Source organism: Planomicrobium sp. CPCC 101110 (genome assembly GCF_007859395.1).
Classification (GTDB): Bacteria; Bacillota; Bacilli; order Bacillales_A; family Planococcaceae; genus Planococcus.
On the sequence record NZ_VOHD01000011.1, the window covers coordinates 57,672 to 115,342 of the forward strand.

Sequence of the window (57,671 nt, forward strand, 5' to 3'; positions counted from 1 at the left end):
ACGTCTTCATGCTGAAGCCATCCTTTCTGAACAGTTATTCATTTTAAGTATAGCCGGTTTTATTTTATATGTCCTCCGATTGCGAAACATTTTAATGCGTATTTCGTATAAACAAAGAGAAAGGAGGAGTCTGAATGGCTTTACATGTTGAACACGCGACAAAACGGTTCGGGAATTTCACGGCTGTGGATGATGTGTCGCTCCAGGTGGGGCAAGGCCAGATGCATGGTTTTTTGGGCGCCAATGGTGCAGGGAAGACGACGACATTCCGGATGATTCTAGGGCTTCTTGACCCGACTTCCGGAAAGGTTAGCTGGAACGGAAAGCCCATTACATATGGAACAAGCCCGGAAATCGGTTATTTGCCGGAAGAACGGGGATTGTATCCAAAGATGAAAGTTGAAGACCAGCTGATTTATCTGGCGGAATTGCGCAGGATGCCGAGGCTGGAGGCAAAGCGGGAGGCGGCCCGCTGGCTTGAGCGGTTTGAAGTGCCCCATTATGCTTCCAAAAAAGTGGAGGAATTGTCGAAAGGGAACCAGCAGAAAATCCAGCTTATTGCATCGCTTCTGCATAAACCCTCCCTGCTGATTTTAGATGAGCCGTTCAGCGGGCTCGATCCAGTCAATGTGGAAATGCTGAAAAGTGCCATTCAGGATTTCCAAAAACAAGGAGCGACCATTGTATTCTCCAGCCACCGCATGGATCATGTGGAAGAACTATGCGACAACATCAGCATTTTGGACAAAGGAAAAATGGTCTTGTCCGGTTCAATCCGCGACGCGAAACGATCATTTGGCAAACAAAAGGTCCATATCAAAACAGACGGCGACTTGTCGGCGCTGAAGAGTATGGAAGGCGTGGAGAAATTCAAAAAGACAAAGGATGGGGCGCTGTTTCAAATTTCCGATGATGCAGCAGCGCAAACGCTTTTGAACGAATCGATGAAATTGGGCGCACTGCGGCATTTTGCCATCGAAGAACCTTCGCTGGAAGAAATTTTCATCGCAAAGGTGGGGAAATTGCATGCATAGTTTTTGGATCATATTCAAACAGGCGTTTTGGACAAAAGCGAAAACCAAGTCTTTTGTTATCACCACCATTATTGTCTGTGCATCCTTTTTCCTGATGGCCAATTTGCCGAAGCTCCTGGAGGCGTTTCAAGGCCCGGAAGAAGATTCGGTTCTCCATATTGTGGATGCCTCGGGAGAACTGGCGCCCCGCCTTCAGGAACAGCTGGAATTGATAGACAGCAGCGTCCATGCGGTGCCGACCGGCATGTCGGAAGCGGAACTGAGAGACGGCATCGCCAATGGAACAGTTGAAGCTTATATGGTGCTCGAACAGGAGGGGCAGCTGACGGCGCGCTATGTTTCGGAATCGGCCAATGAAATGGAAAACGGTTCCGGCATTGAACAGGCGGTGCAATCGCTGCAAACGGTTTTGACCGCTGAGAGCTTGAATTTGAATGGCAGCCAAGTGGAACGGTTGTTTGCGCCGGCTCTGTTCGAGCGGGAAGCGATATCCGCGTCCTCAAAATCGCAGGAAGAATTAAGCCAGACAAGAGGACTGGTTTATATTTTGATCATGCTGATCTATATGTCTGTCATTTATTATCCCAATATGATCGCCACAGAAGTGGCTACCGAAAAATCATCCCGGGTCATGGAGATTCTGATTTCAAGCGTCTCGCCGGTCAAGCACATGTTTGCGAAGATTGCGGGCATTGGCACGCTCGGCATTTTGCAGATGCTCGTTTTCGGCTTATCAGGCTATGCAGCAATCCAAACGGCTGGAACAGGTATGACCGAAGGCGTTTTCAGCGTTTTCGGGTTTTCGGAAGTGAAAATCAGCACTTTCCTGTTCGCGGTTCTTTTCTTCCTGTTGGGATACTTTTTGTATGCTGTGCTCGCCGCTCTGCTTGGTTCACTGGTCAGCAGGATAGAAGATGCCCAGCAGCTGATGCTTCCGATGATGTTTTTAATCATTGTAGCTTCGTTTATCGCTTTTTCTGGCATTTCCGTACCGGAGGCGAAATTTGTGACCGTCGCATCTTTCATTCCATTCTTTGCACCGCTAGTCATGTTTCTCCGTGTGGGCATGCTGGACCTTCCGCTTTGGGAACCGCTGTTGGCAATTGCCATTATGCTGATTACAATCGGGCTTCTCGGCTGGTTCGGGGCACGGGTTTACAGAGGAGGCGTGCTCATGTACGGTTCGTCTCAATCATTGAAAGATATCCGCAGAGCAATTACGCTGGGAAATAAAAAATGATAAAGGAGCCGTTTGCAGAGGTGTTTTTGGCAAACGGTTTTTTTTCGTTCGCGTCCATGGTAAAATAGGAACAAATATTCGGCTTTTTAAAGGAGTTTTATCTATGGGGAAAATTCGATTTATCCATGCGGCCGACCTGCATTTAGGCAGTCCGTTTACAGGCATGAAAGGATTGCAGAAAGAGCAGTGGAAAAAGCTGAGGGACAGCACGTTGGATGCTTTTGACCGGCTGATTGACTATGCTGTGGAATCGCGTCCTGATTTTTTGCTGATTGTCGGCGACATCTATGATGGGGAAGACCGCAGCATCCGTGCCCAGCATCGGTTCCAGATGGGCATGCAGCGCCTACGGGACTCAGGGGTTCCTGTAGTAATCAGCCACGGCAACCACGATCATTTGGGCGGCAAATGGACCCGTTTTGAATTGCCGGAGAATGTGCATGTCTTCGGACCGGCAGTTTCCCAAACAGAACTGGCCACATCAAATGGAGATGTTGTCATTACCGGTTTCAGTTACAGCGAACGCCATATCAAAGAGCCGATGATTTCCGCTTACCCGCCTGCCGACAAAAAAGAAGCTTTCCATATCGGCATGCTGCACGGCAGCATGGAAGGGGATACGGCTCACGCTGTATATGCTCCTTTCACAAAAGAGCAGCTGCTCGGCAAACATTATGACTATTGGGCGCTGGGCCATATCCATATGAGGCAGGAATTGCACCGGGAACCTTCCATCGTATACCCGGGCAATATCCAAGGGCGCCATAAGGGAGAAACGGGACCGAAAGGCTTTTATGATGTCACATTATCAAAGCAGGAAACGGTGCTTTCGTTTGTCCCGGCATCTGTCGTTCAATTTGATCGCCTTGCGGTTTCATGCGGAGGCATGGTGCACATGAACGAAGTGCTGGAAGCTTGCCGGGATGCCGCAGGCGATTATGCCAGCCGTTATGGGTCCGCTGTAGTGGAACTCGAATTCACCGGCATGGCTCCAGAAACGGCAGAATTGTTCAATGAAATCCCGGAAACCGAATTGATTGAAACCATCCGGGAAGCGATAGAAGCGGACGGAGAATTTGTGTGGATCCATGGCCTTTCTTTTGAAGAAAGTGCGGCTGATTTTCCGCTGTCGCCGTTTGGCGAACAAATCATCGGCGCCATCAAAGGGTGGGGCATTGCCGGATGGAAAGAAGTGCTGAATGATTTGTACCGGCATCCGAAAGCCGGCAGGTTCCTTGATGCATTGGACAGCCGGTCGGTAGATGAACTTCAGGAAAGTGCCATCCAAAAAATTCGCCGCGGCATGCAAACAGGGGAGTAGCCATATGAAAATTGAAAAACTGATTATATACGGATTCGGCAAACACGAAAACCGGACAATTGATGTCGACCCACAAGCATCTTTGTTTTACGGAGTGAATGAAGCCGGCAAGACAACCATCCAGCAATTCATCATCCAGACATTGTTTGGCTATCCTATGCGCAATCAAACGAAAACCCGGTATGAGCCAAAAGCTGGCGGGAAGTACGGCGGCCAAATTCATTTAGTGGATAAAAAATACGGCCGGGTAATCGTCGAACGGGTAAAAGGAAAGGCGGCGGGCGATGTGGCCGTCTTTTTTGAAAATGGCGCCAAGGGCGGCGAGGCAGAACTGAAAATGATTTTGCGGAATTTTGACCGGGCAGCGTTTGAATCGGTTTTCTCGTTTTCCATACACGAACTGCAAGGGCTAGAACGGATGACTGAAGAAGAATTGAGCAGGACGCTTCTCGCTTCCGGCACAACCGGCATTGATGCCATTGCGAAAATGGAAAGCCGCCTGGAAAAGGATATGGGGCTATTGTTCAAGAAAGCGGGCCGTAATCCGGAAATGAATTTGCTGATCGAAGAACTCAAGGCAATCGAAAAAGAATTGCGTGATTACCGGTCAGAGACTGAACTTTATGGCCCTTATAGGGAGCGGATCCGTGAAATAGAAAAACGCTTGGCCCATATGACGGAAGAAGAACAGCAGATTTCTAGCAGCATACGGGAAGCTGAAAAACGCCTTCAGTCAGTGCCTTTGCTTGAAAAGGCGGCTAAACTCGAACAAGAGTTGGAAGGGCTGGAAGGGGACGGATTTCCAGCGGACGGCAGGCGGCGGATGGAAAGGCTGCAGGACCGGATATCCGAAACGGCCGCAAAAATCGGATTAACGGCTGATGAGCTGGTTGCACTTGGGAACCATGATACTGTCCACCAAGAGACAGAGGTGCTTGAACGGCTGCTGAACCGCGAAACGGAATGGCATCAGCTGCAGATGCTGCATCGCAAAAAAAGGGATGAGTTTCTGCAATTGGCAGACGACAAGGAACGGCTGATCGGTTTAGTCGGCATGACAGCCGGAGAAGCCCTGCAAAGCGATGTGTCATTGGGCCGCGAAGAACAGCTGATTGCCCACGTTCAGCAATTGGACATGGAGGAAGAGGAAAAACGTTTTACTCTACGCCGATTGTCTGAAGAAAAAAGCACATTGGAGAACATTCGGAGGCAGATGGATACACTTCTGGATCATCGGCCGACGGAGAAGGAGCGCCAAGAAGCCGAACACTGGCCGAGCTTGTCAAGGCAACTGGCAGAGGCAAAGGCCGCGAAGCGTCTTGAACGTTCCGCCAATCCGCGCACTCTTAGCTTCCTTCTGCTTGGCCTTGGGCTGTTCGGCATCTTGCTCGGTATCATGCAGGGGAACTATGCGGTTGCAGGTCTTGCCCTTTTAGCGGCGGCAGCCGGGGGCTGGACCTTTATGAAGAACGGACAGCCGGCAAAGACGGACAGCAAGCATGAGAAACTGCTGCAGAAGTACGCAGGAAGAGAAAGTGAATGGGATGAGCTTGTACGGCGGATAAACGAGTTCGACCGAAAGATGGCGGAAGCGGAAGCCCAAATGGCTGCTGGCGAAGAAAAAGTGGCAGCCTTGTCCCAAGCTGCTTCAGGGCAGCCTGCCAAACAGGCATATGAACAGTTTCTTCAGCAGCTGGGAATCGAGCCGGGTGCGAGCCGGTCAACCGTCCTGGATTTGTTTGAAAAGCTCCGGGAAATCCAGGCGGTCCATTCCCGCCTTGGCCGCTTGGAACAGGATCTGGATCTACTGGCCAGCCAGATAGGGGAATGGCTGGAACAAGCGGAAGTGATGGCGGGAAGGCCACTTTCTTCGGAAGGCTTGTATGCTGAATTGCGGAACGAGTTCGCTTTCCGACAAAAGCAGCGGGCAGAAGAGTTGAAAAGGAAAGAAAAGCGGATGGAACTTGAAACCGAGGCTAAAAAACTTGCTGCCTTTTTGGAACAAGCAGAAAAAGAAAAGCAGCTTTTGCTTGAGGAAGCATCAGCAGCTGATGATAATGAATTTTATAAGTTTGCCGACGATGCGGCGAAAAAAGAAGCACTCCTCCATGAACTCACGCCTATACGGTCCCAGCTGGCGGTGATTGGACAAACGGAGCTCCTAGCGGGCTTGGTCGAAGAAGAAACATTGACTGGCTTTTTGTCGCAGCAGGAAGCGGTCTTGAAGGAATTGAAAAGCGAACGCAACGAATTGCTCGCTGAACTGGCTGATAAGAAGCAGACCACGCAAAGACTATTATCGAACGGGGAATACGAAGAGAAACTGCAGCAATTCGAGGAGAAAAAAGCCGAGTTTGCAGACCTCGCAAAAAGTTGGGCGACAAACAAAGCGATTATGGAAGCGATCAAGCAAACCATGAACGAATTGAAAGAAAAGAAATTGCCGGCGGTCATCGCGAATGCCGAGTCGTATTTCAGCAAACTGACCGCCCATACGTATACGGGATTAGAGATGAATCCCGGCGGTTTTTTCGAAGCGGTAAGAGAAGATGGCATGCGTTTCCATATTGCTGAACTGAGCCAAGCGACAAAAGAGCAGGCATATATTGCCCTCAGGCTGGCCCTTGCGGTATCGATGCAGGAAAGCCATCCGTTTCCAATAGTGATGGATGACGCTTTTGTCCATTTTGATCGCAGTCGTCTTCAGCAAATGATAAACTTAATAACAGAGCTGCAAGCGAATCATCAGTTTATTTATTTTACTTGCCATGAAACTATGCAGCAGGTTTGGCCGAATGCCCATGTCATCCATGTGGCAAACACAGAAAGGAGTGTGCACTCATGACTAAAGGAATCACACAGCGGGCAGTAGGGGAGACGATTGACGAATATTTGCTGATCAAGCAATCCGTCAAAGGCGTCACGACAACGGGAAACCCGTTCATATCCCTTGTCTTGCAGGATAAAAGCGGAGATATCGAAGCGAAATTGTGGGATACAAAAGAAGAGCAGGAGAAAATGTTTGCAGCGGAAACCATTGTGCGGGTAGGAGGGGAAATCCACAACTACCGTGGGAAAAATCAATTGCGCATTAAAAGCATCCGCCCGGCCAAGCCGGAGGAAAACCAGTCGATTGCCGACTTGATGCCTTCTTCCGATAAAAGCACAGAACAACTGTCAGAAGAAGTAATGAGCTATTTGTTTGAGATGCAAAATCCGCAGATTCAGCGCATTACGCGCCATATATTGAAAAAATACCAGCAAAAGTTCCTGACGTACCCGGCGGCTACGAGAAACCACCACGATTACGTATCCGGCCTTGCAGACCACGTTGTTTCCATGTTGAAGCTTGGAAAAGCGCTATGCGAAATTTATCCGACATTGAACAAGGACTTGTTGTATGCCGGCATCATTCTTCATGACATCGGCAAAGTGTTTGAACTGTCCGGGCCTATCGCTACAACCTATACCGTTGAAGGGAACTTGATCGGGCATATTTCCATCATGGTAACCGAGATATCGAAAACGGCGGAGGAGCTTGAAATTGATGGGGAAGAAGTACTGCTGCTTCAACATCTTGTATTGTCCCATCATGGCAAAGAAGAATGGGGGAGCCCGAAACGGCCAATGATCAAAGAAGCCGAAATCCTTCACTATATCGACAATATCGATGCGAAAATGATGATGCTCGACCGGGCGCTTGGAAAAACGAAGCCGGGAGAATTCTCAGAGCGCCTGTTTGCTTTGGACAACCGTTCGTTTTATAAGCCGACGATCTAAGTTCAGCTTCTCATTGCTTCATTGAACTAACAATCAAAAAACCCGTTGTTATGGACGTCCATAACAACGGGTTTTTATTTTCATGATTATTCAGCTGGTGCTGCTTCTGCATTCAAGATGCTGTCCAAAGCGCCTTTTAAATCTTCGTCTTTGATGTCGATTTTTGCATCTTCCATCATTTTAGCGATTTTTGGAACAAGGGCAGCCTGGTCCGCTTTTGCAACTGCTAAGTCGGTGCGGATAGCTTCTTTTTGCTCTTCAAGTGCTGGCTGGTCTTCCACTTTGCGTTTTTCAAGAACTTGGATGATATGGAATCCGTGCTGTGTTTGAACAGGTTCGCTGATTTCATCAACTTCCAAGTTGTAAGCTGCTTCTTCAAATTCAGGAACCATTGCGCCTGCGCCGAACCAGTCAAGGTTTCCGCCGTTTGCTGCCGATCCTGGATCCGTGGATTCTTCTTCAGCCAATTTCGCGAAGTCAGCGCCTTCGTCCAATTGCTTTTTGATATTGGTTGCTGTCTCTTCGTCAGCAACTAAGATATGGCGTGCATTAAGTTCAGTGCCTTGGCGGTCATATTGTTGTTGAATTTCTTCATCAGTGACTTCCACGTCTTCAGTCAACGCTTTTTCCTGAAGCAAATTCAAACGGATGACTTTTTTATAGCTTTCTTCTGTTTGGTTGTTTTGTGCAAGGAATTGGTCGAAGCTTTCGCCCATTTCATCCTGTGATTTTTTATACTCTGCGTCAACTTCTTCGTCAGTAACTTCATAGTTTTCGCCAAGCACTTTTTCAATCATCAAGATTTGAACAGCTTGTTCACCCACAGAAGCTTTCATTTCTTCATAAAGGTCGTTTTTTGTGATATCCCCAACTTCAGAAGATACGACAACTTCGCTGTCTGAACCGTTCCCGCTGCATGCGGATAAAGCAAGAACTGATGCAGCCAAAGTAACTGTTAAAAATGATTTTTTCATTATTTTCGCTCCCAACTTTCTTTCTTGATGCCAGTGTTACTATACCATAAAAGCTTAAAAAATCAAAAAGTTTCGTAAAAGTAAAATTCGGGTAAATGAAATCGCGTAAAAGCCATGAAAGTGCCGCACCTTGGTTTTCAGGGGCATGAACCATCCAGCCTATAAAAAAGTTCATTTGCCAAAAGGCAAATGAACTTATGGAGTAAATTCTACGCCAACGTATAAGGAAACTAGCAAGATAGTGATTAATATATTAATCGTCCGGAATATTTTTTGATGATTTTCCTCCGGGATTTCCCGTGAAGTTACCAATGCTAATGTCATGCGATTGATTTGGAACAAATAAAATACAGAGAAAACAACTACAAAGCCGATTAACATGAATTTCCTCCCCTCTGAACTTAGGTTCTAGTATAGCAAATCCGGGAAGAAAAAACAGGTTTAGGACATCGGCTGAGGCACAAGAATTTCAAACCCGGTGTCTGTTTCTTCTATTAGCGCCTCTTTTGGAGAACGCGCTAAATTCCGCATATAAATCAAATCGGGAACGCATAGTCCGCAATGGTAGGCGAGCAGCATCGCAAAATAATGGCTGAAAGCGGGCATTAAGATGCTTAAGACCACAATAACTGTATTGATCAAAAAGAAAGGGGTGACCAAGGTCAGGATGAACCGTTGTTTTGCGACAGGCTCTGAGATTTTCAGCGTGATGATGGGCATTAACCCCATTTGTTTTGTTAAGATCAGGCGGATGCATTGGCGGCATCCAAATAGCGGAATGAAATGGCATATTTTGTGCAGGGGATATACCCCCAAGATTGCCAGGATAAATGGCAGGAAATACTGGTCGGATAAAGGATCGGTATAAACAATGTTGAGCGTGATATAGAAGCTGATGAATACTCCAACCCCGATAAGCGCGGACATCATGAATAGTCGGTCGAATCCGTACTGTTTTTTTACGTTTATAGTTTTCCAGCAATGCATGATTTGCATCTCCTACAAGTGAGAATTCTCTTATGAGTCGATACATACAATACAACGATTTACAGAGAAAAGCAACCATAAAAATTACTAAATTTTAGAAGATGCTTTCACTGTTTTTCGGCAGTTTGTATAATGTGATTTTCTTCGCTGAACCGGTTTTCGATATTCTTGAAGGAAGCTTCAAAGATCTCCATGAAATCATCACCGTAAATATTGCGTATAACGGCCATTACATCCATGAATTCCGGAAACCTTCCATATAATTCCCGTAAAGGCAAAGACCCTTCAATGACAGAGTGGGGAGTATCATGGTATTTCTCAATCATTTCCTGCATCAATTCTTCACCTTTTTTCGTCAGTTCAACATATGTATTGCGTTTATCGGTATCGCGTTTTGAGAAAGCCAATAATTCGCGTTCTTCCAGTTTTTTCGAAAAGTTAAAGGCCGTGGAAACATGCATAACGCCAAATTTTGCAACATCTGAAATAGAAGCGCCTTTTAAATGATAAGAAATCCATAAAATGTGGTGTTCATTAATATTCAAATCATAAGGTTTTATCCACAACTGCCAATCTTTTTCGACCGCTTTCCATAACGCTTTTGACAGCTGGCCTATGCGTTGGCTAAACAGCATGGCTTCTTTCATCGTGTATTCTCGTTCACTCATCTAGGCACCAACTTTCCCCCGAAAGTATTTTCTCTTATTATAGCAGTAAAGCAACTACTATTAAAGTGTGAATAGTAAAAAAATTTTAAAAATCGAAATATCACCAAAATTACAGGTTTCAGAAAAATCGGAAAACAAAAAAGAATGCCGGCAGCCTTCCAAACAGAAGATTGCCGGCATTCTTTTATTTTTCGTTTGTGGAACTGTTTTGATGATCTTTATCGTCTTTATTGTTTTTGTCGTCGTTGTTTTTATCGTCTTTTTTATCTTTGCTGATCGACTTTTGAAGCTCTTCAATTGATTTTTGGATAGCCAAAATTTCAAGCTGAAGATGTTCTTTAGCCGGAACCGTGCTTTGCTGCCATGCTTCCATTGATTTTTTCAGCTCGTCCATTGCAGCAGGAAGCTGGGTTTTTGTTTCAGCCGATAAAGCGGCTACGGATTCTTTCAATTCGTTTACTTTTTCTTTTACTTCGGCTAATCTTTCCTTCCAGTCAGTAGAAGTGGATTTCACGGAAGTCCGAAGATCTTTACCGGATTGTGGAGTAGTGAATAATGTCGCTGCAGCTCCTGCTGCCAGCCCTGTCGCGAGCCCTATAAAAAAAGTTGATGCTCTCATATGCCAAACGCCCCTTTCGTCTATACCGTTCTTTTCCTTTATTCCACTTAATTAAAACATAAAGATGAATGGGGATTCAACGAAAAAAAGCTTTTCGCCAGTTTAATCGGCGAAAAGCTTTCTTTTATACGCTTTGTGAAACAGCAGTTTGAAGGTTTGAACGTTTGACCAGCTTGATCACAATCGGGAATATAAGTGCGAATGCCACGCCATTGAACAAGACGGCAGGCAAGACGACAGTCGTGAAAAGGAACCCGAAAGGAATTTCTGCGCCGATAACGAATATTGCCGCTGACAGAAAAATCGTGCCGGACAAGATTGTTCCAAGACCACATAAAACTACTGCTACTGGAAGTTTTGTTGCAACTTTTTTAATAAGCATTACGACAGCGAAAAAAACGAACGCAGTGATGAACTTGTCGATAATGTTCGGGAAAAAACCGCCAGGGAATGTGGAAAACAAACCTGAAATCACGCCAGTTGTCATTCCGAGCAAAAAGACGCTTTTAACATTCGGGAACAATAGAATTCCGACAAACATCATCGTCAACATGAAATCTGGCTTCATGCCTCCGTTAATTCCGGGAATGATCAAGTAAAGTGCTGCCCCTACACTGACTAGCAGCGCCATTAAAACTAAACTTTTCGTATTCAATTCTCATCTCTCCTCAGCTCTACGCTTTTTTGTCTTCCCGGTCGTATCCTCACGATCGCCGGCGAAAAACTTAACCTGATTCTATCTTTTATGAGTGCATAAATCAAGTAAGGGAACTCAATTTTTCTTTTACTTCTTCCGCCAATTGCTGGATGCGTTCCGTTGTAAATTCTTTTTCTTTCGTTACCCATTTGGCGCCGAAGCCGTCTGTCTCGCCATAGCGGGGGATAAAGTGCAGGTGAAAGTGTGCGACGCTTTGGCCCGCTTTAGCGCCATTGTTGTTCAGCAGATTCATGCCGGCAGGTTCGAATGTTTCCTTTATGGCAGAAGCGATTTTTGGCACGACCGCAAACAAATCGGCTGCTTCTTTGGAAGTCAAGTCGTATACCAATGCGCGGTGTGTTTTAGGGACAATCAACGTGTGGCCTTTTGTCAAAGGCATGATATCCATAAAAGCATATACATTTTCGTCCTCATAAATTTTCACACTTGGGATGTCGCCATTGATGATTTTGCAAAAAATACAGTTTTCCATATTCCTCATCCTTTCGTCGCTTCTGTTTTGAAAGCAAGAAAATCCCGCTATTTGAACTTTTACTGTTCTTATTTTATCATACTTAACTTTCCAGAAAAGAAATCATCTATCAGTTTTGATACAATATGATGAGAAAGAGGTGTTGGCAATGGCTGTTTTGGAAGTGAAGGCGCTGACGGGAGGCTATACACGAAAACCCGTTTTGCAGGACGTAACATTTTCGATCAAGAAAGGCGAACTTGTCGGATTGATCGGATTGAATGGCGCAGGAAAAAGTACGACCATCAAACACATTATCGGGTTGATGCAGCCTAAATCAGGCGAAATCCATCTGAATGGCAAATCGTTTGAAGATGATATGGATGCTTACCGGTCGTCGTTTTCTTATATACCGGAAACGCCGGTCTTATATGAAGAGTTGACGCTGCGGGAGCATTTGGAATTGACCGCTATGGCTTATGGGCTGGATTCTGCAACATTTGAAGCCAGGTCTGCAGAATTATTGAAAGAATTCCGGATGGAAAAACGGCTGCGTTGGTTTCCGTCCCATTTTTCAAAAGGGATGCGCCAAAAAGTGATGATCATGAGTGCTTTTTTAGTGAATCCATCCCTGTATATTATCGATGAGCCGTTTGTGGGATTAGATCCGCTTGGCATAAAATCGCTTTTGGACCAAATGGAGCAGCAGAAGAAAAAAGGGGCGTCAGTCCTGATGTCGACGCATATTTTGTCGACGGCTGAACGGTATTGCGATCGTATTATTCTATTGCATAACGGGCGTGTACGGGCAAGCGGTACGATGGCTGATTTGCGGAAAGCGTTCAATATGCCGGATGCTTCGCTGGATGATTTGTATATTGCGATGACCGAGGATGAACTCAATGAAGAATTTGCATGATGTGTGGTCAAGGCGGCTTCAGAAATATGTGGTTGAAGTCCAAAATTATTTAAAATATGTTTTTACCGGCCATATTGCGATAGTCCTGCTGTTTGCCATCGGAGCAGCGGGTTACGCCTATAGCGAATGGGTCCAGTCCATTCCGCCCGGATTTCCGGGAGCTTGGCTGCTGGCGGTCATTTTCGGGGTGCTGTTGGCTTATAGCCCGCCGACAACATTGCTGAAAGAAGCGGATGCGGTTTACTTTTTGCCGCTTGAAAGCAAACTGGATGAGTTTTTGAATCCTGCGCTCAAGTGGTCGTTTTTCTCCCAATTATATTTGCCGGTAGTGGCGTATGTCGTGTCACTGCCGATGGTGAATGCGTTATACGGGTTGGATTCTGCCCTATTGGTCGGATTGCCGATTTTATTGCTGCTGTTGAAATGGTGGAACATCCAGACGGAGTTTTCCTTCCGTAAAGCAAAAGCCGGGCATCAGGCATGGCTGGACCGCCTAGTCCGCTTTCTTGCGGTGCTTTTGTTTGTTAACTTCTATGTGGAGGACCGGTTGATATTTGCGGTTCTTGTATTGTTCGTCATTATAATCTACGGCCGGTGGGTAAAACAGCAGGCGGTGGGCAAGCCGTTCGCCTATGGGCACTTTATCGCCCTTGAAGAAAACCGTATGCTGCGCTTTTACCAGTTCGCTAATTACTTTACGGATGTCCCGCATATAAAAGGGAAGGTCAAAGCGCGTTCTTGGCTCAACTGGGTTTATCGTTTTATCAAGCCAGGGCCCAAAAATGCCCATTTTTATTTGGTATGGCGCACATTCATCCGGTCGGATGAACTGTTTTATTTGTGGGTCCGCCTGACTGCCATCGTGATGATCGGAGCTTGGCTGATTCCGTTTCCGGTTGCAGTCGCCATTTTCTCGGCGGCACTGGCGTTTGCTTCAGCTATCCAAATATGGCAAGGCTTGAACAAAACCCAGCACTTCCGCATGGACAATCTGTTCCCGTTGACTCAGTTCAACAGGGAACAAGCGGTTTGGAAGCTGGTGCTGATCGTCCAAACAGTCCAAGCGGCCCTAACCGCCCTTGTTTTAGCACTGGCCGGCGTGCCGCTTACGGCATTGGCGGCGTTGGCCGTCATCATTCTGGTTTCAATTATTACTGTATCGGCGTCAAAGAAAAACAAGAAGAAATAAGCAAAGCCCCGCATCTGCTGATGCGGGGCTTTGCTTTTAGGAATTATTTGTTATGGCTGTGGTAATTGATCGCTGCTGAACCAAGTGTTTTGGCTGCGATAAGCATCGCTTCTTCTTTAAAGTCGAATTTCGGATGATGGTGCGGGTAAGCATCGCCGTCCGGCTTAGCGCCAGTGAAGAAGAATGTTCCCGGCACCTTTTCCAGGTAATAAGAAAAATCTTCGCCGCCCATTTGAGGAGGAGCGTCGTAAACTTCCTCGACACCTGGCACAGTTTCGGCAATGTTCTTCAAGTACATGGTCTCGGCTTCATGGTTAACAACCGCCGGATAGCCGCGCATGTAATTGAATTCGTAAGTGCTGTCGGCCGCCCGGCTTGTGCCTTCGATGACGCGTTCCATTTCCTCTTCCATCAGTGTCCGGATGGATTCGCTGAATGTGCGGATCGTTCCGGACAATTTAGCTTGGTCGGCGATGATATTGAACGGATTTTCCGCGATGAACGAGCCGACGGACAATACAGCGGATTCAAGCGGATCTACACGTCTGGAAACCAATTGCTGCAAGTTTGTGACAATCTGGGAGCCGATGACCACTGCATCTTTTGTTTCATGAGGGCTTGCGCCATGTCCGCCGCGGCCTTGGACGGTCAGTTCGAATCTATCAGAAGCGGCCATGATCGGGCCTACTCGGTAGTCGATTCTGCCGAACGGGGTCATGGACCATAAATGCGTCCCGAAAATGACATCGACCCCGTCAAGCGCGCCGGCTTCAATCATCGGTTTTGCACCGCCCGGGGCAAGTTCTTCTGCATGCTGATGGATCAGCACATATTTGCCTTCAAGCTCATGGCTCATCGCATGGAGCACTTTTCCAAGAACGAGGAGTGTCGCTGTATGGCCATCATGGCCGCACGCATGCACAACGTTTGGCACTTGGGAACGATATGGAACACCTTCTTTTTGGTCTTGTATCGGCAAAGCGTCAAAATCTGCGCGCAAGGCAACGGTTTTTCCCGGTTTCGTGCCTTGGATGGTGGCAACGAGTCCATTGCCGCCGACTCCGGAACGGACTTCGACGCCAAGCGCTTCGTAGAATTCCCGGATATAAGCCGCTGTTTTCTCTTCATGGAATGATGGCTCCGGATTCATATGTAAATGGCGGCGTATATCCACCATTTCGGCATAATTGGCATCCAATTGTTCGTAAAGTTTCTCAATCATTTGATGTAGCTCCCTTCAATATTAATAGATAAAGGATACCATAAAAAGAATGAATTTATTATTTTTTCAGTGAACGGCATAATCAGGACCTATTCTATCCGTGTCCCGTTGCTGCTTTTTCAAACATTTCCAAGAGGGAAATGAAAATTCCCGCGGCTTGCGGGCCGCGGGAAGGGAGATGGTTTTATTCGTCTTCGGGTTTTGCTGTATATGTCGTTACATAGGAAGAGCCGGAAAAGATGTTTGGGCGCTTTTCTGCAGAGCCCTCGGCCGGCTTTGAATGCGCTTGTGAAAAAGCCTGGGATTCTTTCCATTTCTCGAAAAAGTTCGGTGATTCCCATTCGGTCAGTACTACGTACGTATCCGAATCCTTCGGACGGAGCACCCGGAAAGCGACATACCCCGGTTCATTTTCGATAGCGCCTGCCCGGTTTTTGAAACGGTGTTCAAAAATTGGCCGGCCTTCTTCCGTCACTGGAATATTATTGAAAACGAAAAATCCTTTTTCTTTGAATTCACCGGTGCCATCCACCACTTCATAGCGGCGAGGCGTTTGGAAAACAGTTTTCCCTTCCGTTTCGTGGATAACCAATGTGGTATTTTCCCCTTGCATGACCACCATGTTTTCGTTCGGGTATTTATCCCTTAATTTCTTCATATAATCATATGTTCCTGTTGTCATATATAAGTTCAAAAAATCCGCCTCCAATACTGTGCTTTATAGTATACCGTTCCCTGAATAAAAAAGCATGAAACTCTTTTGTCCATCCCGTGACTTCAGAAGCGTCTAATTTATGACATTTCCTTTCGGAAACTATACAATAAAGGGCAGAGCGTCTATAGTAAATACCGATATAGAATAGATACGCACTGGATTTAACAGACTGAAGGGATGAATTGACACATGACTTTTAACGACACTTTATTGAGGGCAGCGCGAGGGGAAAAGACGGACCATGTACCGGTATGGTATATGCGCCAAGCGGGACGTTCGCAGCCGGAGTACCGCAAGATCAAAGAAAAATACTCATTGGAGGAAATCACGCATCAGCCGGAGCTTTGCGCATATGTGACCAAGTTGCCGGTTGACCAGTATGGCGTTGATGCTGCGATTTTGTATAAAGATATCGTGACCCCGCTGCCGGCTATCGGTGTGGACGTTAAGATCAAGGCAGGCATCGGTCCTGTTATCGATAATCCGATCCGTACAATGGCGGATATTGAGCGCCTGGGCGAGATCAATCCTGAACAAGATGTGGATTTCGTGCTGGAAACAATCCGCATGTTAACGCAAGAACAATTGAATGTGCCGTTAATCGGATTTTCAGGAGCGCCTTTCACATTAGCGAGCTATATGATCGAAGGCGGCCCTTCACGAAGCTATAACAAAACAAAAGCTATGATGGCATCCCAGCCGCAAATGTGGTTTGCGCTGATGGACAAACTGGCGGATACCATCATTCCTTACGTTAAAGCGCAGATCAAAGCAGGGGCGAAAGCGGTCCAGATTTTCGACTCATGGGTCGGGGCGTTGAATGTGGAAGATTACCGAATTTTCATCAAACCGGTTATGGAGCGCATTTTCTCTGAACTCCGGACCGAAGGAGTGCCGTTGATCATTTTTGGAGTCGGAGCAAGCCACCTGGCGAAAGAATGGCATGATCTTCCGGTGGATGTTGTCGGGCTGGATTGGCGTTTGCCGATTTCTGAAGCACGTTCAATGGGATTGACAAAAGCGTTGCAAGGCAACTTCGATCCTTCTTATCTGCTGGCAGACTGGCCGGTCATCGAAGAACGGGCTAAAGCGATTTTGGATATGGGCATGCAGCAAGACGGCTATATCTTCAATCTTGGACATGGGGTCTTCCCGGAAGTGAATCCGGATACATTGAAGCGTTTGACTGCATTTATCCACGAATACAGCGCGGCGTATAAAGCAAAGAAATAATTGACTATATAATCGAGGATATAATCTGAATTTAGAGGTGACTGATGATGAAAAAGACAATGGGATTATTGGTTATGGCGTACGGCACGCCTTATGAAGAAGCGGATATTGAACGCTATTACACGCACATCCGCCACGGCCGCAAGCCGAGCGAAGAAAGCCTGGAAGACCTGCGCAGCCGCTATAAAGCGATCGGCGGACTTTCCCCGCTGGCAAAAATTACGAAAGATCAAGCGGAAGCTTTGGGAGCACGCCTGAACGAAGTGCAAGATGAGATTGAATTCAAAGTTTATCTTGGTTTGAAGCATATTGAACCGTTCGTCGAAGACGGAGTGGCAGCCATGGAACGCGATGGCATCAAGGAAGCTGTGTCGATCGTATTGGCTCCGCATTTCTCGACATTTTCGGTGAAATCCTATAATGGCCGAGCTTTGGAGGCTGCAGAAAAAGCAGGCATCAAATTGACTTCAGTGGAAAGCTGGTATACAGAGCCGAAATTCATTCGATACTGGGGCGAAAAAGTGAGCGCTGCGTTTGCTGAAATGCCGGCAGAAGAACGTGAGAAGGCGTGCTTGATCGTTTCTGCGCATTCGCTGCCTGAAAAAATCATCACGAATGGCGATCCGTATCCAGACCAATTGAAAGAAACGGCACAATTGATCTCCGAAGCTGCAGGCGTGGAAAACGTGGAAGTAGGCTGGCAAAGCGCCGGACAGACCCCGGAACCATGGATCGGGCCAGACGTACAGGATTTAACACGCGAACTGTTTGAACAAAAAGGCTATACATCATTCGTTTATACGCCGGTCGGCTTTGTTGCAGACCATTTGGAAGTGTTGTTCGATAATGATTATGAATGTAAAGTGGTATGCGATGAAATCGGCGCAGCTTATCGGCGTCCGGAAATGCCGAATGTGCAGCCATTGTTCATTGATGGCCTGGCAGATGTAGTTTTAAGAAAATTAGCTGAAAAATAAATCCTTATTGGAAGTGATGCACGTGGAGGAGCAGATTCGAAAAGTTGCAGTCGTTGGCGGAGGAATCACTGGATTGACTGCTGCCTACTTTTTACAAAAAAAGGCGCAAGAGCAAGGCTTGCCGATACATATCACATTGATTGAAGCGGCACATCGGCTTGGCGGCAAAATACAGACGCTGCAAAGGGATGGCTTTGTAATTGAACGCGGCCCCGACTCGTTTCTCTCTTTCAAGGATAGTGTGAACCAGCTGGCAAAAGAGTTGGATATTGAAGACAGACTTATCGGCAGTTCCAAAGGCCGCTGGTTTGTCGTGGCGGAAGATCAGCTCCAGCCGATTCCAACTGGAACTGTAATGGGTGTGCCTACAAAGTTCGGCCCATTCCTCGTTTCTGATTTGTTTTCTTGGAGCGGCAAAGTGCGGGCGGCAGGCGATTTGGTTTTGCCAAAAACATCAACAGCCGTCGATCAATCGTTAGGCAAGTTTATTCGCCGCCGTTTTGGCAAAGAGTTGGTGGAGAATCTTCTGGAACCTCTTCTGTCCGGAGTAAATGGCGGAGACATTGACCGCATGAGCCTGGAGGCTGCTTTTCCTCAATTTGCTGAAGCGGAACAGCAGCATCGGAGCTTGATGGTTGGCATGAAAAAAACAAAATTGGCGTTAAGTTCGGAAGTTTACAGCGATAAAGAAGAAGGCATTTTTCAAACTTTTGAGGGCGGTATGGAGACTCTTGTCAAAACACTCGAAAAAAAGCTGAACGGATGCACAGTTCTAAAAGGTGTAAAAGTTGAAGGCATAAAAAAAGAAGCCGGAAAAGCGGTTTTGAAGCTGAACAATGCTTCATCCATCCAGGCTGACCAAGTGCTTTTCGCGCTTCCACATTCAATGCTGCAGCCATTGTTCGAGCCATACGGTTTGCTGAAGGGGCTGAAGGAAATACCGTTGACTTCAATTGCGACAGTCTCCATGGCGTTTCCTGAAGCAGCAGTGAAATCGGGGGGGCGGTACAGGTTTTGTAGTGGCCCGCAACAGCGATTTTGCGATTACGGCATGCAGCTGGGTTCATCGGAAATGGCCATCCAAAATCGTGCCAAAGGGTAAAAAGCTGTTGAGGACATATATCGGCCGTGTAGGAGATGAAGCGGTAGTCGATTTGGCTGACCATGAAATCGAAAAAATTGTTTTGGCTGATTTGCGGAAAACGATGCAAATTGAAGGGAATCCGGACTTTACCGTTGTATCCCGCTGGAAGCAAGCGATGCCCCAGTACGTGGTGGGGCATAAAAAGCGGGTGGATGAAGCAAGAAGAGAACTTGGAAAAGAGTTCCCGATGGTTGGGGTTGCCGGAAGCTCATTTGGAGGATTTGACTTGCCCGATTGTGTTGAACAAGGCAAAGCCGCAGCTCACGAACTGTTCGAACGGCTGCAAGTATAACAATCCGTATGGAGGGTATTATGATGAAAAAGTTGGCTTGGCTTGGGTTGTCCGTATTGATGCTAGGTGCTTGCGGAACAAACGGAGCTGAAACGTCCGGAGCTGGAAACACGCTTGAAGAAGTGGCCGTGGAATTCAATACCGGGCAAACCGCCGAAGTGGGGGAAGAAGTGGCTTTGTCTGTGACAATCACCCAAGGCGGCGAAGCAGTGGAAGATGCAGATGAAGTGGTTTATGAAGTGTGGGAATCCGGGCATCGTAAAGACGGGGAGATGATCACCGCAGAACATACAGCTGATGGTGTTTATGAAGCCGAAACGGTATTCGGAGAAGAAGGGCTGTATTACATGCAAGCCCACACGACAGCGCGGCGCCTTCACGCTATGCCGAAGCAGGAAATGACTGTCGGCAATCCGGACCCGGAATCCATCGTTCCGGACGACAGCGAAGATTCCGAAGGCATGAACATGATGGAGGAACACAGTGGACATTAATACAAGCGGAATTGGCTGCAGAGAGGCTCAATGAATTGAGTTTGCCTGCAGTTTTTTCTATGTGGGGGAATGCTTGGCTAACCAGCCGCCAGCCACTTTTTTCAGCTGAAAAAAGCAGGCTTCTTCGGGTTATGCGAAGAGGCCTGCAGTATAAAAAAGTTCAAGGTTTGTTGTTCTGTTTTATAAGTCGCTGCATGTTTTGCAATGGTCGCCATAACACTCATGCTGCTCTTCTACTTTTTCTCCGCAATTCGTACATTGTTTCGGGGGCAGGTTCTTGAAATACTCTACAACGTTTTCAATCATTCATTCCAGCTCCTTTTTGTTATAGTACTGTTCGGGTTTAAAACAGTGTATTGTAACAGCGACCGTTCGTCAACCCTTACTGATGAATAAAATGAAAAAATCCGTTAAACTAAGAGAAGTACTGAATCCAAAGGAGAGAGACCATGTATTTCGTAGATAATAAAGGCATCACTGACCCGCGCATCAACTTAGCGATAGAAGAATACTTGTTGAATACGATGGATGTGGAAAAAGATTCATTTTTACTGTTCTATATCAATGAACCGTCGATCATCATCGGGAAAAACCAAAACACAGCAGAAGAAATCAATACTGACTATGTGGATTCCAACGGCATTCATGTAGTTCGCCGCCTATCAGGCGGTGGGGCGGTTTACCACGATCTCGGGAATTTGAATTACAGCTTCATCACTACTGATGACGGCAATAGCTTCCGCAATTTCCGCAAATTCACTGAACCGGTTGTCAAAGCACTGCAAAATCTAGGTGTTAATGCAGAACTGTCAGGCCGCAACGATTTGATGGTGGAAGGCCGTAAAATTTCCGGCAATGCCCAATTTTCAACTAGGGGCCGCATGTTCAGCCACGGCACGCTGATGTTTGACACTGAAGTGGAGGCCGTTGTGTCTGCTCTGAATGTCAGCAAAGAGAAAATCGAATCAAAAGGCATCAAATCAATCCGCAGCCGGGTAGCGAACATTTCGGAGTTTTTGAAAGAACCGATGACAGTCACTGAATTCCGCTCAGCGATTCTCCATTCGCTTTTCGAAGGAGAAGAGAATGTAAAGTATTGGGAACTGACGGACGAAGATTGGGCCAATATACGGGAATTATCGAAAAAGCGCTACGGCAACTGGGATTGGAATTACGGCAAATCGCCGAAGTTCAACGTGAAGCATTCACACCGCTTCCCGGTAGGCGGCATTGATGTGCGCTTGCAAGTAGAAGGCGGGCTTGTGAAAGAAGTCAATATTTACGGCGACTTTTTCGGGGTCGGCGACGTAGCGGAAATTGAAAAAGCGATTACAGGCATAAAATACGAACGGGCTTCCTTGGATGAAGCGATCACTGGATTTGATATTCCAACTTATCTGGGCGGCATCACAAAAGAAGAATTCCTGAAATTAATTTATTAAGAATTTCTGAAGAGCCCGCTTTTTAGCAGGCTCTTTTGTTAAAATGGAAGAAAACAGGAAGGGGGAATCAGCATGGCAGCTCAAAGGATATTCATTGTGGAAGACGATCTGAAAATAGCGGAATTGCTGGCGGAAACGCTGCGCAAATACCATTATGAAGTGGCAACCGCTAAAGATTTCGATCGGATTCTCGATGAGTTTGAGGCATTTGATCCCCATATGATATTGCTTGATATTAACTTGCCTTCTTATGACGGTTATTATTGGTGCCGCCAATTGCGTTTGAAAACGACATGCCCTATTTTGTTCATATCAGCGCGGTCAGGCGATATGGATCAAGTTTTCGCGCTGGAAAACGGGGGAGACGATTTCATCACGAAACCTTTCCATTATGAAATCGTCCTTGCAAAAATAAGAAGCCATCTGCGGCGCGCTTATGGGGAGTATGCGCCAAAACAAGAAGAACGCTCCGTGAAAGTCGGACGCATCGCTTTGTATATGGAACGGATGGAACTGCATGTGAAAACAGCTGTTATTCCGCTTCAGAAAAAAGAATCCACAATTATGGAGATATTGCTGAGCCAGCATCCGAAAGTTGCGACGCGGGAGCAGCTTCTAGAAGAGCTATGGGACGACCAGGCATTTGTCGATGAAAACACATTGAACGTCAACATGACCCGGGTGCGGAAAAAGCTGGCGGATTACCGCGTGCAATCGTCGATCGAGACCGTTCGCGGAGCCGGCTACCGTTTGCTCGTTCATGAGGAGGAAATGTGATGCTGCGTCTGTTTTTAAAAGAACATGCGGCATTCATCGTCTTTCAGCTGCTTCTCGTTTCCTTTATCATGCTGCTTTACTGGCTCGATGGTTTTCGCAACCTGGACACGGCCATCTATTCGTTTGTTATCAGTACACTGCTTGTAGTGACTTTTTTAGCGGCGCGTTTTATAAAGCGCTACCGCTACTATCAAAAAATCACTGCCAAGCCGGCGAATATGGAACATATGCTGCAGCGGGAAGGCCGATCGCCCGAACAGATCCAAAACGACTTGTATCTGCATGAGCTGTACAAGCTGTATCAATATGAAGTGCAAGCGCTTTATGCAACGCAGAACCGCCATTTGCAGTTCATGAATCAGTGGGTGCACCAAATGAAAACCCCGCTTTCGGTCATGCAGCTGTTACTGCAAGAAGAAAAGGAACTTGACAAAGCAAGCGTGCGAGAAGAAGTTGAGCGGTTGAAAGCGGGGCTCGACACAGTCTTGATGAATGCAAGGCTTGATACGTTCGAGCAGGATATGCAGATTGAAAAAGTTTCGCTGCGCAGCATGGTGACGGAAATGGTTACCGAGAACAAGCGGCTATTCATCTCGAAGCGTGTTTATCCACAAATCGATGTCGATGAAAAGTGCTCGGTTTTCACTGATCAGAAATGGATGAAATTCATTATCGGACAGTTTTTGACAAATGCCGTTAAATATACGTTCGAACCAAACAAAAAAGTCTATATAAGCGCTGTTTGCGAAGATGACCAAGCGCTGCTGACCATACGCGACGAAGGAATCGGAATCCCTTCATCAGATTTAGGCCGAGTCACCAAGGCGTTCTTCACAGGGGAAAACGGCCGGAAAACGGGTGAATCGACTGGAATGGGCTTGTATCTGGCAAATGAAGTCTGCGGGAAATTGGGACATAAACTGGAAATTGCATCTGAGAAGGGGCATGGCACCACCGTGTCTGTCATGTTCTACAACCAAGAGGCGGAAACACAGGAGGAAAACAATGACGTTAGTGAAAATCGATGAAGTGACGAAAGTTTACGAAGGGAAAGTGACGCATCGGGCGCTGAACCAATTGAGTTTCGAAGTGAAAAAAGGTGAATTTTTAGCCGTCATGGGACCTTCGGGAAGCGGTAAAACGACGTTGCTGAACTTGATTTCGACCATTGACAGCCTGACTTCCGGGGATATTTTGATCGATGGCACCAATCCGCATCTGCTGGACAAAAATGAACTGGCTTTGTTCCGCAGAAGAAAGCTCGGGTTCGTGTTCCAAGACTTCAACTTGCTGCAGATGCTGACAGTTGAAGAGAATTTAGTGCTGCCGTTGACCCTGGACTATGTGCCAACCCAAGAAATGGCCGGCAGGGTGCTTGATGTGGCAAAACGGCTGGATTTGGCGTCGATTCTGCATAAGCGGCCAAATGAAATTTCAGGCGGGGAAGCGCAGCGAACAGCAATCGGGCGTGCGCTTATCCATAGGCCGGCGTTGATTCTTGCCGATGAACCGACTGGGAATTTGGACTCTAAGGCATCGCGGGATGTTTTGGAGCTGTTGTCGGACATCAGTGAGAAAGATGGAGCCACAATTATCATGGTGACGCATGATCCAATCGCCGCCAGCTACTGCGATCGGGTACTCTTCATCAAAGACGGAGAGTTCTTCAACGAAATTTACCGTGATGATCGCCGCCAGACTTTTTACCAGAAAATATTGAACGTTTTATCATTGTTGGGAGGAAATGTGAATGACCTTTCGGCAACTCGCTTACCGTAACGTTCTCCGAAACCGTCGAAGTTATGCTGCCTTTTTAATGGCGAGCGTTTTTTCGGTCATGGTATTTTTTGTTTATTCCATGTTCATTTTTCATCCGCTTTTTGAAGAAGAAGGGCTTCAGCTGTTAGCGGTCAGGGGAATGTTTATCGCGGAAATTGTGCTTTACGTTTTCACGCTGTTTTTCTTGTTCTACTCGATGAGCGCATTTTTACAGGCACGCTCAAAAGAATTCGGCGTCTTGATGCATTTGGGGATGACAAAAAAACAATTGAGCAAATTGGTGTTTTTTGAGACCTTGATTCTTGGAGCGGCTTCAACGGCTGCGGGAATCGCCCTTGGATTTGCTTTCTCCAAATTCTTTTTTATGATTGGCCGTGAAATCATGGGGCTGGATTATTTGCCGCTTTACGTATCATGGAAGCCATTTCTTTTGACGATTGCCGCTTTTGCCAGCCTGTTCATCATTATTTCCGTTATCAGCGTAGGTTTTATCCGGACGAAGCGCATTGTCGATTTGATGCAAGGCTACTGGAAAACGGAAGAAGCCACTCAAGTGTCCGGGCTGTTGGCCGTTCTGGGCATTGTGCTGCTGACAGTCGCCTATACGCTGGCGGCAGTGGTGACGGACCGGACTGTTTACCGGATGGTAGTCATTGTTCCTCCTCTGGCAACGCTTGGCACATATTTGTTCTTTACTCATACTGTCCATTTCTTGCTGGACATTTACAAGAAGAAAAAAAGCATCTATTGGAACAAAGCGCGTCTTGTCTCTTTGGCGGAAGCTTCAGTCAAACTGAAAGACAGTGCGCAGATGTTCTTCATTGTCACCATTGTTTCGACAGTCGCTTTTTTGACAGTCGGAACGCTCGCATCGTTCACTTCGTATACTGGCGATTACCGGGAGCTCAATCCGCTGAGCTTGATCTACATCTCGTTTGACAGCGACAAACAGGAACAGGAGCATATTGAACAATTGGTGGCGCAATTGGAACAGAAAGGGCTCGCTTATGATATAGCCCCGCTGGAGATCAAAAGGCAGACTTCCGAGTTTTCAGGAAATGTTGTGGACATCTTAAAGGCATCTGATTTTAACCGTCTGGCGTTCGTGCTCGGATATGAAGCGGTCAATCCGGAAAAAGGGGAAGGGGTTTTCATCCCATACTCCAAAGAATCGCTGTCTGAGCTTGCCCATAGCAAAGTCAAAACTGCATTTGCGGAAAGTGATGTGCCAATCTCGATCTCTTCGGTGTACCCGCATATTCTGTTTCCGAGCCATACGCTCAATTTCAATAGTATTGTTGTCAACGATGCGGATTTCGAAGCTGTCACTGAACCTTTGACAGGGTTTGAAAAAGCGGAGTCCAATTTTACGTATTATGCATTCCATATTCCGCAGTGGACCGAAACGATCGGCATCGGCAGCAATTTATCCATTGCAATGGCAGACGCCGTCCAAGCGGAAAACTTCCAGCACGTAAACTTCTTTTTTGAAAATCCGGGAGACGATTACCATTGGTTCAAATCATCTTTTGCTTTGCTGCTGTTTATCGGGCTTATGGTGGCGGCTGTGTTTTTGCTGGCAGCGGGAAGTTTCATCTATTTTAAGCTGTACACAGGGCTTGAACGCGACAGGAAACAATATCTGCTTCTTGTGCGCCTTGGCATGACAGAGAGGGAGCTGGGCAAAATTGTGAACCGCCAGCTCATTCCGCAATTTTTCTTGCCGTGGGTTGTCGCTCTTTTACACAGTGCTTTCGCGTTCATCTCACTTCAAGTGGTCTGGGATGAATTCGCCGAACTCTCGATTCTTGGCGAAATGGCCTTGGTGCTCACCGGCTTTACAATCGCTCAAATTCTATATTTCTTTTTGATACGCTGGCGTTATATCGCCCATCTGCAGGCATCGTAAATTTTACGGTGCCTGTTGTATTGTCAGAACATTTATTTTATAATGAAACCAGGGTAAATTATGAATGAGTATTCATTCAACGCGAAAGAGGGATGGAAAATGAATTTAGTTGAGCGTGTTCACAACATTGCAGTTCAGAATTCCAACAAGACAGCGTACCATTTTATGGGGAAAGACACATCGTACGGCGAATTTGAAGCAGCAACCGCCAAATTTTCAAATGCCCTTCAATCGCTTGGCGTGAAAAAAGGGGATCATGTCGCGTTTTTATTGGGCAACACACCGCATTTTTTCATTTCGCTTTATGCTACTATGCGCATCGGAGCGACAGCTGTTCCGATAAACCCCATCTATACTCCTGATGAAATCGCTTACATATTAAAAAATAGCGACGCTGAAATAGTGGTCGCCGTAGATGCCCTCTTGCCATTGATTGAAAAAGCGCATGAGTCGCTGCCGGCAGTCAGTTCTTATGTGATTTGTGAAACCGATCCGTCAGCAGCTGAAAAAGTTGCTCAATTGCCCGAATCGGCAAAAGGAAAAGTCCATTCATTTGCGGACCTTTTGGCGTCAGCTTCAGCGGATCATAAAACAGCACCGGTTGCCGAAGGCGATAATGCAGTAATCCTTTATACATCCGGCACAACCGGCAAACCGAAAGGCGCAATGCTGACACATGGAAATCTATACTCTAACGCGCGCGATATTGGGGAATATTTGCAGATGTCAGCGGATGACCGGATCATTGCCACTTTGCCGGTATTTCATGTGTTCGCTTTGACAGTCGTTGTCAATGCCCCCCTTTTGCAAGGGGCAACAGTGATTCTGCTGCCGCGCTTCCATCCCAAGGATGTTTTTGATGCCATCAAAGAACATAAAGCGACTGTTTTTGCGGGTGTTCCGACCATGTATAATTTTATGAACCAGCTGCCTGGAACCGAAACTTCTGATTTTGAATCGATCCGCATCGCTGTTTCCGGTGGGGCGGCAATGCCAGTTGCGCTGCTCCACAGCTTCGAAGAAAAGTTCAATGTAAAGATTTCGGAAGGTTATGGATTGTCCGAAGCTTCCCCGGTGACTTGCTTTAATCCGATTGACCGGGAGCGCAAAGTTGGATCGATCGGAACATCAATCGTTAATGTGGAAAACAAAGTCGTCAATGAACTGGGAGATGAAGTGCCTGTCGGAGAAGTGGGGGAATTGATTGTGCGCGGGCCAAACGTCATGAAAGGCTATTATAAAATGCCGGAGGAAACAAATGCTGCCATCCGGGACGGCTGGCTTTATACCGGTGATCTGGCGCGTGTCGACGAGGATGGCTATTTTTATATAGTCGACCGCAAAAAAGACCTGGTCATTGTTGGCGGGTATAACGTGTACCCCCGGGAAGTGGAAGAAGTGCTGTTTGCGCATCCGGGTGTTTTGGAAGCTGCGGTCGTCGGCCTGCCTGATGCCGCCTTTGGCGAAACGGTGCACGCCTACGTCGTCTTGAAAGATTCATCAGTTACAATAGAAGATCTTCAGATTTACTGCAAAAAACATTTGGCGAAATACAAGGTGCCGACCCATTTTGAAGTTCTGGAAGAATTGCCGAAAAACACGACTGGGAAGATTCTTCGCCGTTCTTTGAGAGAGCAAGCCTTAAGCAAGTAAAGCAAAAGCTGGTTCCGGGTTTTAGCCGGAGCCGGTTTTTTGGTTGATTTGATTGAAAAAACTGACATTTTTCATTATAGTAGAGAAGCAACTAGTACGAGTTACGAAATATTAGCTTCGAGGAGGATTTACATTGGCAAAAAATGCTGTAGAAATCAAAGACTTAACAAAACTGATATCAGTAGCAAATCCACAAATCTCACCGGATGGCACGGAAGCGGTATTTATCCGTACACATATCGATGAGGAAGAAAATACATACATTGCCCATTTATATCATACGGATTTGGAAAGCGGCGAAGTCACCCAATGGACTTATGGCAAAGAACGTGTGTCCGCTCCGGCCTGGTCAGCTGACGGGAAATTTGTCGCTTTTTTATCAACACGCGATGAAAAAAATCAATTGTATGTCGTGTCTGCAAGAGGCGGAGAAGCCCGCAATTTGACGGAATTTGAAAAAGGCGTCGATAGTTTTCTATGGTCGCCGTGCGGCAAGAAAATCTGGTTTACAGCCATGGTGAAGGAGGGCCAGGCTTTTACGGATAAAGAGGAAAAAGAGGAGAAGAAAAAGCCGGAGCCCTATGTTGTGGACGAACTGAAATACAAAATGGACGGCGTCGGATTGGTTCCAAAAGATTTCCATCGGCATATCGGCGTTGTGGACGTTGTTTCAAAAAATGTTGAAAAACTGACTGAAGGCAACTACCATCATAACCTGGAAGCCGTTTCCCATGATGGCGGAAAATTGGTTTTTGGTGTGACGCGCGAAGAGAATCTGGATTTTATCTTCCGCCAGCCGTTGTTTTTATATGATGTTGAAACAAAAATAGAAACGCCGATCGTTGAAGAAGAAGGTTATTTCGGCGGAGCTGCTTTTTCTCATGATGATGCAAAAATCGCTTTTGTGGGCAGCACGCGGGAATACAAAAATGCGACACATTCGAAAGTCTACGTCCATGATGTCGCAGGAAAATCGTATTTTTGCCTGACAGAAGGGCTCGATGCCCCGGTTGGCGACTATGCCGTAGCAGACCACCAGCAGGGCGCATCCGCTCCAGGGGTTGTCTGGACGAAAGATGATCACTTGTATTTCCAGGTATCGACGATGGGGGATGTCCGCCTGTATTTCGCTTCCCTTGATGGCGCCATTTACCCGGCTTCACAGGAACAGGAACATGTTTATGGCTATGACATTTCCCGCGACGGGGTTTTTGCTGTAGTTGCTGTGAGCAATCCGGTCAATCCGGGTGAGTTGTACAAATTAACGATTGCGACAGGCGAACGCAAACCGCTTACGGATTTCAACAGACAATATCTTGAAGAAACAGAATTGGTTGCGCCGGAAGCGATTGTCGGCAAAGGAGCAAAAGATTGGGACGTGCACGGCTGGCTTATGAAGCCGTATGGTTTTTCTGAAGGGGAAAAATACCCGCTCATCGTCAATATCCACGGCGGCCCGCACGCCATGTATGCCAATACGTTTTTCCATGAAATGCAATTGCTGGCAGCGCGAGGCTTTGGGGTGCTTTATGTCAATCCACGCGGCAGCCATAGCTATAGTCAGGAATTTGTCGATGCGGTACGCGGCGATTACGGCGGAGGCGATTATGAAGACATCATGAAGGCGCTGGATGGGGTGCTTGCAGAACAGGAGTGGGTCGATACGGATCGGCTTGGCGTGACAGGCGGCAGCTACGGCGGTTTCATGACCAACTGGATTGTGGGGCATACAAACCGTTTCAAGGCAGCTGTAACTCAGCGTTCAATCTCCAACTGGGTATCGTTCTTCGGAGTCTCGGACATCGGCTATTATTTCAGCGACTGGCAAATCCGGGCCGACATGACGGATGTTGAGACATTGTGGCAGCATTCACCCTTGAAATATGCAGCGAATGTTGAAACGCCATTGCTGATCCTGCATTCAGAAAACGACTACCGCTGCCCGATCGAACAAGGCGAACAATTGTATGTGACGCTGAAAAGCATGAAGAAAGAAACCAGATTTGTCCGTTTTCCGGAAGCCGACCACAACTTGTCGCGCACTGGAAAACCGAACCTGCGCTTTGCCCGTCTTGAGCAGATTAGCGGGTGGATGGAACAGTATCTATAATAATAGTAGAAAAGCAGGCTGCCAATTGGCAGCCTGCTTTTTTCGCTCCAGGCAGACGCTTTCCGCGAGGCATGGCCTAAGCCTCCTCGGCCGCTTGCGCTCTCTGCGGGGTCTCAGGACTCGCGCTTTCCCCGCTGGAGCCGCTGCCTTCCGCTAAATTAAATTTGATTGCACCGTTCTTTGGAGGTGCTTTTGAAAAGCAGATTAGTTTTTGCTTTTGTCTTATTTCCCCTTAAATACCGGTTTCCGTTTTTCGCTGAAGGCGTTCAGCGCTTCGATGCGGTCTTCTGTCGGGATGGTCAGTTCGTACGCTTTTCGTTCGATGTTCAGACCGGTCTGCAAATCGGCGTTCATGCCGTTTTTGATTGCGTATTTTGCTTGCTGGAGCGCAATCGGTCCGTTCGCAAGCATCATGTCGGCAAACCGGCCGGTCATTTCGGCCAGTTCGCCGCGCGGTGCCACTTTTGTCACCAAGCCGTATTCGAGCGCTTCCGAAGGCTTTAGGCGGCGTGCGGTCAAAATGAGTTCCATCGCTTTCGATTCGCCGATCAAGCGCGGCAGGCGCTGTGTACCACCCGCACCCGGAATGATTGCGAGGCTCGTTTCCGTCAAGCCGAGCAGCGTGTCATCGGCAATAATGCGGAAATCGCAAGCTAATGCGAGTTCCATCCCCCCGCCAAAAGCAAAACCGTTGATCATTGCAATCGTTGGCTGCGGCAAGTTCTCAATGACGGTGAAAACTTCGCCGATTTTGAAGATGTTGCGTTTTACATGCTGGTCAGTCAGCGTTTTTCGTTCCTTCAAATCGGCCCCGACGCTAAAAGCCTTATCACCGGCCCCTGTAAATATCACGACGCGGATATCCGGATTGATGCGAATAGCTTCGACTACCTGGCCGAGTTCGGTCAGCATATCGTAATTGAAAGCATTCATGGAATCCGGGCGGTTGAGTGTGATGAAAGCCAAATTTCCATGTTGTTCGTAATGAATCGTATTCATTTACATCCCCCTTTGTAATTGGTCCATCCGTTAAAAACATACCACTTTTTGGACTATTCCGCTATCTGTCTCTATAATGGAGCGCAGGAGGGATTGTCACTTATGAACCAATTAGCGTTTGTCCGTATTTTTCGCATTGTTTTTATGTCGTTAAAATTTTATACACAAGTGATGCTCTTCCAACGGCGGCATCGGGGCAACTGGAATCCGCTGGTTGAGGAAAAATGGAATACATTGATTACGAAACAAGCTAAACAATACAAAATCCTGGCCTTGAAACTTGGCGGGCTGATGATTAAAATGGGGCAGTTTTTGTCGACGCGCGCCGATATTTTGCCCGCATCTTTTTTGATGGAACTGGAAGGATTGACTGACCGGGTGCCTTCGATTCCGCGCGAAAAAATCGTTTCGGTTTTGGAACGCGAATGGAATTCGCCGCTCTCTGCATATTTGTCCAGCCTTTCAGATGAAGCCGTCGCGTCTGCTTCCATCGGCGAAGTATACAAAGGGATCTTGAAAGACGGAAAGGAAGTGGCGGTTAAAGTACAGCGGCCCGGGACTGACCGCATTCTGCGTGCGGATTTCCAGGCGATGCGCATTGTCATCTGGTTTTTGCGGACCCTGACACCACTTTCTAAACAAATAGATTTCCGGCAATTATACCGCGAGATGACGGATACCATCGGGGCGGAACTGAATTTCCTGCAGGAACTCCAAAGTGGACGGGCATTTTCAGACAGATTCAAAGAAATGGAAGGCATTCGGTTCCCCATATATTTCGATGAATTTTCCACACGCCGTGTGCTTGTGATGGAGTGGATTGAAGGAGCACGCATTACGGACTTGTCTTTTATTGAAACACATGGTCTGGACCGCCATGAAATTTCCGAGCGGCTGTTCATCTTGTTTCTGGAGCAAGTGTTATACGGCGGCCAATTCCATGCCGATCCGCATGGCGGCAATATTTTGCTTGAGCCGGAAGGCACCATCGTCCTGATCGATTTCGGGATGACAGGAACTATTTCAAAATCGGATTCCCAGGCGGTGCTACGGATTGCAGAAGGAGTTATCTTCCAAAACTACGGCCAAGTGCTTGATTCATTGGAGGAGCTGCGTTTTCTGCTGCCACATGCCAACAGGGATCTGCTGGAGGAGACCATCGCCAGACTCGTAGCAGCATATGAATCAAATGAATTGCTGCAAATGGATTCATTTGTCGCAGAACGCCTGTTGCGTGACATGCAGGATATTGTCCGCACGCAGCCTGTGCAGCTGCCGGCAGAATTCGCCTTTTTTGGCCGTGCTGCTTCCATTTTTGTCGGGGTGCTCCATGTGCTGGACCCGGGAATCGATTTGCTGGCGCTCGCACGTCCGCGCATCTTGGAATGGGCTTCTTCACAGAAAGAAGGCAAGCGGATATTCGGAAAAGAAGATGTTTTGCGCTGGGCTATCCAGGCTGCAGGGCCGCTGCGCGTTTTTCCGCAGAAAGTCATCAATTACTTGGAGGAGCCTGAACGGATGCGCCATTACTTGGAAAACCGGGATGGACGCGAGCGTAAACATCAGCGAAACATGCAAAGCCGTATGTTTGCAGGAGTTTTTACTGTTTTATCGTTTTTCGGGATTTCAGGGGGCGTCTGGTTTTCCCACGAGCCGTTCCTTTGGGTGTCGGCCGTTTTCTTTGTCGGCTCCCTTTGGACTTATCGGTCAATCAAATAAAAAGCTGTGCCAGTCTTATTGGCACAGCTTTTTACGTTGAAAGGCTTGCAATTTTAAAGTTTCGGGGTAAAATGAAAACAAAGAACATATGTTCTCATTTTGGAGGAGGTGTAGACATGCCGTTAATCTCACCAGAGGAAGCCGCCCATTTTGAAAACATGATTTATTTGCCTATGGTCCTTATCATTTTAGAACGGGACCGGGCTTTATTCGAAAAAGGCTCTTTTAAATTGAAAAAACCTTACATAGAACTAGTTGATGGAGCAATCAGGCAAGTGCAGAAAGAGCTGACAGAAACAAAAATCCACATGCGGAAACGCCATATGAAAATACTGCGCGGAACTGGTGATGATACGTTTACCGAATATATCTTTTACCACGGGGGTTATGAAGACCACCGGCGCTATTTGAATATGCGCCTTCGCAACCGCGTTGAAGAGCTGATGCGCGTTTACTTGACGTTATCGTACAAAGAGCTTTAGTCGAGAGGGTGCTGGATTCTCGGCGGGTAAGTGCGTTTTGCCACATAGGCCATCTGGTGTTTATGCATTTCTTGGGCCCTTTTAAAATAGCGGCGCAAAGAACCCGCAAACGAATGCTGGTTTCTTAAGGCGATGGGTGAAACGTCCAAATGCACAGTTTCGCCATTGCTTAAATAGATGATGCTGCCGCCTCTTTCGCTGTCATCGCTTTCCACTAGATCAACAGCATCAAAGTTGAACCAAACAGCGTCCTTGTTCTTTGGCGAATGGGTTGGGAAGAAGATGAGCGGATTGCCGTAATATTCTCCGATGATGATAGGGGGCTTATGCTTGACACGGATCGCTTTTTGAGCGTATAAAGTAGCGCTTTCCATGGATCCGCGGTAAAAGCTGCAGGATCTGGTCACTGTTTTGTATGTAGATTCTTCAACCAGGAACTCACTTCGATCTTCGATAACGCGTGTCCATGTCCGCCGTCCGTCGTTATAGGGTAATAGCGCATATGTATTGCTGCAGATTGTATAGGACAAGGAATGGTTAATATTGCCCATTAAAAAACACCCCCAAAATTTACTTCACATTTCTAATTATAATAAAAAATGGTAATTCCGCAACAACAAGAAACAGAAAAGATATTTTTTTCTATTTCATCGGAATTTTCAAAAAACGATTGCTTCTTTATAAGCTTTTAATGTATACTAATGAAAAGCATTTGGGGTGAAGCAGAATGGAAAACTATTATTCTTATGCTGATTTCATGAAAGCAATGGCTCAAACGAAAAAGATAACCGAAGCGGAAAAACTGCTTAATGATATTTATCTGGATCTTTTCCTTAAGCATGTTCACCGTTCACAACAAGAAGAACAGCTAATGGCCCTGATAGATGAAGCCCTGGACAGCAATGATCGAGACTCTTTTGAAACCTATTCCGCTCAATTACAGGCTTTGAAGCAAGAAGAAGAAGCCTGAATGATAAAACCGCTCAAAATGAGCGGTTTTTTATTTTGCCATTTTATGAAACTGCATAAAAAACATACGTTCGCTTTTTGTTAGGGTATTTTTAGGGCATATGATAAAATAGAGAGACTGAAAGAACGGGAGGCCAGCAAATATGAAACAAGAATTCAAGCTACAAGCACCGTATGAACCAGCCGGCGACCAGCCGGCAGCCATCGCCGCATTGACGGAAGGAATCATCAACGGCAAACGGTGCCAAACTTTGCTTGGAGCTACAGGGACTGGGAAAACTTACACGATGTCCAATGTCATCCAGCAAGTGAAAAAACCGACGCTTGTCATGGCCCACAACAAAACTTTGGCGGGGCAGCTCTACAGCGAATTCAAGGAATTTTTCCCTGACAATGCAGTCGAATACTTTGTTAGCTACTATGATTATTATCAGCCGGAAGCATATGTTCCGCAATCTGACACATATATAGAAAAAGACGCAAGCATCAATGATGAAATCGATAAATTGCGCCATTCCGCTACAAGTTCTTTGTTTGAGCGCGATGATGTTATTGTCATTGCTTCAGTATCCTGTATCTACGGCCTCGGTTCGCCAAAAGAATACCGTGAACTTGTCGTTTCCCTCCGTAAAGGCATGGAGATCGAACGCAATCAGCTGCTCCGGAAATTAGTGGATGTCCAATATGAGCGCAATGACATCAATTTTATCCGCGGGACGTTCCGGGTGCGCGGCGACGTAGTTGAAATCTTTCCGGCTTCGCGCGATGAAAGGTGTTTGCGTGTCGAATTTTTCGGCGATGAAATCGACCGGATCCGTGAAGTGGATGCTCTGACAGGCGAAATTATCGGCGAACGTGAACACGTTGCCATCTTCCCGGCATCCCACTTCGTAACCCGCGAAGAAAAGATGGTCAAAGCAATTGAAAATATTGAAGCGGAACTGGAAGAGCGCTTGAAAGAAATGCGCGCAGAAGATAAGCTGCTGGAGGCGCAGCGCCTGGAACAGCGTACACGCTATGATCTGGAAATGATGAGGGAAATGGGCTTTTGCTCAGGAATCGAAAACTATTCCCGCCATTTGACGCTGCGGCCTCCAGGAGCGGAGCCTTATACGCTATTGGACTATTTCCCGGACGATTTCCTTCTGGTGGTGGATGAAAGCCATGTGACCTTGCCGCAAGTGCGCGGAATGTTCAACGGCGACCAGGCGCGGAAAAAAGTCCTGGTCGACCATGGGTTCCGCCTGCCTTCCGCAATGGACAACCGGCCATTGACATTCGATGAGTTTGAAAAACACATCAAACAAGCGGTATTTGTTTCCGCAACACCGGGTCCTTATGAATTGGAGCATACACCTGAAATGGTTGAACAGATTATCCGGCCAACCGGGCTGCTTGACCCGACCATCGAGGTCCGCCCGATTGAGGGCCAGATTGATGACTTGATGGATGAAATTCAGCAGCGGGTTGAACGGGATGAACGCGTACTAGTGACCACATTGACAAAGAAAATGTCGGAAGATTTGACTGCTTATCTGAAAGAAGCGGGAGTTAAAGTGAATTACCTGCACTCCGAGATCAAAACACTTGAGCGGATCGAGATTATCCGTGAACTGCGGATGGGTGTTTATGATGTGCTCGTCGGCATCAACTTGCTTAGGGAAGGGCTCGATATCCCCGAGGTTTCACTAGTGACGATTCTGGATGCGGACAAGGAAGGCTTCCTGCGTTCTGAACGTTCCCTTATCCAGACGATGGGCCGTGCCGCACGTAACTCAAATGGCCATGTTATCATGTATGCCGACAAAATGACCGATTCGATGAAGAAAGCGATTGATGAGACCACTCGCCGGCGTACAATCCAAGCGGAATACAATGAAAAACACGGCATTACGCCAGTTACCATACAGAAAAAAATCAGAGATGTTATCCGCGCCACTGTGGCTGCAGAGGGCGGGGAAGAATATGTTTCAAAAGCAGCAGCAGGAAAGAAACTTAAAAAAGAAGATCGCATGAAACTGATCACTTTAATGGAGAAAGAAATGAAAGAAGCGGCGAAAGCGCTCGATTTCGAACGGGCAGCCGAACTGCGTGATACAGTTCTTGAATTGAAGGCGGAAGGATGATTTAACGTGAAAAACCAAGAAATACGGATTCAAGGCGCTAGGGCGCATAACTTAAAGAATATCGATGTCGTCATTCCGCGCGATCAGCTGGTCGTTATGACGGGACTTTCGGGGTCAGGGAAATCATCTTTGGCGTTTGATACGATTTATGCAGAAGGGCAGCGGCGCTATGTCGAGTCGCTGTCTGCATATGCCCGCCAGTTTCTCGGCCAGATGGACAAGCCGGACGTCGATTTGATTGAAGGGCTGTCGCCCGCCATTTCGATCGATCAGAAAACAACGAGCAAAAATCCCCGATCAACAGTTGCGACCGTAACAGAAATATACGATTATATGCGATTGATGTACGCGCGCATCGGTAAACCGATATGCCCGAACCATGGCATTGAGATTTCTTCACAGACGATCGAGCAAATGGTCGACCGTCTGACCGTTTATCCGGAACGGACAAAAATGCAGATTTTAGCGCCGATCGTTTCCGGGCGGAAAGGGACACATGCCAAACTGTTAGAAGACATCAAAAAACAGGGGTATGTCCGCGTTCGCGTCAACGGGGAGCTGGTGGATCTCGATGACGACATCACTCTCGATAAGAACAAAAAGCATTCGATTGAAGTGGTCATTGACCGCATTATTATGAAAGAAGGCATTGCGCCGCGCCTCAGCGATTCCCTCGAATCTGCCCTGCGGCTTGCGGAGGGCCGGGTGCTTGTCGATGTGATGGAGCAGGAAGAGCTGCTGTTCAGCGAACACCACGCGTGCCCGATTTGCGGATTTTCCATTGGGGAATTGGAGCCGCGCATGTTTTCGTTCAACTCGCCGTTTGGCGCTTGTCCGGAATGCGACGGCATTGGCCACAAACTGGAAGTTGACCCGGAACTGGTGGTGCCCGATTGGAGCATGTCCTTGAACCAAGGGGCAATAGTTCCATGGCAGCCGACAAGTTCCCAGTATTACCCGCAGTTGCTGCAAGCCATCTGCAAACATTATAAAATCGATATGGACGTTCCGATGAATGAGTTGCCGGAAGAGCACATCAACGTTCTCATGAAAGGATCGGGAAGAGAGAAAATCCGTTTCCGCTACGAAAACGACTATGGCCAAATTCGCGACAACCACATTTACTTTGAGGGGATTTTAGCGAATGTCGATCGCCGCTACCGCGATACCACATCCGACTATATCCGCGACCAGATGGAGAAATACATGGGACAGCAGCCATGTCCGGCATGCGAAGGGCATCGTTTGAAACCGGAATCGCTGGCGGTCAAAGTGAACGGCCTTCATATTGCCAGCGTCAGCGAATTTTCCATCATCGAAGCAATCCAGTTTTTCTCGAACTTGGAACTGTCGGAAAAAGATATGCAAATCGCCAGGCTGATTCTGCGCGAAATCGAGGAGCGCCTCGGATTCCTCAACAATGTAGGCCTTGATTATTTGACGCTTAACCGCGCATCCGGCACATTATCAGGCGGGGAAGCCCAGCGAATCCGCTTGGCTACCCAAATAGGATCCCGGTTGACCGGCGTCCTATATATCTTGGATGAGCCGTCAATTGGTTTGCACCAGCGCGACAATGACCGGCTGATCAGCACATTGAAAAATATGCGGGATATCGGCAACACGCTGATTGTCGTGGAGCACGACGAAGATACGATGCTCGCGGCGGATTACCTGATTGATGTCGGTCCGGGAGCAGGGGTGCATGGCGGGGAAATCATCGCTTCCGGCACACCGGAAAAAGTGATGAAAAACAAGAAATCTTTGACTGGCCAATATTTAAGCGGCAAAAAATTCATTCCGCTACCTGCTGAACGCAGGAAATCCGATGGACGGCAAATCACCATCCATGGCGCGAATGAAAACAACTTGAAAAATGTCAGCGTTGATATTCCGCTTGGTGTGTTCACAGCGGTGACGGGCGTGTCCGGTTCCGGCAAAAGTACGCTCATCAACGAAATCTTGTACAAATCACTTGCCAATAAGCTGAACCGCGCAAAAGCGAAACCCGGGCAGCACGCATCAGTAGAGGGCATCGAAGAACTTGAAAAAGTGATTGATATCGACCAATCGCCGATCGGGCGGACCCCGAGATCGAATCCCGCGACGTACACAGGTGTTTTTGATGATATCCGTGATGTCTATGCGGCGACGAACGAAGCGAAGGTGCGCGGCTATAAAAAAGGCCGGTTCAGCTTCAACGTCAAGGGCGGACGCTGTGAAGCTTGCCGCGGAGATGGTATTATTAAAATAGAAATGCACTTCTTGCCGGATGTCTATGTGCCATGCGAAGTTTGCCATGGCAAACGATATAACCGGGAAACTTTGGAAGTGAAATATAAAGACAAAAACATTGCCGATGTGCTGGCGATGACTGTAGAAGACGCGTACTCATTTTTTGAGAACATCCCGAAAATCAACCGCAAGCTGAAGACAATCGTAGATGTGGGATTAGGCTATATTACGCTCGGCCAGCCCGCCACTACCTTATCAGGCGGGGAGGCGCAGCGCGTCAAGCTGGCATCTGAACTTCACAAACGCTCTACCGGCAAGTCATTTTATATTTTAGATGAACCGACTACAGGATTGCATGCGGATGATATTTCCCGGCTGCTTCTTGTCTTGCAGCGCCTGGTGGACAATGGAGACACGGTGCTGACGATTGAACACAACCTGGACGTCATCAAAACCGTTGACCACATTATCGATTTAGGTCCGGAAGGCGGCGACAAAGGCGGCACCATCCTGGCAGTCGGAACGCCGGAAGAAATTGCTGAAGTGAAAAATTCCTATACCGGCAAGTACTTGCGGCCTATTTTGGAACGGGACCGTGCTCGCATGGATGCACTCGTTACAAAAGCGACGCGCAAGAAAAAAGTGGCTAAGTGAAACTTTTCCACAAGCTGAACGTATCAATTAGGAGAACACCGAGTCTCGGACTTGTTTAGCCAGGGCGGTTCGACTGTTTTGGCTAGGAAAGCGGAGGCAACATAAGGAGGCCGCACTACATGCAAAACGAAAAAGAACGCATATTGGATATGGTGGAGAACGGAACGATTTCCGCAAGAGAAGCAGTTGAGCTGTTGAAAGCCATTGATGGCGGAGATTCATCACGCGAGCCGTCTTATGGCCGCGACCGGTACCGGGATAAACGGGAAAGCAGCAGACGGGGCTTTTTCAGACCGGAAGACGTCATAAAAAAATTCTCGAAAGATATGTCCAGAGATTTCACAAAAGATTTTTCGAAAAACATGTCAAAAGATTTTAACCAATTGGGCGACCGCATGAGAGATTTCGTTCAGACATCTGTCGGCAAGTTGAAGACAATGGAATTCGATTCTCCTTTTGGGGAAGCGGTTCAGTTTGAACATACATTCACTCAGGAATTCGTGAATGTCAACAAAATCATCGCCGACCTGGCAAACGGCCAACTTGAAGTGTTTCCTTCGCAAGATGACACAGTCCGGGCGGAATGCCGCGTGAAAGCATACCGTACGGAATCGGCGGAACAAGCAAAACAAGATTTTCTCGAGAAATTCGTCTTTATCGCCGATGACCAAAAACTGCGCATCATCAGCGACTTGAAAACCACTCAAGTGAATGTTGTATTGTATGTCCCAGCCGCTTCCTACCAAGAAATTATCGTTCGTTTGTTCAATGGCGGCTTTTCGATGAAACGAATCGATGCAAGTTTGATCAAAGTGAAAACTGCAAACGGCAAAATCGATCTGAAAAATGTCGCTTTTGACGATGCCGAGCTGGAAACGGCAAATGGCGCCATCCAAGTGGTTGAAGTGAGCGGGAAAGTGCTTGAAACCGAAACGTTGAACGGCCGCATTTATGTGGATGGAGATGTTCAGACGATGACTGCGAAATCGATGAACGGCAATGTGGTCGTTACATCGAGATGCAAAGAAGCCCGCAAAGTGGAAGCCAAGACCCTGGCCGGCAATGTGGAACTTTACATTCCGCCGCATCTGCCTTTAAAAGGGGAAGTCGCTTCTGTTCTTGGCAAGCTGGATGTCTTGTTGTCTGACGTTGACAACACGCATGAACAAGGGCAATTGATGCAGAAAATGATCCGTTTTTCAAAAGAGAGCGGAGAAGCGGTAGCTGCACCTCTATTGGTTTACGGGGAAACAAAAACAGGCACTGTTCTGGTGCGCTACTTGACTATCGAATAAAACAATACCCAATGAGCCGGCACATATCCGATGTGCCGGCTTTTTGATATGGTAAAATAAAAGCATGCAAAAGAATATATCTCTGCAAATAAAGGAGGAAAAAAGATGGCAGATGGATTGAACGCTGAAGAAGTGAAAGCGGCATATAAAGCAATTTTGGAGCATCAATCAGTGCAGCAGGCACTTGAATTTATTCAGGAGGATCATGGAAATACGGTTGCGGAACAAATTGCGATTACGGAAATTCCGGCCCCTCCATTCAAGGAACGGCAAAGAGCGGAGGATTTTCAGCGGCGCCTGCAGGAACTCGGCCTTGAAAATGTGGAAATGGATTCGGAAGGGAATGTTTATGGCATACGGCGAGGCAGCGGGCAAGGACCGAAAATTTTTGTTTCCGCTCATCTAGATACGGTCTTTCCAGAAGGGACCGATACGAAAGTGCGGAAAGAAGGCGGAATCCTTTATGCACCGGGAATTGGCGACGATACTAGAGGGCTTGCTGAATTATTGGCGGTGGTCCGTACATTGAACCGGGCGAACATTGAAACGGTTGGCGATATTGTTTTTGGTGGAACTGTCGGAGAAGAAGGGGCTGGAGATTTGCGCGGCGTCAAAGCTTTTTTTGCTGAACATGAGGATATTGATGGCTTTTTGTCCTTGGACGGTCCAGGCTTTGATCACATTACATATTTAGGCACGGGGAGTTTTCGCTATACTGTGACATATAGAGGTCCGGGTGGACATAGTTTTGGCGATTTCGGTTCGCCAAGTGCGGCCCATGCCCTTGGGCGGGCGATTGCGGCCATTGCCGACCTCGAAACACCAAAAGAGCCGAAAACGACCTTTTCAGTCGGAGAAGTCAAAGGCGGAACTTCTGTTAATGCCATTGCCCAAGAAGCCAGTATGACTGTCGACCTTCGTTCGAATGATTCTGCAGCCCTGGAGAAGCTGGACAAACAGTTTCTGGCGATTGTCCAAAAAGCGGCGGAAGCCGAAAATGAGAAGTGGAAGGATTCTCGGATTACGGTGGACATCAAACGGTTCGGCAACCGGCCGCCAGCCAGCCAAAGCGCTGATGCGCCGATTGTCCGCATTGCTTGTGCCGCCGTGGAAGCGATTGGCGGAACCCCGGCATTAGGAGCACCAAGCAGCACTGATGCCAACCATCCGATGAGTTTGGGGATTCCTGCCGTCACTATCGGCCTCGGCGGCACTTTTGGCGGCGCCCATACTCTTGAGGAATGGCATAATCCGGCAGACGGGCACTTAGGCATCCAAAAAAGCTTAATGACAATACTGGGCTTGGTTGGAGTGAAAAATACCAGTCCCGCCTTATTGAAATAGATAATGGAAACTGAAAAAGCCCGGCAGCCAAATTTCAGGCTGCTGGGCTTATTCTGGATATGAAAGAGTGGCTGGTTGCGTGCCCGTTGCTCTAAAGAGCTGCCGTAATTCAAAAATGGATTCCGAAGCTCCAATAAATTTGATTGCATCCGCATTTGTTGCTGTGGTTTTCAGCCCATTCATACCGAAGGCCCCATTTTCCGCTAAGTGTCATAAGCAATGCATGGCGCTTTCCGCTTCATCCCATGGAACTTTGTAACCATGGCCTTTCGCGCAGAAAATGGAAGTGGAAGTGTATTCGGGATCCGCATCTTTGTTATAAGCAAGTTTTTCAATGATTTCCGCTTCGTTGTGGCAGTTGGCATAACCGGACAAAAGCAGGCGGAGCATGCCTTTGCCATGCGTGAAGGATGCGAATTCCGTGCTGTAATTCATAAACGTGGCGACCGGGACAGTCCCTTCAATCACCGCTTTTCCGCTGGTCATTTCAGGCGGTTCAAAACGGCCGGAAGCTTGCTGGATATCGGAGAGGACCCGGCCCATTTGTTCAATGCCCACTTTGATTTTGAACTGATAAATCGGTTCAAGCAGACGGTTTTCCGCCTTTTCAAGCCCTTGGCGAAGCGCCCGGTAAGCGGCTTCCCGGAAATCGCCGCCGGATGTATGCTCGTTATGACCTTTGCCGGTCAACAGCGTAATCTTCACATCGGTCAGCGGGGAACCCGTCAAAAGGCCATGGTGGTCCCGTTCGGCCAAATGATGGAGCACCAAATTCTGGTTGCCTATTGATAACGCGTCAGCGTGGCAGCTGTTATCCAGAAGGACACCGCTGCCGCGTGGGGCCGGTTCGATTTTCAAATGCACTTCGGCATAGTGGCGGAGCGGCTCGAAATGTCCATATCCGGTCACGGGTGCTTCAATTGTTTCTTTGTATAGAATTTCCGGGTCGCTGAACGATACGGAAAAGCTGAAGCGGTCCTGGACCACTTGCTGGAGAACTTCAAGCTGGATGACGCCCATGACATGGATATGGATTTCCTGGAAATGTTCATCCCAAACAACAGCAAGCGTCGGATCCTCGGCATTAAGGCGCTTGAAATACTTCAGCACTTCTTTTGGGTGCAAAGGAGGATCGAACAGCACTTTCGATTTCAGGGCGGGAACCGATTCATGCCTGCTGGCAGCAATAAGTTTGCCGGCACCATCTCCAATTGCGGCTTCAGACAAGCCGATAACAGCAAAGAGCTCGCCGGCATTCACCTGATCCACTGTGTGGAACTTGCTGCCATTATAGCGGCGGATTTGCGTGACTTTCTCCGATTTCCGATTTTCGCTGCCGCCATAATCCACTTCTTCGCGGACACGCAGTGAACCGCTGTGTGCTTTAAGAAAGGTGATGCGGTTTCCGTTATCTTCATGGCGTATTTTATAAACCTGTGCGGCAAACGGCTCGTCCGGCACGTAATGGGTGAGGGTCAATTGATCCAGCTTTTCAAAGAAGCCGCTTATGCCAATGTCCTGTAAAGCGGAACCGGAGGAGCAGACAAACGCCTCGTTTGATCGGATCATCTTTCGAAGGGCATTCAGCCAAATGTCCCGGTCGTAGCCGGAAGCCATATAATGCTCCAGCAACTCTTCATCCCGTTCGGCGATAAACTCAGCCAGTTCTTCGTCCATTGCACCATGGCGGAACGAATGGGTGATGTCGATGGCATTGTCCGTCAACTGAGTTTTTATCTCCTCTAGCACCCGCTTCCCGTCAGCTCCTTCCCGGTCAACTTTGTTAATGAAGAAAAAAGTGGGCACGCGGTGTTTCCGGAGCAGCTGCCATACGGTTTCGGTATGGCTTTCAATGCCTTCGACTGCGCTGACGATAACAATGGCATAATCCATCACTTGAATCGCACGCTCCATTTCAGGGGCAAAATCGACATGTCCCGGAGTATCAATCAAAAAATAAGTGGAGCCATTGTAGGAAACCACGGCCTGGTCGGCGAAAATCGTGATTCCCCTGTTTTTCTCAATCTCATGGCTGTCGAGAAAAGCATCCCGGTGGTCGACCCGGCCGCGCTGCCGGATGCTTTTTGTGTGATACAGCAGCTGTTCGGAGAATGTGGTCTTTCCGGCATCCACATGTGCAAGAATTCCGATTGTCTTATTCATAAGTCACCTCATTGTATTGCTTCTTCTGTCCCCAGTGTATCAGAAATCGCATTGAAGGATGGGCACAAAAAAAACCGCGGAAGCAAAGCTTCCGCGGTTTTAGTTTCGGCTAAAACAATCAATGCCGAAAGCGATGGCCCTTGCGCATCGCTTTTGATAATCATCGGTTTTCAATAAAGCCAATTCTGCTTGGTTTGTCATAAAGCCGCATTCAACCAGGACCGCAGGCATCCGGGTATCCCTGAGAACCGCAAAATCGGCTTGTTTTTGTCCGCGGTTTTTCCTGCCGGTGGCCAGCAGCAATGCTTGATGGATAAAAGAACTCAACCTTTTCGACTCTCCAGATGCAGCGGTATAAGTGAAAGTTTCAATGCCGTTTGCGGCGTTGAAGCCAGTGCCGAACGCGTTGGCATGAATGGATACAAACAGGTCCACTCTCAAGCGGTTGGCAAGCGCGGTTCTTTCTTGAAGCGGTACATCCTGGTTTTGCTGATGGCTGAAAATGATCGTGTGGCCAAGGGCCGTCAGCTGTTTTTTCACTTCCTTTGCCACGGCCCCATTAAAATGAAATTCCCTTAGTCTGCCATCAGGTGAACGCTTGCCTTTTGTCTCCGGACCGTGCCCAGCATCGATTATAATTTTCATTGAGAATCTCCCCCTTTCTTGCCATATAGGCCAAAGCTTTACAAAAGGCGACACGAAAATCTTTAAATTAGAATTTTCCGTGTTAAAATAGGAGCAAACCGTTTAGGATTTGGCTGAATTTATCAGCAGGCCAAAAACCTATTCGTAAAAGGAATGAGGGGAACCATGGGACAGGTAACAGCAAAACAAGTGATGGAAACTTTTGAACTGAAGTTGATCAGTGGAGAAGAAGGCATCGGCCGCCACATTCCGATCAGTGATATTTCACGGCCAGGATTGGAAATGGCCGGCTATTTTACGCATTACCCGGCAAACCGGGTGCAATTGCTTGGCAAAACAGAACTTTCCTTTTTTGAAATGTTAGAGCCGGATGAGCGGAAAGACCGGATGATGAGATTGTGCACAAATGAAACGCCCGTCGTCATTGTGGCGCACGATATGGAGGCGCCGCCGGAATTGGTTGCTGCATCGAGCCAGAAACATGTTCCGGTATTAAGCACGAAAATAGCGACAACGCGGTTCTCAAGTTCATTGACAAACTATCTGGAAAGCCAATTGGCGCCGACAACGGCTGTCCACGGCGTGCTTGTTGATATTTATGGCGTCGGGGTCCTGCTTACCGGGAAAAGCGGTGTCGGGAAAAGTGAAACAGCTCTTGAATTGGTGAAGAAAGGGCACCGTCTAGTTGCTGATGATTGCGTTGAGATTCATCAGGAAGGGGAAAATACATTAGTCGGGCATTCGCCGAAGCTGATCGAGCATTTGCTTGAAATTCGGGGAGTGGGCATCATCGATGTTATGACCTTGTTTGGCGCAAGTGCGGTCCGCACATTCAAACGGATTTCACTGGTCATTGATTTGGAACTGTGGGACGCAGATAAAACTTATGACCGCCTAGGCCTTGAAGAAGAGAAAATGAGAATCATTGATACGGATATCACAAAGCTGACGATTCCTGTCCGTCCCGGCCGAAACTTGTCGGTTATCATTGAAGTGGCGGCGATGAATTACCGCTTGAAGCGCATGGGCGTGAATGCGGCAGAAGAGTTCTCGAAACGGCTCAACGAAGTCATCGCGCTGGATACACATTAATGGAATGGGAAGGTGCAGTACATGTATTCGATTTTAGGCTCAATTGACCCGATCGCATTTTCACTCGGTCCGATCGATGTCCGCTGGTACGGTGTCATTATCGCAGCGGGCATTCTTCTTGCTTTTCTGGTCGGGCAGCGTGAGATGGTGAAGCGGGGGCTTCATCCGGAATTTTTGACCGATCTTTTGATATGGGCGGTTCCGCTGTCAATTATCGGTGCGCGCATTTATTATGTTATTTTCCAGTGGGGCCACTACAAGGAGAACCCGGGCGAAATCATCCAGATATGGAATGGCGGAATCGCCATTCATGGGGCATTGATCGCCGCGGTCATTGTCGCTTATATTTTCACCAAACGAAGAAATACTTCGTTCCTGAAGGTGGCGGATATTTTGGCGCCGAGCATCTTGATCGGCCAAGCAGTTGGCCGGTGGGGGAATTTCATCAACCAGGAAGCGCATGGCGGCGAAGTGTCGCGGGCATTTTTGGAAAATCTTTTTATCCCTGATTGGATCATCAATCAGATGTACATAAACGGTGCTTACTACCATCCGACTTTTTTGTATGAATCCATGTGGAGTTTAGTGGGAATCATCATTTTGCTTCTTTTGCGGCGGGTGAATCTGGTCCGCGGCGAACTGTTTTTCTTTTACATGCTCTGGTATTCTGTCGGCCGCTTTTTTATCGAAGGAATGCGGACGGACAGCTTGGTTGCCAATGGGCTGCGTGCAGCCCAAATCGTCTCGGTGATTGCCATCATCCTGGCAATCGGATTGATCGTTTACCGGCGGATAGCAATTAAAAACCCGCCCCACTATAAAGACAATTAGAAAGAAGAGATGGAATGTCGACTTTGAAAAATGGTTTGAAAGCAGGGCTGTTGACGACTTGGACATTGGGGAAAGTGATTTTTCCGATCACTTTAATCGTGACGATACTTCAATTCACACCCGTATTGCCGTTCATCATCGATTTGGTTGCGCCGCTGATGGGGCTCTTCGGCCTGGGAGGGGACGCGGCGATTCCTTTGGTGCTTGGCAACGCGTTAAACTTATATGCCGGAATCGCAGGGATTCTGTCGCTGGAGTTAACGGTCAAAGAAGTCTTTATCCTGGCCGTGATGTTGTCGTTTTCTCATAATATTTTCATCGAAACGAGCGTGGCGCTGAAAGTGGGCGTCAAGCTCTGGGTCGTATTGCTCGTCCGCTTCGGATTGGCTACAATCTCCGGTATTGTCATCAATTTGGTCTGGAAAGGCGGCGGGGAAGTGGCGCAATATGGTTTTGCGCCGAAAGCTGCAGCTGTCCCTGAAAGCTGGCTGGAAATATTTTTGTTCGGCTTTGAAAAAGCGGCGTTTGGAATCTTGCAGCTGGCAATGATCGTCATTCCATTGATGCTAGCCATTCAAATTCTAAAAGACAAAAAATACTTGCAGCGCTTTTCAGATATGCTCGGTCCGCTGACCCGTTTGCTTGGCATCCAGAAAAATGCTTCGCTGACGCTTGCCTCTGGTTTGATTTTCGGTTTGGCGATGGGGGCAGGGGTGATGATTCAAGCGGTCAAAGAAGACGGCGTCAGCAAAAAAGATGCCACGTTGGCCTTTATTTTTCTCGTTTCCTGCCACGCTGTCGTGGAGGATACGCTGATTTTCATTCCGCTGGGGATTCCGGTATGGCCGCTCCTGATCATACGGATTGTCACGGCGCTCGGATTGACGATTTTCGTTTCCTACTACTGGCGGCGGGCGGAACAAAATAGGAAGGAAGTGCTCTCAACATGAACAAACCCATTACTACGCTGTTATTTGATTTTGATGGAACTCTGCTTGATACGAATGAGCTGATCATCCAGACCTTCCTGTCGGTCCTTGGCCGGCGATACCCTGGCCGTTTCAGCCGGGAAGATGTGATGCATTTCATCGGACCGTCGCTCAAACAGACATTTGAAGCGATTGACCCGGAAAATGTGGAAGAACTGATTGAAGAATACCGCTCGCTCAATAAAACCTTGCACGATGAGCTGGTATCGGAATATGACGGCGTTCCGGAAACGCTGCGCTTATTGAAAAGCCGCGGCTTGAAGATGGCGATCGTTTCCACGAAACGGAGAGAGACGATTCTCCACGGATTAAATCTGATGGGCATACCGGATCTTTTTGATGTTATCGTCGGACTGGATCAAGTGACTCATCCGAAACCGGATCCCGAGCCATTGAAACTTGCTTTGGAGCTGCTCGGCTCAACTCCGGAAGAAGCGCTGATGATCGGAGACAATTCGCATGATATCGATGGCGGAAAAAATGCCGGCGTCCGGACAGCCGGCGTGGCATGGGCCGCAAAAGGCGAAGCGTTCATTGCATCACTGGAGCCGGATTTCATGCTGCAGCACATCAGCGATTTGCATGAATTGACGAAAGAAGCGGCACAATGAGAAAAACGGAACGACATTTCGTGACTGGCGCAAATTCGCTTTGGCACATCTATAAAACCGTTCCGTTCTGGAAAGTCATGAAAAATTTTACCGTTATTCAACTGGCGCGCTATACACCGTTTTTGCCGATGAAAAACTGGCTCTACAAAACGTTTCTCCGGATGAAAATCGGGGAACAGACTTCTTTTGCGCTGATGGTCATGCCGGACGTCATGTTTCCGGAAAAAATTACCGTCGGACGAAACTCGGTAATCGGCTATAATACCACCATTCTCGCGCATGAATATTTAATAGAAGAATATCGCCTCGGTGAAGTCATTATCGGAAACCGCGTACTGATTGGCGCGAATACCACAATATTGCCGGGCGTTACGATCGGGGACGGCGCCATTATATCGGCTGCCACACTCGTTCATAAAGATGTTCCGGCTGGTGCTTTTGTGGGTGGAAATCCGATGAAAGTGATTTACACAGCCCAACAAATGGCCGAACGCCAAACCAAATCCTGAAAGCAATTGCGCTTTCAGGGTTTTTTTAACCTCAATTCCTTGACGCTTCCTGGAAATGTGCGATAAAATAATTAATACTTCATCACATTAGCAAACTAAAGTAAAATAACCAAAAATAGGAAGTGTTCATATGACGATTGAAATGTTTGAGAAGCCTCTTGGCATGCGTGACGATTTTCCTTTTATCGCTAAAAAGAAAACGGAGCTCCGCGCAAAAGGAACAAAAATCATGCAGCAAGCGGGCTATGATCTGCTTCAGACGCCGACGCTTGAATACTATGAAACAATTGGCAAAATATCGGCCATTCCTGATAACGCTCTGTTCAAATTGCTGGACAATCAAGGCGAGACGCTTGTGCTGCGTCCGGATATGACATCGCCGATTGCACGGGTGGTTGCCTCAAAGTTATTGAAGGAGAAAATGCCGGTACGGCTCGCATACTATTCGAACGTTTTCCGCGCGCAAAAGCGGGAAGGCGGCAGGCCGGCTGAATTTGAGCAAATGGGTGTAGAGCTGATCGGGGATAACTCGCTATACGCCGATGCGGAAGTGATTATTTTGGCATCGACAATTCTAAAAGAGCTGGAAGTGGAATCCAGCCGTATCGTCGTCGGGCACACCAGGCTGCTGCAATCCATATTGATGGAGTTCGGCTTGGATGACCGCCAGATTGAAATTGTCCGGGAAGCGCTGGTGTCAAAAAACAGCGTGAAGTTCGAACAGATCGTCGAAGGACTGGCTATTGAAGAAGGAAAAACCGAATCATTCAAGGCGCTGAACCGTTCAAAAACTTTGGAAGACTGGAAGCAGTGGATTAATTTTTCAAATCCCGAACAAGCGGCTTTGTATGAAGAAATGTTGAAGCTGCAAAAGATTATCGAGCGGAATGGCTTGTCCGGCTCTGTAACGTACGATTTGTCTTTTGTCAGCCATATGACTTATTACACGGGACTGGTATTTGAGTTTTACGGTGCAGGAAGCGGGTTTCCGCTAGGCAACGGCGGACGTTATGACGGCTTGATGAAGCAGTTTGGCTTGCATGTGGGGGCGACGGGCTTCGGCTTGCGGGTTGACCGGCTGCTGGAAGCAATCGCACCAAAGCAGGAAGATGCTGCTGATACATTGATATTGTTCGGGGAAGAAACTGAACAGCAGGCACATGAGCAGGCGCAGGAATTGCGGGAAAAGGGCGTTCATGTAACGCTTCAATACGCGCCTGCGGTTCAGGCAATTGAGGAATTCGCGGGATTGTTCAGGGAAGTAATACGATTGGATGGTGCTTTGAATGGATGAATTGACGATTGCGATGCCGAAAGGGCGGATATTTGAAGAAGCTTATGAACTGCTGGTAAATGCGGGCTATGATCTGCCGAAGGAACTTGATGATTCCCGAAAGCTGATTGTCGAAGCGCCAAACGAAAAAATCCGGTTTATTTTAGCGAAACCGATGGATGTTCCGGTTTATGTGGAGCACGGCGTTGCGGATGTGGGGATTGCTGGAAAAGACGTCATGCTTGAGCTTGACCGCTCTGTGCATGAACTTCTTGATCTTGGCATCAGCCAATGCTACATCGCGACAGCGGGCCTTCCGAATACGGAAATGAATCCGATGACTCCGCGCATTGCGACAAAGTATCCACAAATTGCGTCCCGTTTTTACAGGGGCAAAGGCGAACAGGTGGAGATTATCGAATTGAACGGCTCGATTGAATTGGCTCCCATGATTGGGCTGGCAGACCGCATTGTCGACATTGTATCGACCGGAAAGACGCTAAAAGAAAACGGGCTGGTGGAATACGACAAAATCGTGGATATCACTTCCCGGCTGATTGCCAATCCCGTCAGTTATCGGCTAAAGCAGGACCGCATCCAAGAGCTTGTGGAAAAACTGAGAAAGCAGGCGGTAAAATGAAGCGGACTCGTTTATCTTCAGGCATTTCCATTAGGCGGACAATTGCCGAAGGAAGCAGCCAGCAAGTCCAGGCTGTCAAAGAAATTATTGCGGCAGTCCGGTCGGAAGGGGACGCTGCGCTCCTTCGCTATACCGAAAAATGGGACGGCGCGAAACTGGATCGCTTGCGCGTTGCGCAGGAAGAAATCGCTGAAGCGGTAGAGCGTTTTGATTCCCAATTGCTGGCGGACTTGACGGAAGCGGCGGACAATATACGCCGTTATCATGAAAGCCAAAAACAGGAAGGCTATAAACTTGAAAAAAGCGACGGCTCTTATGTGGCGCAGCGCGTCACGGCTATCGATTCAGCCGGCTTGTACGTGCCAGGGGGCACAGCCGCATATCCTTCATCGGTTTTGATGAATGTCATCCCGGCACAGGTGGCGGGGGTCGGGCGAATCGTGCTGATTTCACCGCCAGGAAAAGACGGCAGTTTATCAGACGGCGTATTGGCCGCGGCCCATATCTTGGGTATCGATGAAGTTTATAAATCAGGCGGGGCACAAGCCATTGCGGCTTTGGCGTATGGCACGGAATCCATTGCGCCTGTCGATAAAATAACAGGGCCGGGCAATATTTTTGTGGCGCTCGCGAAGCGTGAAGTGAACGGGGATGTCGCAATCGACATGATAGCCGGCCCGAGCGAGATTGCCATAATTGCCGATGACACCGCTTTTCCGGATGAAGTTGCGGCAGACCTGCTGTCCCAGGCGGAACATGATCCGATGGCATGTGCGGTGCTGCTTACGGCAAGTGCAAGTTTAGCCGAAGCGGTATCGAGGGAAGTTCAAAAACAAGCAGAGGCTTTGCCAAGGCACGCCATTGCGCAACAAGCGGTCGAGGATCATGGCATGATTTACCTCGGCGACACTCTTGAAGAAGTGATTGATGCGGCAAATGAGCTTGCGCCGGAGCATCTGGAAATCATGACGGAAGATCCTGAGGCGGTAGCGGAAAAAATTCGCCACGCCGGCGCCATTTTTATCGGCCGTTTTTCCTCGGAGCCGGTCGGCGATTATTTTGCCGGCACCAATCATGTGCTGCCGACAAATAGCACTGCACGTTTTTCGAGCGCGTTATCGGTTTACGATTTTGTAAAACGGACAAGCATCATCCGTTACAGTGAACAGCAATGGCAGCAGAACAAAGATAAAATAGCCCGTCTGGCGCGGTTGGAAGGTTTGGAAGGCCATGCGCGCGCTGTCGAATCCAGGTCATGGGAAAAGGAGACTGAATCATGAGAAAAGCCGAGTTGAAACGCGATACCAATGAAACGAAAATAGCCGTAGCCTTCGCGCTTGATGGTGAGGGAAAAGCTGATATTAATACAGGAGTGCCGTTCATGGACCACATGCTTGACTTGTTCATCAAACACGGATTGTTTGATGGGGATATCAAGGCGGACGGGGATACGCATATCGATGACCACCACACAACAGAAGATATCGGCATTGTGCTGGGACAAGCGGTGAAAGAAGCGCTTGGCGACAAAAAAGGCATCCGCCGTTACGGCAACGCTTTCGTGCCGATGGATGATGCCCTGGCGCAAGTGGTCATCGACTGCTCAAACCGGCCGCATTTGGAATTCCGCGGAAATATCCCGAATGCCAAAGTGGGAACTTTCGACACGGAATTGGTTTACGAGTTTTTATGGAAATTCGCACTTGAATCGCGCATGAATGTCCACGTCATTATCCATTACGGCGAAAATACGCATCACATCATTGAAGCCGTATTCAAAGCGCTTGCCCGTGCACTGGATGAAGCGACAAGCATCGATCCGCGGGTGAAAGGCGTTCCATCGACAAAGGGGTTGTTGACATGATCATCGGCATCATCGATTACGGTATGGGCAATTTGTTCAGTGTTGAACAAGCGTTGAAAAAACTGGAATGCACAGTTATCATGTCCGACGATCCCGAAATTCTGGAAGAAGCGGAAGCGATTCTGCTGCCGGGCGTCGGGGCATTTCCGGATGCCATGGGATTGCTGGACCAAAAGGGCCTTTCTGCGTTTATCCAATCGCTGCCCCAAAAAAACATTCCTTTGCTCGGCATTTGCCTTGGGATGCAATTGTTGTATGAAGATAGTACTGAAGGCAAGTTGACACAAGGGCTTGGCTTGTTGAAAGGCCATATCCGCCGTTTCGAAAAAGGGACGGACCGCATTCCCCACATGGGATGGAACCGGCTGCATTTTCCGCGCATGCCTTATTGGCTGAAGGATATCCAAAGCGATACGCATGTCTACTTTGTCCATTCGTTCCTCGCAACGGATACGGTGCCGGAACAAGTGTGGGCAACTGCGGAATACAGCGGTGTCGAAGTGCCCGGTGTGGTCGGAACCGGCTTGATTACCGGCATGCAGTTCCATCCGGAAAAGTCGGGGGATTTTGGCCATTATTTATTGGAGCAGTGGATTGCAAACGTCAGGAGGAACCAAGATGAGCAAGTTTCAAATCTATCCCGCGATTGATCTGCGCGGTGGCAAGTGTGTACGGTTATTCCAAGGGGATTATGCGCAGGAAACGGTATACGGCGATTCACCGTATGAAATGGCGAAAAAATTTGCTGATGCGGGGGCTGAATGGATCCATATGGTCGATCTGGATGGTGCAAAAGATGGAGTCCGCATAAATGACGGAGCAGTGATCCAGGCGGCTTCTTTGCCGGTCAACGTCCAAGTCGGCGGCGGCATTCGGACGCGTGAAGACATTGAGCATTATTTGGCGAACGGAATTAGCCGCGTTATTATCGGCAGCCTTGCCATACGTGAACCGGAGCTTGTTGTAGCGTTTCTCCAGGAATTCGGGCCTGAAAAAATCGTCATCGGCATTGACGCCAAAAACGGCATGGCCGCAACAGAAGGCTGGATTGAGACATCCGGCCAGTCGGCAAGGGATGTCGCGAACTTCTTTACATCAAAAGGGGCCAAACATTTCATCTACACCGATATCGCGACGGATGGGACACTTGCTGGCCCGAACATCAAAGCGAATATCGATTTGGCTGATTCGGAAACAGCGGAAATTATTGTTTCAGGCGGGATTGGCTCTTTGGAAGATGTCCGCAACGTGAAAAAAGCGTCGGAAGAAAGCAATATTGCAGGCGTGATCATCGGAAAAGCCCTTTACGAAAACCGTTTTACCCTTGAGGAGGCGCTGTCATGCTGACAAAAAGGATTATCCCATGTCTCGATGTAAAAGAAGGGCGTGTAGTGAAAGGCGTCAGTTTCGTATCGTTGCGCGATGCCGGAGACCCGGTCGAGCTTGCGCGTTTTTACGACAAACAAGGGGCTGACGAATTGGTCTTTTTGGATATTTCGGCATCCCATGAAGGAAAAGAAACAATGGTCGAAGTGGTCAAGACGGTCGCGACCGAATTGTCCATTCCGTTCACGGTCGGCGGTGGAATCCGTACGCTTGAAGATATGAAGCGGATGCTGCGCGCAGGCGCCGACAAAGTTTCTTTGAATACGGCCGCTCTTGACCGGCCGGAGCTTATCAAAGAAGGCGCGGACTTTTTCGGGTCGCAGTGCATCGTTGTCGCGATAGATGCCAAACGCAACGGCGGCAGCTGGGATGTTTATACGCACGGCGGCCGCAACAAAACCGAGTGGGATGCCGTCGAGTGGGCGAAGAAAAGTGTCGAGCTTGGGGCAGGGGAACTGCTGGTGACAAGCATGGACAAAGACGGAGCCAAAAACGGTTTTGACCTGGAGCTGACAAAAGCGATCCGGGATGCTGTGGAAGTGCCGGTCATTGCGAGCGGCGGGGCAGGAGCGCGCGAGCATTTTGAAGAGGCCTTCAAAAAAGTCGATGTGGATGCGGCGCTTGCGGCGTCAATTTTTCATTATAAGGAAACGAGCATTGCCGAAGTAAAAGATTATTTGCGGAAAGAAGGAGTGAATGTTCGATGACGGATGTGAAATTTGACCAAGACGGCCTAGTTCCGGTTATTATACAAGATGCGAATTCGAAAGAAGTGCTGACACTGGCTTACGCCAACGAAGAAGCTCTTCAAAAAACGATGGAAACGAACGAAACATGGCTTTATTCAAGAAGCCGGAAGGAATTGTGGAACAAAGGCGCGACGAGCGGCAATACACAGCAAGTCACGGCGGTCCGCCTGGATTGCGACGGCGACTCCCTCATCTATGAAGTGATTCCGAACGGTCCGGCATGCCACACCGGTGAAAAAAGCTGCTTCCATGAAACGATTCATGGCACGGCCAATGAATCGGCAGCTGATATGTTCGGGCAATTGACCGGCCTCATCCAAAAGCGGGAAGAGGAAATGCCCGAAGGGGCCTATACGACGTACTTGTTTACTGAAGGAGTCGACAAAATCTGCAAGAAAGTCGGCGAAGAAGCGTCGGAAGTGATCATTGCTGCGAAAAACCGGGATCCTCAAGAGCTGTCAATGGAAACGGCTGATTTGCTCTACCATGTCCTCGTTTTGCTGCAGGAGCAGAAAGTCAGCCTGGATCAAGTGATCGATGTTCTAAAAGAGCGCCATGCAACCAAAACTTCAAGTAAATAATAGGGGAATATGCTATAATAATAAGCATATTTAAGTATAGGGACGAAGCTATTCGTTCCTTTTACTTTTTCGGAGGCATATTTTGGAGAATAAAAAGAAGAAAAACCAAGAGAATGTACTGTCATTCATTCCAACAGGAGAATACTATTACAAAAAAGCGCTCAAAGAGCTGCAGCGCGACCAGTTCCAAAAAGCCCATAAATATTTGCAGCGCGCTACCGAGCTAAGTCCCAAAGATCCGCTCATCCTGATGCACTACGGCATCGTCCTGATGGAAATGCAGGAGTTCGAACGGGCGATGGATGCTTTGCGGGAAGCCTACAGCATCGACCCGGAGGAAACGGATATCCTTTTCTTCCTGGCGGAAGCGCATGCGCATATGGGTATGTTTTTGGAAGCCCGTAAATACGCGAAAAAGTATGTTGAACAGGATATTCAAGGCGATTATGCTGCGGAAGCGATGGAAATCATCGACTTTGCGGAACAGGAAGACTGGCAGCTTTTCGATGACGAAGGAGAAGCCCAGGACAGCGAATATTTCTATCAGCAGGAAAAAGCGCGGCGCTGGATGGAACAAGGCAATTTTGCAGGAGCCATCCACCTGCTGGAGCAGCTGATCGAAGAAAAGCCTGATTTTTGGGGAGCACACAACAATTTGGCGCTCGCTTATTTCTATGTGGGCGAAGCAGAGATGGCAAAAGCTTTGCTTCATGATGTGCTAAGGAGGAATCCGGGCAACCTTCATGCGCTTTGCAATCTGGCGGTCTTCCATTATTACGAGAAAAACGATGAGCTGGAAGATATCCTGGAACTGCTGAAAAAAATACAGCCGTATGTTTTTGAACATCGCTACAAATTAGGCGCCACGTTCGCATTGGTCGGGAAATACAAGGAAGCGTACCGTTGGCTGCGAAGTCTGCAAAAACGCGGATTCGACGGGGACCCCGCTTTCTATTTCTGGCTGTCCCATGCTGCTTACCATGCAGGGCACGAAGATGTGGCAAGACAAGCATGGAAGCAATTGACGAAGATGGATCCGGATAAAGAAGGCTATGAGCCATGGTCGGAAAACGCTGTGATGCCCCATGCTGACGCACTCGAACATGACCGTGACTATTTGGTGGAAAAACTGGATCATTCCCATAAGAGCGAGCGGTTATTCGGATTGTTTTTGCTTGGGAAGTCTTCCCACAAACAAGAAATTATCTCCCACCCAAAATGGCTGCAGTCAGACCAGCCGTCCCTTCTTGAAACATATTTGCTTGGCTATGCGCTCGGCCATCCGTTCAAAGAAGCGGTTCCCGAAGAACAGGCATTCATGCGCGCCATGAGGGCGACTGAAATCCTTTATGATAAAGAAGGAATGGTGACGCAGCAGGGATCTTATGCTTTTCAGATGTGGTTCATGATTTTCGATAAAGCATTTGACCGGCAGTACCAGTTCAAAAATCCGAATGCTTTGGCAGCAGCAGCGGACTATATGTTCAATTCGTCGCGCGACCAATCTGTTACAAAAAAAGTGATTGCGGAAACATACGGTATTTCTCCCGCCACGCTGACCAAATACGTCAACGAACTGATACAGTATTTGCCGATTTTTGAGTCGTAGGCAAAAAAGTTGATGGGATGGTTAGAATCTTATACGATTTAGCTACTGGGACTTAGGAGGTTCATTATGACTGAAAACATTAAAATTTATGATGTAATTATTATCGGTGCAGGGCCAGCTGGAATGACAGCAGCGGTTTACACATCCCGAGGCAATTTGTCCACGCTGATGTTGGAACGCGGAATTCCTGGCGGCCAAATGGCCAACACGGAAGAAATTGAAAATTATCCGGGCTTTGACCATATTCTAGGACCGGATCTTTCAACAAAAATGTTTGAACACGCGAAGAAATTCGGAGCCGAGTACGCATACGGCGACGTTAAAGAAATCATTGACGGGGAAGAATACAAAACCATTATTGCGGGTTCAAAAGAATACCGCGCTCGTGCCATTATCATCACAACCGGCGCAGAGTACAAGAAAATGGGGATTCCTGGCGAATCAGAGCTTGGCGGCCGCGGCGTCAGCTATTGCGCGGTTTGCGACGGAGCATTCTTCAAACAAAAACAATTGGTTGTTGTCGGCGGCGGAGATTCCGCAGTCGAAGAAGGCGTCTACTTGACTCGTTTTGCGGATAAAGTGACAATCGTTCACCGCCGCGATGAGCTGCGCGCCCAGAAAATTCTTCAAGACCGGGCATTTGCCAACGACAAAATCGACTTTATCTGGAGCCACACTGTCAAAGAAATCAATGCTGAAGAGGGCAAAGTCGGAAGCGTGACGCTCGTCTCCACAAAAGATGGAGCTGAACAGGAATTCAAAGCGGATGGCGTATTCATCTATATCGGGATGCTGCCGTTGACTAAACCGTTTGCTGATTTAGGAATCCTGAACGGAGAAGGCTATGTTGTTACTGATGACCATATGGCAACTTCAGTTCCTGGCATTTTTGCAGCAGGCGACGTACGGGAAAAAATGCTCCGCCAAGTTGTAACGGCAACAGGGGATGGAAGCATCGCTGCACAGGCTGTACAGCATTATGTAGAAGAATTGGCAGAAAAACTTAGCATAAAGGCTTAATTTAATCCTTTCTTAATCCTTTTGTAACATGCTTGTCATGAGCATGGGGTAAAGTAAAAGAGTAAATTGACCCCCTTTTTATAAAACTTTGATTGGCCGTTTTCCGAGTTTCTCGGAGACCGGCCTTTTTTTGGGGTTTTGGCGCTTGTCGGAGCTCCATAGGCGTCTGTGCTTTTCTTTTTTTGCATGGCACGCCCGGATAGGTGTATAATGGAGAGAGTTTACAATAGATGTGGAGT

At 47.9% G+C, this 57,671-nt stretch carries 54 protein-coding genes and 1 pseudogene (1 of these 55 only partly in view); 40 read left to right on the forward strand and 15 right to left on the reverse strand.

The features are described from left to right. On the reverse strand, positions 1 to 10 hold the start of the coding sequence (locus FQV30_RS16120; protein WP_146501156.1) for a YhzD family protein. The gene continues 176 nt to the left of window position 1, outside the view; only the first 10 of its 186 coding nucleotides appear in the window; its start codon is at positions 8 to 10; its stop codon lies off the left edge, out of view. A 124-nt stretch (positions 11 to 134) separates the two neighbouring features. On the opposite strand from FQV30_RS16120, the gene FQV30_RS16125 reads away from it, so the two are divergent. The 5 genes from FQV30_RS16125 to yhaM all read left to right on the forward strand — a co-directional run bounded on the left by FQV30_RS16125 (position 135) and on the right by yhaM (position 7,375). Continuing rightward, a complete protein-coding gene (locus FQV30_RS16125; RefSeq protein WP_146501157.1) occupies positions 135 to 1,034 on the forward strand; it encodes an ABC transporter ATP-binding protein in 900 nt (299 codons plus the stop codon). Next, positions 1,027 to 2,274, forward strand: a complete 1,248-nt coding sequence (locus tag FQV30_RS16130) for an ABC transporter permease (RefSeq protein WP_146501158.1) — start codon at positions 1,027 to 1,029, stop codon at positions 2,272 to 2,274. The genes FQV30_RS16125 and FQV30_RS16130 overlap by 8 nt, the downstream gene beginning before the upstream one ends. A 103-nt stretch (positions 2,275 to 2,377) precedes the next feature. Further along, on the forward strand, positions 2,378 to 3,595 hold the full coding sequence (locus FQV30_RS16135) for a metallophosphoesterase family protein (RefSeq protein WP_146501159.1): 1,218 nt from the start codon (positions 2,378 to 2,380) through the stop codon (positions 3,593 to 3,595). A gap of 4 nt (positions 3,596 to 3,599) precedes the next feature. Beyond that, positions 3,600 to 6,440, forward strand: a complete 2,841-nt coding sequence (locus FQV30_RS16140) for an ATP-binding protein (RefSeq protein ID WP_146501160.1) — start codon at positions 3,600 to 3,602, stop codon at positions 6,438 to 6,440. Next, a complete protein-coding gene (yhaM, locus tag FQV30_RS16145; RefSeq protein WP_146501161.1) occupies positions 6,437 to 7,375 on the forward strand; it encodes a 3'-5' exoribonuclease YhaM in 939 nt (312 codons plus the stop codon). Before FQV30_RS16140 ends, yhaM begins: the two co-directional genes overlap by 4 nt. 86 nt (positions 7,376 to 7,461) lie before the next feature. On the opposite strand, the gene FQV30_RS16150 is transcribed toward yhaM, so the two are convergent. The 7 genes from FQV30_RS16150 to FQV30_RS16180 form a co-directional block, all read right to left on the reverse strand. Further along, positions 7,462 to 8,349: a peptidylprolyl isomerase gene (locus tag FQV30_RS16150; protein ID WP_146501162.1), complete on the reverse strand. Its 888-nt coding sequence runs from the start codon at positions 8,347 to 8,349 to the stop codon at positions 7,462 to 7,464. 195 nt (positions 8,350 to 8,544) lie between these two features. Beyond that, positions 8,545 to 8,730: a hypothetical protein gene (locus FQV30_RS18270; protein WP_106534423.1), complete on the reverse strand. Its 186-nt coding sequence runs from the start codon at positions 8,728 to 8,730 to the stop codon at positions 8,545 to 8,547. A gap of 60 nt (positions 8,731 to 8,790) precedes the next feature. Continuing rightward, positions 8,791 to 9,336 (reverse strand): DUF3267 domain-containing protein, encoded by a 546-nt coding sequence (locus FQV30_RS16160; RefSeq protein WP_146501163.1) that lies wholly within the window; start codon positions 9,334 to 9,336, stop codon positions 8,791 to 8,793. A 107-nt stretch (positions 9,337 to 9,443) separates the two neighbouring features. Further along, complete coding sequence (locus tag FQV30_RS16165; RefSeq protein WP_146501164.1) at positions 9,444 to 10,004, reverse strand: HTH-type transcriptional regulator Hpr; 561 nt, start codon at positions 10,002 to 10,004, stop codon at positions 9,444 to 9,446. Positions 10,005 to 10,188: 184 nt separating this feature from the next. Then, on the reverse strand, positions 10,189 to 10,623 hold the full coding sequence (locus FQV30_RS16170; RefSeq protein WP_146501165.1) for a YtxH domain-containing protein: 435 nt from the start codon (positions 10,621 to 10,623) through the stop codon (positions 10,189 to 10,191). Between the two features lie 124 nt (positions 10,624 to 10,747). Then, a complete protein-coding gene (locus tag FQV30_RS16175) occupies positions 10,748 to 11,278 on the reverse strand; it encodes a tryptophan transporter (protein ID WP_146501166.1) in 531 nt (176 codons plus the stop codon). Between the two features lie 103 nt (positions 11,279 to 11,381). Then, on the reverse strand, positions 11,382 to 11,864 hold the full coding sequence (locus FQV30_RS16180) for an HIT family protein (RefSeq protein ID WP_255473522.1): 483 nt from the start codon (positions 11,862 to 11,864) through the stop codon (positions 11,382 to 11,384). A 97-nt stretch (positions 11,865 to 11,961) separates the two neighbouring features. Between FQV30_RS16180 and FQV30_RS16185 the strand changes: the two genes are divergently transcribed. Both FQV30_RS16185 and FQV30_RS16190 read left to right on the forward strand, forming a co-directional pair. Next, a complete protein-coding gene (locus tag FQV30_RS16185; protein ID WP_146501168.1) occupies positions 11,962 to 12,711 on the forward strand; it encodes an ABC transporter ATP-binding protein in 750 nt (249 codons plus the stop codon). Then, on the forward strand, positions 12,695 to 13,900 hold the full coding sequence (locus FQV30_RS16190; RefSeq protein ID WP_146501169.1) for an ABC transporter permease: 1,206 nt from the start codon (positions 12,695 to 12,697) through the stop codon (positions 13,898 to 13,900). The genes FQV30_RS16185 and FQV30_RS16190 overlap by 17 nt, the downstream gene beginning before the upstream one ends. A gap of 43 nt (positions 13,901 to 13,943) precedes the next feature. On the opposite strand, the gene FQV30_RS16195 is transcribed toward FQV30_RS16190, so the two are convergent. Together FQV30_RS16195 and FQV30_RS16200 are read right to left on the reverse strand one after the other, a co-directional pair. Continuing rightward, positions 13,944 to 15,122 carry a M20 family metallopeptidase gene (locus tag FQV30_RS16195; protein ID WP_146501170.1) on the reverse strand — a complete coding sequence of 393 codons (1,179 nt, stop codon included), beginning with the start codon at positions 15,120 to 15,122 and terminating at the stop codon, positions 13,944 to 13,946. Between the two features lie 184 nt (positions 15,123 to 15,306). Continuing rightward, complete coding sequence (locus FQV30_RS16200; protein ID WP_146501171.1) at positions 15,307 to 15,816, reverse strand: antibiotic biosynthesis monooxygenase family protein; 510 nt, start codon at positions 15,814 to 15,816, stop codon at positions 15,307 to 15,309. Between the two features lie 210 nt (positions 15,817 to 16,026). On the opposite strand from FQV30_RS16200, the gene hemE reads away from it, so the two are divergent. The 4 genes and pseudogenes from hemE (at position 16,027) to FQV30_RS16220 (ending at position 19,977) form a co-directional block, all read left to right on the forward strand. Beyond that, positions 16,027 to 17,070, forward strand: a complete 1,044-nt coding sequence (gene hemE, locus FQV30_RS16205; RefSeq protein ID WP_146501172.1) for a uroporphyrinogen decarboxylase — start codon at positions 16,027 to 16,029, stop codon at positions 17,068 to 17,070. Positions 17,071 to 17,114: 44 nt separating this feature from the next. After that, positions 17,115 to 18,047: a ferrochelatase gene (hemH, locus tag FQV30_RS16210; protein WP_146501173.1), complete on the forward strand. Its 933-nt coding sequence runs from the start codon at positions 17,115 to 17,117 to the stop codon at positions 18,045 to 18,047. Positions 18,048 to 18,063: 16 nt separating this feature from the next. After that, positions 18,064 to 19,483, forward strand: a pseudogene (hemY, locus tag FQV30_RS16215) (protoporphyrinogen oxidase). A gap of 20 nt (positions 19,484 to 19,503) precedes the next feature. Continuing rightward, entirely contained in the window at positions 19,504 to 19,977 is a 474-nt protein-coding gene (locus FQV30_RS16220; RefSeq protein WP_255473512.1) for a FixH family protein, read from the forward strand. 180 nt (positions 19,978 to 20,157) lie between these two features. On the opposite strand, the gene yhfH is transcribed toward FQV30_RS16220, so the two are convergent. Then, entirely contained in the window at positions 20,158 to 20,283 is a 126-nt protein-coding gene (gene yhfH / locus FQV30_RS16225) for a protein YhfH (RefSeq protein WP_146501175.1), read from the reverse strand. A gap of 143 nt (positions 20,284 to 20,426) precedes the next feature. On the opposite strand from yhfH, the gene lplA reads away from it, so the two are divergent. The 7 genes from lplA (at position 20,427) to FQV30_RS16260 (ending at position 29,647) form a co-directional block, all read left to right on the forward strand. Further along, positions 20,427 to 21,419 (forward strand): lipoate--protein ligase, encoded by a 993-nt coding sequence (gene lplA / locus FQV30_RS16230; RefSeq protein WP_146501176.1) that lies wholly within the window; start codon positions 20,427 to 20,429, stop codon positions 21,417 to 21,419. 72 nt (positions 21,420 to 21,491) lie between these two features. Beyond that, a complete protein-coding gene (locus FQV30_RS16235) occupies positions 21,492 to 22,196 on the forward strand; it encodes a response regulator transcription factor (RefSeq protein WP_146501177.1) in 705 nt (234 codons plus the stop codon). Beyond that, positions 22,196 to 23,224 (forward strand): sensor histidine kinase, encoded by a 1,029-nt coding sequence (locus tag FQV30_RS16240; protein ID WP_146501178.1) that lies wholly within the window; start codon positions 22,196 to 22,198, stop codon positions 23,222 to 23,224. Before FQV30_RS16235 ends, FQV30_RS16240 begins: the two co-directional genes overlap by 1 nt. Next, positions 23,202 to 23,975, forward strand: a complete 774-nt coding sequence (locus FQV30_RS16245) for an ABC transporter ATP-binding protein (protein ID WP_146501179.1) — start codon at positions 23,202 to 23,204, stop codon at positions 23,973 to 23,975. The genes FQV30_RS16240 and FQV30_RS16245 overlap by 23 nt, the downstream gene beginning before the upstream one ends. Beyond that, complete coding sequence (locus tag FQV30_RS16250; RefSeq protein ID WP_146501180.1) at positions 23,947 to 25,884, forward strand: FtsX-like permease family protein; 1,938 nt, start codon at positions 23,947 to 23,949, stop codon at positions 25,882 to 25,884. The genes FQV30_RS16245 and FQV30_RS16250 overlap by 29 nt, the downstream gene beginning before the upstream one ends. Before the next feature lie 99 nt (positions 25,885 to 25,983). Then, positions 25,984 to 27,537 carry a fatty acid--CoA ligase family protein gene (locus FQV30_RS16255; RefSeq protein ID WP_146501181.1) on the forward strand — a complete coding sequence of 518 codons (1,554 nt, stop codon included), beginning with the start codon at positions 25,984 to 25,986 and terminating at the stop codon, positions 27,535 to 27,537. A 133-nt stretch (positions 27,538 to 27,670) separates the two neighbouring features. Next, positions 27,671 to 29,647 carry a S9 family peptidase gene (locus FQV30_RS16260; protein WP_146501182.1) on the forward strand — a complete coding sequence of 659 codons (1,977 nt, stop codon included), beginning with the start codon at positions 27,671 to 27,673 and terminating at the stop codon, positions 29,645 to 29,647. Positions 29,648 to 29,869: 222 nt separating this feature from the next. Here the strand turns inward: FQV30_RS16260 and FQV30_RS16265 are convergent, their stop codons facing one another. Then, on the reverse strand, positions 29,870 to 30,646 hold the full coding sequence (locus tag FQV30_RS16265) for an enoyl-CoA hydratase-related protein (RefSeq protein WP_146501183.1): 777 nt from the start codon (positions 30,644 to 30,646) through the stop codon (positions 29,870 to 29,872). 102 nt (positions 30,647 to 30,748) lie between these two features. Here FQV30_RS16265 and FQV30_RS16270 point away from each other — a divergent pair, with 102 nt between their 5' ends. Together FQV30_RS16270 and FQV30_RS16275 are read left to right on the forward strand one after the other, a co-directional pair. Beyond that, positions 30,749 to 32,365, forward strand: a complete 1,617-nt coding sequence (locus tag FQV30_RS16270) for an ABC1 kinase family protein (protein ID WP_146501184.1) — start codon at positions 30,749 to 30,751, stop codon at positions 32,363 to 32,365. 116 nt (positions 32,366 to 32,481) lie between these two features. After that, the gene (locus FQV30_RS16275) at positions 32,482 to 32,847 is read left to right on the forward strand and encodes a YhjD family protein (protein ID WP_146501185.1); all 366 of its coding nucleotides are present in this window, start codon (positions 32,482 to 32,484) and stop codon (positions 32,845 to 32,847) included. On the opposite strand, the gene FQV30_RS16280 is transcribed toward FQV30_RS16275, so the two are convergent. Then, entirely contained in the window at positions 32,844 to 33,398 is a 555-nt protein-coding gene (locus tag FQV30_RS16280) for a competence protein ComK (RefSeq protein ID WP_146501186.1), read from the reverse strand. The genes FQV30_RS16275 and FQV30_RS16280 overlap by 4 nt on opposite strands. Positions 33,399 to 33,574: 176 nt before the next feature. Between FQV30_RS16280 and FQV30_RS16285 the strand changes: the two genes are divergently transcribed. The 5 genes from FQV30_RS16285 to FQV30_RS16305 all read left to right on the forward strand — a co-directional run bounded on the left by FQV30_RS16285 (position 33,575) and on the right by FQV30_RS16305 (position 41,470). Beyond that, entirely contained in the window at positions 33,575 to 33,817 is a 243-nt protein-coding gene (locus FQV30_RS16285) for an IDEAL domain-containing protein (protein ID WP_146501187.1), read from the forward strand. Positions 33,818 to 33,959: 142 nt separating this feature from the next. Next, complete coding sequence (gene uvrB, locus FQV30_RS16290; RefSeq protein ID WP_146501188.1) at positions 33,960 to 35,942, forward strand: excinuclease ABC subunit UvrB; 1,983 nt, start codon at positions 33,960 to 33,962, stop codon at positions 35,940 to 35,942. Positions 35,943 to 35,948: 6 nt separating this feature from the next. Beyond that, positions 35,949 to 38,831 (forward strand): excinuclease ABC subunit UvrA, encoded by a 2,883-nt coding sequence (gene uvrA, locus FQV30_RS16295; RefSeq protein WP_146501189.1) that lies wholly within the window; start codon positions 35,949 to 35,951, stop codon positions 38,829 to 38,831. Positions 38,832 to 38,950: 119 nt separating this feature from the next. After that, positions 38,951 to 40,126, forward strand: a complete 1,176-nt coding sequence (locus FQV30_RS16300) for a DUF4097 family beta strand repeat-containing protein (protein ID WP_146501190.1) — start codon at positions 38,951 to 38,953, stop codon at positions 40,124 to 40,126. A gap of 105 nt (positions 40,127 to 40,231) precedes the next feature. Further along, the gene (locus FQV30_RS16305; protein ID WP_146501191.1) at positions 40,232 to 41,470 is read left to right on the forward strand and encodes a M20/M25/M40 family metallo-hydrolase; all 1,239 of its coding nucleotides are present in this window, start codon (positions 40,232 to 40,234) and stop codon (positions 41,468 to 41,470) included. A gap of 210 nt (positions 41,471 to 41,680) precedes the next feature. Here the strand turns inward: FQV30_RS16305 and FQV30_RS16310 are convergent, their stop codons facing one another. Beyond that, positions 41,681 to 43,633 (reverse strand): GTP-binding protein, encoded by a 1,953-nt coding sequence (locus FQV30_RS16310; protein WP_146501192.1) that lies wholly within the window; start codon positions 43,631 to 43,633, stop codon positions 41,681 to 41,683. Positions 43,634 to 43,732: 99 nt separating this feature from the next. Then, complete coding sequence (locus FQV30_RS16315) at positions 43,733 to 44,278, reverse strand: N-acetylmuramoyl-L-alanine amidase (protein WP_146501193.1); 546 nt, start codon at positions 44,276 to 44,278, stop codon at positions 43,733 to 43,735. Positions 44,279 to 44,443: 165 nt separating this feature from the next. Between FQV30_RS16315 and hprK the strand changes: the two genes are divergently transcribed. From hprK to trxB, 15 genes are all read left to right on the forward strand, one after another. Then, positions 44,444 to 45,370 carry an HPr(Ser) kinase/phosphatase gene (gene hprK / locus FQV30_RS16320; RefSeq protein WP_146501194.1) on the forward strand — a complete coding sequence of 309 codons (927 nt, stop codon included), beginning with the start codon at positions 44,444 to 44,446 and terminating at the stop codon, positions 45,368 to 45,370. A 21-nt stretch (positions 45,371 to 45,391) separates the two neighbouring features. Continuing rightward, entirely contained in the window at positions 45,392 to 46,201 is an 810-nt protein-coding gene (lgt, locus tag FQV30_RS16325; protein ID WP_146501195.1) for a prolipoprotein diacylglyceryl transferase, read from the forward strand. 14 nt (positions 46,202 to 46,215) lie between these two features. Continuing rightward, positions 46,216 to 47,151, forward strand: a complete 936-nt coding sequence (locus FQV30_RS16330) for a nucleoside recognition domain-containing protein (RefSeq protein ID WP_146501196.1) — start codon at positions 46,216 to 46,218, stop codon at positions 47,149 to 47,151. Further along, a complete protein-coding gene (gene ppaX / locus FQV30_RS16335) occupies positions 47,148 to 47,801 on the forward strand; it encodes a pyrophosphatase PpaX (RefSeq protein ID WP_146501197.1) in 654 nt (217 codons plus the stop codon). Before FQV30_RS16330 ends, ppaX begins: the two co-directional genes overlap by 4 nt. After that, a complete protein-coding gene (locus tag FQV30_RS16340) occupies positions 47,798 to 48,310 on the forward strand; it encodes an acyltransferase (protein ID WP_146501198.1) in 513 nt (170 codons plus the stop codon). Before ppaX ends, FQV30_RS16340 begins: the two co-directional genes overlap by 4 nt. A gap of 130 nt (positions 48,311 to 48,440) precedes the next feature. Then, positions 48,441 to 49,604: an ATP phosphoribosyltransferase regulatory subunit gene (gene hisZ / locus FQV30_RS16345; RefSeq protein WP_146501199.1), complete on the forward strand. Its 1,164-nt coding sequence runs from the start codon at positions 48,441 to 48,443 to the stop codon at positions 49,602 to 49,604. Continuing rightward, positions 49,597 to 50,223, forward strand: coding sequence for an ATP phosphoribosyltransferase (hisG, locus tag FQV30_RS16350; RefSeq protein ID WP_146501200.1), 627 nt, complete (start codon positions 49,597 to 49,599; stop codon positions 50,221 to 50,223). Before hisZ ends, hisG begins: the two co-directional genes overlap by 8 nt. Next, the gene (gene hisD / locus FQV30_RS16355) at positions 50,220 to 51,503 is read left to right on the forward strand and encodes a histidinol dehydrogenase (RefSeq protein ID WP_146501201.1); all 1,284 of its coding nucleotides are present in this window, start codon (positions 50,220 to 50,222) and stop codon (positions 51,501 to 51,503) included. The genes hisG and hisD overlap by 4 nt, the downstream gene beginning before the upstream one ends. Continuing rightward, positions 51,500 to 52,087: an imidazoleglycerol-phosphate dehydratase HisB gene (gene hisB / locus FQV30_RS16360; protein WP_370512411.1), complete on the forward strand. Its 588-nt coding sequence runs from the start codon at positions 51,500 to 51,502 to the stop codon at positions 52,085 to 52,087. Before hisD ends, hisB begins: the two co-directional genes overlap by 4 nt. After that, positions 52,084 to 52,737, forward strand: a complete 654-nt coding sequence (hisH, locus tag FQV30_RS16365) for an imidazole glycerol phosphate synthase subunit HisH (protein WP_146501203.1) — start codon at positions 52,084 to 52,086, stop codon at positions 52,735 to 52,737. The genes hisB and hisH overlap by 4 nt, the downstream gene beginning before the upstream one ends. Beyond that, positions 52,706 to 53,434 (forward strand): 1-(5-phosphoribosyl)-5-[(5-phosphoribosylamino)methylideneamino]imidazole-4-carboxamide isomerase, encoded by a 729-nt coding sequence (gene hisA, locus FQV30_RS16370; RefSeq protein ID WP_146501204.1) that lies wholly within the window; start codon positions 52,706 to 52,708, stop codon positions 53,432 to 53,434. The genes hisH and hisA overlap by 32 nt, the downstream gene beginning before the upstream one ends. Further along, on the forward strand, positions 53,428 to 54,180 hold the full coding sequence (gene hisF, locus FQV30_RS16375; protein WP_146501205.1) for an imidazole glycerol phosphate synthase subunit HisF: 753 nt from the start codon (positions 53,428 to 53,430) through the stop codon (positions 54,178 to 54,180). Before hisA ends, hisF begins: the two co-directional genes overlap by 7 nt. Continuing rightward, complete coding sequence (gene hisIE / locus FQV30_RS16380; RefSeq protein WP_146501206.1) at positions 54,177 to 54,803, forward strand: bifunctional phosphoribosyl-AMP cyclohydrolase/phosphoribosyl-ATP diphosphatase HisIE; 627 nt, start codon at positions 54,177 to 54,179, stop codon at positions 54,801 to 54,803. Before hisF ends, hisIE begins: the two co-directional genes overlap by 4 nt. An 82-nt stretch (positions 54,804 to 54,885) precedes the next feature. Beyond that, positions 54,886 to 56,412, forward strand: a complete 1,527-nt coding sequence (locus FQV30_RS16385) for a tetratricopeptide repeat protein (protein WP_146501207.1) — start codon at positions 54,886 to 54,888, stop codon at positions 56,410 to 56,412. A 66-nt stretch (positions 56,413 to 56,478) separates the two neighbouring features. Continuing rightward, entirely contained in the window at positions 56,479 to 57,432 is a 954-nt protein-coding gene (gene trxB / locus FQV30_RS16390) for a thioredoxin-disulfide reductase (protein ID WP_146501208.1), read from the forward strand. Positions 57,433 to 57,671 lie beyond the last annotated feature (239 nt).

Coding starts and splice junctions, on each gene's coding strand:
- hisA (WP_146501204.1), top strand. CDS start 52,706: ATGAGCAAGTTTCAAATCTATCCCGCGATTGATCTGCGCGGTGGCAAG.
- FQV30_RS16275 (WP_146501185.1), top strand. CDS start 32,482: ATGCCGTTAATCTCACCAGAGGAAGCCGCCCATTTTGAAAACATGATT.
- hisG (WP_146501200.1), top strand. CDS start 49,597: ATGGATGAATTGACGATTGCGATGCCGAAAGGGCGGATATTTGAAGAA.
- hisIE (WP_146501206.1), top strand. CDS start 54,177: ATGACGGATGTGAAATTTGACCAAGACGGCCTAGTTCCGGTTATTATA.
- FQV30_RS16255 (WP_146501181.1), top strand. CDS start 25,984: ATGAATTTAGTTGAGCGTGTTCACAACATTGCAGTTCAGAATTCCAAC.
- FQV30_RS16315 (WP_146501193.1), bottom strand. CDS start 44,278: ATGAAAATTATAATCGATGCTGGGCACGGTCCGGAGACAAAAGGCAAG.
- hisF (WP_146501205.1), top strand. CDS start 53,428: ATGCTGACAAAAAGGATTATCCCATGTCTCGATGTAAAAGAAGGGCGT.
- FQV30_RS16170 (WP_146501165.1), bottom strand. CDS start 10,623: ATGAGAGCATCAACTTTTTTTATAGGGCTCGCGACAGGGCTGGCAGCA.
- FQV30_RS16130 (WP_146501158.1), top strand. CDS start 1,027: ATGCATAGTTTTTGGATCATATTCAAACAGGCGTTTTGGACAAAAGCG.
- FQV30_RS16190 (WP_146501169.1), top strand. CDS start 12,695: ATGAAGAATTTGCATGATGTGTGGTCAAGGCGGCTTCAGAAATATGTG.
- uvrB (WP_146501188.1), top strand. CDS start 33,960: ATGAAACAAGAATTCAAGCTACAAGCACCGTATGAACCAGCCGGCGAC.
- hisB (WP_370512411.1), top strand. CDS start 51,500: ATGAGAAAAGCCGAGTTGAAACGCGATACCAATGAAACGAAAATAGCC.
- FQV30_RS16240 (WP_146501178.1), top strand. CDS start 22,196: ATGCTGCGTCTGTTTTTAAAAGAACATGCGGCATTCATCGTCTTTCAG.
- yhaM (WP_146501161.1), top strand. CDS start 6,437: ATGACTAAAGGAATCACACAGCGGGCAGTAGGGGAGACGATTGACGAA.
- FQV30_RS16150 (WP_146501162.1), bottom strand. CDS start 8,349: ATGAAAAAATCATTTTTAACAGTTACTTTGGCTGCATCAGTTCTTGCT.
- hprK (WP_146501194.1), top strand. CDS start 44,444: ATGGGACAGGTAACAGCAAAACAAGTGATGGAAACTTTTGAACTGAAG.
- FQV30_RS16250 (WP_146501180.1), top strand. CDS start 23,947: ATGACCTTTCGGCAACTCGCTTACCGTAACGTTCTCCGAAACCGTCGA.
- FQV30_RS16310 (WP_146501192.1), bottom strand. CDS start 43,633: ATGAATAAGACAATCGGAATTCTTGCACATGTGGATGCCGGAAAGACC.
- FQV30_RS18270 (WP_106534423.1), bottom strand. CDS start 8,730: ATGTTAATCGGCTTTGTAGTTGTTTTCTCTGTATTTTATTTGTTCCAA.
- FQV30_RS16265 (WP_146501183.1), bottom strand. CDS start 30,646: ATGAATACGATTCATTACGAACAACATGGAAATTTGGCTTTCATCACA.
- FQV30_RS16280 (WP_146501186.1), bottom strand. CDS start 33,398: ATGGGCAATATTAACCATTCCTTGTCCTATACAATCTGCAGCAATACA.
- hemE (WP_146501172.1), top strand. CDS start 16,027: ATGACTTTTAACGACACTTTATTGAGGGCAGCGCGAGGGGAAAAGACG.
- FQV30_RS16195 (WP_146501170.1), bottom strand. CDS start 15,122: ATGATTGAGAAACTTTACGAACAATTGGATGCCAATTATGCCGAAATG.
- FQV30_RS16125 (WP_146501157.1), top strand. CDS start 135: ATGGCTTTACATGTTGAACACGCGACAAAACGGTTCGGGAATTTCACG.
- hisD (WP_146501201.1), top strand. CDS start 50,220: ATGAAGCGGACTCGTTTATCTTCAGGCATTTCCATTAGGCGGACAATT.
- lgt (WP_146501195.1), top strand. CDS start 45,392: ATGTATTCGATTTTAGGCTCAATTGACCCGATCGCATTTTCACTCGGT.
- FQV30_RS16285 (WP_146501187.1), top strand. CDS start 33,575: ATGGAAAACTATTATTCTTATGCTGATTTCATGAAAGCAATGGCTCAA.
- FQV30_RS16185 (WP_146501168.1), top strand. CDS start 11,962: ATGGCTGTTTTGGAAGTGAAGGCGCTGACGGGAGGCTATACACGAAAA.
- ppaX (WP_146501197.1), top strand. CDS start 47,148: ATGAACAAACCCATTACTACGCTGTTATTTGATTTTGATGGAACTCTG.
- FQV30_RS16340 (WP_146501198.1), top strand. CDS start 47,798: ATGAGAAAAACGGAACGACATTTCGTGACTGGCGCAAATTCGCTTTGG.
- FQV30_RS16140 (WP_146501160.1), top strand. CDS start 3,600: ATGAAAATTGAAAAACTGATTATATACGGATTCGGCAAACACGAAAAC.
- FQV30_RS16245 (WP_146501179.1), top strand. CDS start 23,202: ATGACGTTAGTGAAAATCGATGAAGTGACGAAAGTTTACGAAGGGAAA.
- trxB (WP_146501208.1), top strand. CDS start 56,479: ATGACTGAAAACATTAAAATTTATGATGTAATTATTATCGGTGCAGGG.
- hisZ (WP_146501199.1), top strand. CDS start 48,441: ATGACGATTGAAATGTTTGAGAAGCCTCTTGGCATGCGTGACGATTTT.
- FQV30_RS16235 (WP_146501177.1), top strand. CDS start 21,492: ATGGCAGCTCAAAGGATATTCATTGTGGAAGACGATCTGAAAATAGCG.
- FQV30_RS16165 (WP_146501164.1), bottom strand. CDS start 10,004: ATGAGTGAACGAGAATACACGATGAAAGAAGCCATGCTGTTTAGCCAA.
- FQV30_RS16300 (WP_146501190.1), top strand. CDS start 38,951: ATGCAAAACGAAAAAGAACGCATATTGGATATGGTGGAGAACGGAACG.
- FQV30_RS16270 (WP_146501184.1), top strand. CDS start 30,749: ATGAACCAATTAGCGTTTGTCCGTATTTTTCGCATTGTTTTTATGTCG.
- yhfH (WP_146501175.1), bottom strand. CDS start 20,283: ATGATTGAAAACGTTGTAGAGTATTTCAAGAACCTGCCCCCGAAACAA.
- hemH (WP_146501173.1), top strand. CDS start 17,115: ATGATGAAAAAGACAATGGGATTATTGGTTATGGCGTACGGCACGCCT.
- lplA (WP_146501176.1), top strand. CDS start 20,427: ATGTATTTCGTAGATAATAAAGGCATCACTGACCCGCGCATCAACTTA.
- FQV30_RS16160 (WP_146501163.1), bottom strand. CDS start 9,336: ATGCATTGCTGGAAAACTATAAACGTAAAAAAACAGTACGGATTCGAC.
- hisH (WP_146501203.1), top strand. CDS start 52,084: ATGATCATCGGCATCATCGATTACGGTATGGGCAATTTGTTCAGTGTT.
- FQV30_RS16330 (WP_146501196.1), top strand. CDS start 46,216: ATGTCGACTTTGAAAAATGGTTTGAAAGCAGGGCTGTTGACGACTTGG.
- FQV30_RS16305 (WP_146501191.1), top strand. CDS start 40,232: ATGGCAGATGGATTGAACGCTGAAGAAGTGAAAGCGGCATATAAAGCA.
- FQV30_RS16220 (WP_255473512.1), top strand. CDS start 19,504: ATGATGAAAAAGTTGGCTTGGCTTGGGTTGTCCGTATTGATGCTAGGT.
- FQV30_RS16135 (WP_146501159.1), top strand. CDS start 2,378: ATGGGGAAAATTCGATTTATCCATGCGGCCGACCTGCATTTAGGCAGT.